This window comes from Lysinibacillus sp. NPDC097279 (assembly GCF_044761745.1).
In the GTDB taxonomy this organism is placed as follows: Bacteria; Bacillota; Bacilli; order Bacillales_A; family Planococcaceae; genus Lysinibacillus.
On the sequence record NZ_JBIWDA010000001.1, the window covers coordinates 1027057 to 1081465 of the forward strand.

74 protein-coding genes (2 of these 74 running past the window's edge) are annotated in these 54409 nt (G+C 35.4%); 63 read left to right on the forward strand and 11 right to left on the reverse strand.

From position 1 onward, the window contains the following. From ACIQ1H_RS05150 to ACIQ1H_RS05175, 6 genes are all read left to right on the forward strand, one after another. A protein-coding gene (locus tag ACIQ1H_RS05150; protein WP_402887025.1) for a phage head morphogenesis protein crosses the window boundary here: on the forward strand, positions 1–134 show its 3' end. The gene continues 877 nt to the left of window position 1, outside the view; 134 of the gene's 1011 nt are visible here — the last part of the coding sequence; its start codon lies off the left edge, out of view; its stop codon occupies positions 132–134. 65 nt (positions 135–199) lie between these two features. Beyond that, a complete protein-coding gene (locus ACIQ1H_RS05155; RefSeq protein ID WP_402887027.1) occupies positions 200–349 on the forward strand; it encodes a hypothetical protein in 150 nt (49 codons plus the stop codon). A gap of 280 nt (positions 350–629) precedes the next feature. Continuing rightward, complete coding sequence (locus ACIQ1H_RS05160) at positions 630–1193, forward strand: hypothetical protein (protein WP_402887029.1); 564 nt, start codon at positions 630–632, stop codon at positions 1191–1193. A 177-nt stretch (positions 1194–1370) separates the two neighbouring features. Continuing rightward, complete coding sequence (locus ACIQ1H_RS05165; protein WP_402887031.1) at positions 1371–1640, forward strand: hypothetical protein; 270 nt, start codon at positions 1371–1373, stop codon at positions 1638–1640. A 271-nt stretch (positions 1641–1911) separates the two neighbouring features. Continuing rightward, the gene (locus ACIQ1H_RS05170; protein WP_402887032.1) at positions 1912–2271 is read left to right on the forward strand and encodes a hypothetical protein; all 360 of its coding nucleotides are present in this window, start codon (positions 1912–1914) and stop codon (positions 2269–2271) included. A gap of 174 nt (positions 2272–2445) precedes the next feature. Continuing rightward, positions 2446–2736 (forward strand): YxiJ family protein, encoded by a 291-nt coding sequence (locus tag ACIQ1H_RS05175; protein WP_483869765.1) that lies wholly within the window; start codon positions 2446–2448, stop codon positions 2734–2736. 308 nt (positions 2737–3044) lie between these two features. Here ACIQ1H_RS05175 and ACIQ1H_RS05180 read toward each other — a convergent pair whose 3' ends face one another. After that, the gene (locus tag ACIQ1H_RS05180) at positions 3045–3389 is read right to left on the reverse strand and encodes a helix-turn-helix domain-containing protein (RefSeq protein WP_402887034.1); all 345 of its coding nucleotides are present in this window, start codon (positions 3387–3389) and stop codon (positions 3045–3047) included. Between the two features lie 166 nt (positions 3390–3555). On the opposite strand from ACIQ1H_RS05180, the gene ACIQ1H_RS05185 reads away from it, so the two are divergent. The 31 genes from ACIQ1H_RS05185 to ACIQ1H_RS05335 all read left to right on the forward strand — a co-directional run bounded on the left by ACIQ1H_RS05185 (position 3556) and on the right by ACIQ1H_RS05335 (position 26126). Beyond that, a complete protein-coding gene (locus ACIQ1H_RS05185) occupies positions 3556–3759 on the forward strand; it encodes a helix-turn-helix transcriptional regulator (RefSeq protein ID WP_402887036.1) in 204 nt (67 codons plus the stop codon). A 33-nt stretch (positions 3760–3792) separates the two neighbouring features. Beyond that, complete coding sequence (locus ACIQ1H_RS05190; RefSeq protein WP_402887037.1) at positions 3793–4608, forward strand: phage antirepressor N-terminal domain-containing protein; 816 nt, start codon at positions 3793–3795, stop codon at positions 4606–4608. After that, the gene (locus ACIQ1H_RS05195; RefSeq protein WP_402887039.1) at positions 4608–4853 is read left to right on the forward strand and encodes a hypothetical protein; all 246 of its coding nucleotides are present in this window, start codon (positions 4608–4610) and stop codon (positions 4851–4853) included. The genes ACIQ1H_RS05190 and ACIQ1H_RS05195 overlap by 1 nt, the downstream gene beginning before the upstream one ends. Positions 4854–4986: 133 nt before the next feature. Next, a complete protein-coding gene (locus tag ACIQ1H_RS05200; protein WP_402887040.1) occupies positions 4987–5274 on the forward strand; it encodes a hypothetical protein in 288 nt (95 codons plus the stop codon). A 380-nt stretch (positions 5275–5654) separates the two neighbouring features. Further along, positions 5655–5996, forward strand: a complete 342-nt coding sequence (locus ACIQ1H_RS05205; protein ID WP_402887041.1) for a YolC/YozM family protein — start codon at positions 5655–5657, stop codon at positions 5994–5996. A 143-nt stretch (positions 5997–6139) separates the two neighbouring features. Further along, a complete protein-coding gene (locus tag ACIQ1H_RS05210) occupies positions 6140–6610 on the forward strand; it encodes a GNAT family N-acetyltransferase (protein WP_402887043.1) in 471 nt (156 codons plus the stop codon). A 137-nt stretch (positions 6611–6747) separates the two neighbouring features. Beyond that, the gene (locus tag ACIQ1H_RS05215) at positions 6748–7338 is read left to right on the forward strand and encodes a DUF4352 domain-containing protein (RefSeq protein ID WP_402887045.1); all 591 of its coding nucleotides are present in this window, start codon (positions 6748–6750) and stop codon (positions 7336–7338) included. 135 nt (positions 7339–7473) lie between these two features. Next, positions 7474–8139, forward strand: a complete 666-nt coding sequence (locus ACIQ1H_RS05220; RefSeq protein WP_402887047.1) for a DUF4355 domain-containing protein — start codon at positions 7474–7476, stop codon at positions 8137–8139. Positions 8140–8168: 29 nt separating this feature from the next. Further along, complete coding sequence (locus ACIQ1H_RS05225; RefSeq protein ID WP_402887048.1) at positions 8169–9035, forward strand: phage major capsid protein; 867 nt, start codon at positions 8169–8171, stop codon at positions 9033–9035. Positions 9036–9049: 14 nt separating this feature from the next. Then, the gene (locus ACIQ1H_RS05230) at positions 9050–9202 is read left to right on the forward strand and encodes a DUF7302 family protein (RefSeq protein WP_402887050.1); all 153 of its coding nucleotides are present in this window, start codon (positions 9050–9052) and stop codon (positions 9200–9202) included. Positions 9203–9211: 9 nt separating this feature from the next. Continuing rightward, on the forward strand, positions 9212–9538 hold the full coding sequence (locus ACIQ1H_RS05235) for a head-tail connector protein (RefSeq protein ID WP_402887052.1): 327 nt from the start codon (positions 9212–9214) through the stop codon (positions 9536–9538). Then, a complete protein-coding gene (locus tag ACIQ1H_RS05240) occupies positions 9525–9848 on the forward strand; it encodes a phage head closure protein (RefSeq protein ID WP_402887053.1) in 324 nt (107 codons plus the stop codon). The genes ACIQ1H_RS05235 and ACIQ1H_RS05240 overlap by 14 nt, the downstream gene beginning before the upstream one ends. Beyond that, positions 9848–10273 (forward strand): HK97-gp10 family putative phage morphogenesis protein, encoded by a 426-nt coding sequence (locus ACIQ1H_RS05245; protein WP_402887055.1) that lies wholly within the window; start codon positions 9848–9850, stop codon positions 10271–10273. The genes ACIQ1H_RS05240 and ACIQ1H_RS05245 overlap by 1 nt, the downstream gene beginning before the upstream one ends. Continuing rightward, positions 10270–10713, forward strand: coding sequence for a DUF3168 domain-containing protein (locus ACIQ1H_RS05250; RefSeq protein WP_402887056.1), 444 nt, complete (start codon positions 10270–10272; stop codon positions 10711–10713). The genes ACIQ1H_RS05245 and ACIQ1H_RS05250 overlap by 4 nt, the downstream gene beginning before the upstream one ends. Positions 10714–10758: 45 nt before the next feature. Continuing rightward, positions 10759–11538 carry a phage major tail protein, TP901-1 family gene (locus tag ACIQ1H_RS05255; RefSeq protein WP_402887058.1) on the forward strand — a complete coding sequence of 260 codons (780 nt, stop codon included), beginning with the start codon at positions 10759–10761 and terminating at the stop codon, positions 11536–11538. 62 nt (positions 11539–11600) lie between these two features. Beyond that, on the forward strand, positions 11601–12077 hold the full coding sequence (locus ACIQ1H_RS05260) for a tail assembly chaperone (protein WP_402887060.1): 477 nt from the start codon (positions 11601–11603) through the stop codon (positions 12075–12077). Between the two features lie 62 nt (positions 12078–12139). Then, positions 12140–12421, forward strand: a complete 282-nt coding sequence (locus ACIQ1H_RS05265) for a hypothetical protein (RefSeq protein WP_402887062.1) — start codon at positions 12140–12142, stop codon at positions 12419–12421. 5 nt (positions 12422–12426) lie between these two features. Beyond that, positions 12427–14247 (forward strand): phage tail protein, encoded by a 1821-nt coding sequence (locus ACIQ1H_RS05270; RefSeq protein WP_402887063.1) that lies wholly within the window; start codon positions 12427–12429, stop codon positions 14245–14247. Between the two features lie 601 nt (positions 14248–14848). Beyond that, complete coding sequence (locus ACIQ1H_RS05275; RefSeq protein ID WP_402887064.1) at positions 14849–15472, forward strand: IS607 family transposase; 624 nt, start codon at positions 14849–14851, stop codon at positions 15470–15472. Continuing rightward, the gene (locus ACIQ1H_RS05280; RefSeq protein WP_402887065.1) at positions 15444–16613 is read left to right on the forward strand and encodes an RNA-guided endonuclease InsQ/TnpB family protein; all 1170 of its coding nucleotides are present in this window, start codon (positions 15444–15446) and stop codon (positions 16611–16613) included. The genes ACIQ1H_RS05275 and ACIQ1H_RS05280 overlap by 29 nt, the downstream gene beginning before the upstream one ends. Positions 16614–16832: 219 nt before the next feature. Continuing rightward, complete coding sequence (locus ACIQ1H_RS05285; RefSeq protein ID WP_402887067.1) at positions 16833–18152, forward strand: phage tail protein; 1320 nt, start codon at positions 16833–16835, stop codon at positions 18150–18152. A 3-nt stretch (positions 18153–18155) separates the two neighbouring features. Next, positions 18156–19064, forward strand: coding sequence for a phage tail domain-containing protein (locus tag ACIQ1H_RS05290; protein ID WP_402887068.1), 909 nt, complete (start codon positions 18156–18158; stop codon positions 19062–19064). Positions 19065–19079: 15 nt separating this feature from the next. Continuing rightward, entirely contained in the window at positions 19080–20822 is a 1743-nt protein-coding gene (locus ACIQ1H_RS05295; RefSeq protein WP_402887069.1) for a hypothetical protein, read from the forward strand. A gap of 11 nt (positions 20823–20833) precedes the next feature. Beyond that, complete coding sequence (locus ACIQ1H_RS05300) at positions 20834–21148, forward strand: hypothetical protein (RefSeq protein WP_402887070.1); 315 nt, start codon at positions 20834–20836, stop codon at positions 21146–21148. Beyond that, the gene (locus ACIQ1H_RS05305) at positions 21148–21321 is read left to right on the forward strand and encodes a hypothetical protein (RefSeq protein ID WP_402887071.1); all 174 of its coding nucleotides are present in this window, start codon (positions 21148–21150) and stop codon (positions 21319–21321) included. The genes ACIQ1H_RS05300 and ACIQ1H_RS05305 overlap by 1 nt, the downstream gene beginning before the upstream one ends. Before the next feature lie 191 nt (positions 21322–21512). Further along, the gene (locus ACIQ1H_RS05310; protein ID WP_402887072.1) at positions 21513–21914 is read left to right on the forward strand and encodes a hypothetical protein; all 402 of its coding nucleotides are present in this window, start codon (positions 21513–21515) and stop codon (positions 21912–21914) included. A gap of 91 nt (positions 21915–22005) precedes the next feature. Further along, the gene (locus tag ACIQ1H_RS05315) at positions 22006–23745 is read left to right on the forward strand and encodes a phage tail protein (RefSeq protein WP_402887074.1); all 1740 of its coding nucleotides are present in this window, start codon (positions 22006–22008) and stop codon (positions 23743–23745) included. Positions 23746–23758: 13 nt separating this feature from the next. Beyond that, the gene (locus ACIQ1H_RS05320; protein WP_402887076.1) at positions 23759–24115 is read left to right on the forward strand and encodes a hypothetical protein; all 357 of its coding nucleotides are present in this window, start codon (positions 23759–23761) and stop codon (positions 24113–24115) included. A gap of 94 nt (positions 24116–24209) precedes the next feature. Further along, positions 24210–24626 carry a phage holin family protein gene (locus ACIQ1H_RS05325; protein ID WP_402887077.1) on the forward strand — a complete coding sequence of 139 codons (417 nt, stop codon included), beginning with the start codon at positions 24210–24212 and terminating at the stop codon, positions 24624–24626. After that, positions 24623–25288 (forward strand): M15 family metallopeptidase, encoded by a 666-nt coding sequence (locus ACIQ1H_RS05330; RefSeq protein ID WP_402887078.1) that lies wholly within the window; start codon positions 24623–24625, stop codon positions 25286–25288. Before ACIQ1H_RS05325 ends, ACIQ1H_RS05330 begins: the two co-directional genes overlap by 4 nt. Before the next feature lie 211 nt (positions 25289–25499). Next, positions 25500–26126 (forward strand): hypothetical protein, encoded by a 627-nt coding sequence (locus ACIQ1H_RS05335; RefSeq protein ID WP_402887080.1) that lies wholly within the window; start codon positions 25500–25502, stop codon positions 26124–26126. A gap of 17 nt (positions 26127–26143) precedes the next feature. Here the strand turns inward: ACIQ1H_RS05335 and ACIQ1H_RS05340 are convergent, their stop codons facing one another. Further along, positions 26144–26464, reverse strand: a complete 321-nt coding sequence (locus tag ACIQ1H_RS05340; protein ID WP_402887081.1) for a hypothetical protein — start codon at positions 26462–26464, stop codon at positions 26144–26146. Between the two features lie 108 nt (positions 26465–26572). On the opposite strand from ACIQ1H_RS05340, the gene ACIQ1H_RS05345 reads away from it, so the two are divergent. Further along, the gene (locus ACIQ1H_RS05345) at positions 26573–26866 is read left to right on the forward strand and encodes a sigma factor-like helix-turn-helix DNA-binding protein (RefSeq protein ID WP_402887082.1); all 294 of its coding nucleotides are present in this window, start codon (positions 26573–26575) and stop codon (positions 26864–26866) included. Between the two features lie 216 nt (positions 26867–27082). On the opposite strand, the gene ACIQ1H_RS05350 is transcribed toward ACIQ1H_RS05345, so the two are convergent. Beyond that, on the reverse strand, positions 27083–27979 hold the full coding sequence (locus ACIQ1H_RS05350; RefSeq protein WP_402887083.1) for a helix-turn-helix transcriptional regulator: 897 nt from the start codon (positions 27977–27979) through the stop codon (positions 27083–27085). 384 nt (positions 27980–28363) lie between these two features. Between ACIQ1H_RS05350 and ACIQ1H_RS05355 the strand changes: the two genes are divergently transcribed. The 16 genes from ACIQ1H_RS05355 (at position 28364) to ACIQ1H_RS05430 (ending at position 41311) form a co-directional block, all read left to right on the forward strand. Then, a complete protein-coding gene (locus ACIQ1H_RS05355) occupies positions 28364–29155 on the forward strand; it encodes a Rha family transcriptional regulator (RefSeq protein WP_402887085.1) in 792 nt (263 codons plus the stop codon). A 163-nt stretch (positions 29156–29318) separates the two neighbouring features. After that, positions 29319–29594 carry a hypothetical protein gene (locus ACIQ1H_RS05360; RefSeq protein ID WP_402887087.1) on the forward strand — a complete coding sequence of 92 codons (276 nt, stop codon included), beginning with the start codon at positions 29319–29321 and terminating at the stop codon, positions 29592–29594. A gap of 383 nt (positions 29595–29977) precedes the next feature. Then, positions 29978–30409 carry a BrxA/BrxB family bacilliredoxin gene (locus ACIQ1H_RS05365; protein ID WP_172771689.1) on the forward strand — a complete coding sequence of 144 codons (432 nt, stop codon included), beginning with the start codon at positions 29978–29980 and terminating at the stop codon, positions 30407–30409. Beyond that, on the forward strand, positions 30397–31188 hold the full coding sequence (locus ACIQ1H_RS05370) for a class I SAM-dependent methyltransferase (RefSeq protein WP_402887089.1): 792 nt from the start codon (positions 30397–30399) through the stop codon (positions 31186–31188). Before ACIQ1H_RS05365 ends, ACIQ1H_RS05370 begins: the two co-directional genes overlap by 13 nt. A 249-nt stretch (positions 31189–31437) precedes the next feature. After that, positions 31438–31998: a biotin transporter BioY gene (locus ACIQ1H_RS05375; protein WP_402887091.1), complete on the forward strand. Its 561-nt coding sequence runs from the start codon at positions 31438–31440 to the stop codon at positions 31996–31998. 25 nt (positions 31999–32023) lie between these two features. After that, positions 32024–33502: an AMP-binding protein gene (locus tag ACIQ1H_RS05380; protein ID WP_402887093.1), complete on the forward strand. Its 1479-nt coding sequence runs from the start codon at positions 32024–32026 to the stop codon at positions 33500–33502. Next, entirely contained in the window at positions 33499–34650 is a 1152-nt protein-coding gene (locus tag ACIQ1H_RS05385; RefSeq protein WP_402887094.1) for a thiolase family protein, read from the forward strand. The genes ACIQ1H_RS05380 and ACIQ1H_RS05385 overlap by 4 nt, the downstream gene beginning before the upstream one ends. Continuing rightward, entirely contained in the window at positions 34647–35024 is a 378-nt protein-coding gene (locus tag ACIQ1H_RS05390) for an FAS1-like dehydratase domain-containing protein (RefSeq protein ID WP_402887095.1), read from the forward strand. Before ACIQ1H_RS05385 ends, ACIQ1H_RS05390 begins: the two co-directional genes overlap by 4 nt. Further along, complete coding sequence (locus tag ACIQ1H_RS05395; RefSeq protein WP_402887096.1) at positions 35021–35365, forward strand: MaoC family dehydratase; 345 nt, start codon at positions 35021–35023, stop codon at positions 35363–35365. Before ACIQ1H_RS05390 ends, ACIQ1H_RS05395 begins: the two co-directional genes overlap by 4 nt. Further along, positions 35362–36183: an SDR family oxidoreductase gene (locus ACIQ1H_RS05400; protein ID WP_402887097.1), complete on the forward strand. Its 822-nt coding sequence runs from the start codon at positions 35362–35364 to the stop codon at positions 36181–36183. Before ACIQ1H_RS05395 ends, ACIQ1H_RS05400 begins: the two co-directional genes overlap by 4 nt. Beyond that, positions 36184–36993: an ATP-binding cassette domain-containing protein gene (locus tag ACIQ1H_RS05405; RefSeq protein ID WP_402887098.1), complete on the forward strand. Its 810-nt coding sequence runs from the start codon at positions 36184–36186 to the stop codon at positions 36991–36993. Next, a complete protein-coding gene (locus ACIQ1H_RS05410; protein WP_402887100.1) occupies positions 36969–37823 on the forward strand; it encodes an ATP-binding cassette domain-containing protein in 855 nt (284 codons plus the stop codon). Before ACIQ1H_RS05405 ends, ACIQ1H_RS05410 begins: the two co-directional genes overlap by 25 nt. Then, a complete protein-coding gene (locus tag ACIQ1H_RS05415) occupies positions 37816–38619 on the forward strand; it encodes an energy-coupling factor transporter transmembrane component T family protein (protein WP_402887101.1) in 804 nt (267 codons plus the stop codon). Before ACIQ1H_RS05410 ends, ACIQ1H_RS05415 begins: the two co-directional genes overlap by 8 nt. A gap of 1 nt (position 38620) precedes the next feature. Further along, the gene (locus ACIQ1H_RS05420) at positions 38621–38932 is read left to right on the forward strand and encodes a CHY zinc finger protein (RefSeq protein WP_337981100.1); all 312 of its coding nucleotides are present in this window, start codon (positions 38621–38623) and stop codon (positions 38930–38932) included. A gap of 604 nt (positions 38933–39536) precedes the next feature. Next, positions 39537–40424, forward strand: a complete 888-nt coding sequence (locus ACIQ1H_RS05425) for a nucleotidyl transferase AbiEii/AbiGii toxin family protein (RefSeq protein WP_402887103.1) — start codon at positions 39537–39539, stop codon at positions 40422–40424. Between the two features lie 278 nt (positions 40425–40702). Continuing rightward, complete coding sequence (locus ACIQ1H_RS05430; RefSeq protein WP_402887104.1) at positions 40703–41311, forward strand: YpjP family protein; 609 nt, start codon at positions 40703–40705, stop codon at positions 41309–41311. A 229-nt stretch (positions 41312–41540) separates the two neighbouring features. Here the strand turns inward: ACIQ1H_RS05430 and ACIQ1H_RS05435 are convergent, their stop codons facing one another. Further along, the gene (locus ACIQ1H_RS05435; RefSeq protein WP_402887105.1) at positions 41541–42332 is read right to left on the reverse strand and encodes an SHOCT domain-containing protein; all 792 of its coding nucleotides are present in this window, start codon (positions 42330–42332) and stop codon (positions 41541–41543) included. Positions 42333–42718: 386 nt separating this feature from the next. Here ACIQ1H_RS05435 and ACIQ1H_RS05440 point away from each other — a divergent pair, with 386 nt between their 5' ends. Then, positions 42719–43996, forward strand: a complete 1278-nt coding sequence (locus ACIQ1H_RS05440) for an oligosaccharide repeat unit polymerase (protein ID WP_402887107.1) — start codon at positions 42719–42721, stop codon at positions 43994–43996. A 133-nt stretch (positions 43997–44129) separates the two neighbouring features. Here the strand turns inward: ACIQ1H_RS05440 and ACIQ1H_RS05445 are convergent, their stop codons facing one another. Further along, the gene (locus ACIQ1H_RS05445; RefSeq protein WP_402887109.1) at positions 44130–44777 is read right to left on the reverse strand and encodes a FusB/FusC family EF-G-binding protein; all 648 of its coding nucleotides are present in this window, start codon (positions 44775–44777) and stop codon (positions 44130–44132) included. 263 nt (positions 44778–45040) lie between these two features. Beyond that, on the reverse strand, positions 45041–45337 hold the full coding sequence (locus ACIQ1H_RS05450) for a hypothetical protein (RefSeq protein WP_172771667.1): 297 nt from the start codon (positions 45335–45337) through the stop codon (positions 45041–45043). 370 nt (positions 45338–45707) lie between these two features. Between ACIQ1H_RS05450 and ACIQ1H_RS05455 the strand changes: the two genes are divergently transcribed. From ACIQ1H_RS05455 to ACIQ1H_RS05465, 3 genes are read left to right on the forward strand one after another with little or no spacing between them, the layout of a single operon-like run. Then, complete coding sequence (locus ACIQ1H_RS05455; RefSeq protein WP_402887111.1) at positions 45708–46106, forward strand: MarR family winged helix-turn-helix transcriptional regulator; 399 nt, start codon at positions 45708–45710, stop codon at positions 46104–46106. Next, the gene (locus ACIQ1H_RS05460) at positions 46106–46453 is read left to right on the forward strand and encodes a DUF3147 family protein (RefSeq protein WP_402888553.1); all 348 of its coding nucleotides are present in this window, start codon (positions 46106–46108) and stop codon (positions 46451–46453) included. The genes ACIQ1H_RS05455 and ACIQ1H_RS05460 overlap by 1 nt, the downstream gene beginning before the upstream one ends. A 15-nt stretch (positions 46454–46468) precedes the next feature. Continuing rightward, on the forward strand, positions 46469–46954 hold the full coding sequence (locus ACIQ1H_RS05465) for a GNAT family N-acetyltransferase (protein ID WP_402887113.1): 486 nt from the start codon (positions 46469–46471) through the stop codon (positions 46952–46954). Positions 46955–46967: 13 nt separating this feature from the next. Here the strand turns inward: ACIQ1H_RS05465 and ACIQ1H_RS05470 are convergent, their stop codons facing one another. Beyond that, positions 46968–47147 (reverse strand): hypothetical protein, encoded by a 180-nt coding sequence (locus ACIQ1H_RS05470; protein WP_172771664.1) that lies wholly within the window; start codon positions 47145–47147, stop codon positions 46968–46970. Between the two features lie 265 nt (positions 47148–47412). Here ACIQ1H_RS05470 and ACIQ1H_RS05475 point away from each other — a divergent pair, with 265 nt between their 5' ends. From ACIQ1H_RS05475 to thrS, 3 genes are all read left to right on the forward strand, one after another. Next, complete coding sequence (locus ACIQ1H_RS05475; RefSeq protein ID WP_402887116.1) at positions 47413–47904, forward strand: hypothetical protein; 492 nt, start codon at positions 47413–47415, stop codon at positions 47902–47904. Between the two features lie 158 nt (positions 47905–48062). Then, positions 48063–48572 carry a hypothetical protein gene (locus ACIQ1H_RS05480; protein ID WP_402887118.1) on the forward strand — a complete coding sequence of 170 codons (510 nt, stop codon included), beginning with the start codon at positions 48063–48065 and terminating at the stop codon, positions 48570–48572. A gap of 454 nt (positions 48573–49026) precedes the next feature. After that, positions 49027–50949 carry a threonine--tRNA ligase gene (gene thrS, locus ACIQ1H_RS05485; protein WP_402887120.1) on the forward strand — a complete coding sequence of 641 codons (1923 nt, stop codon included), beginning with the start codon at positions 49027–49029 and terminating at the stop codon, positions 50947–50949. Between the two features lie 154 nt (positions 50950–51103). Here thrS and ACIQ1H_RS05490 read toward each other — a convergent pair whose 3' ends face one another. The 3 genes from ACIQ1H_RS05490 to ACIQ1H_RS05500 form a co-directional block, all read right to left on the reverse strand. After that, positions 51104–51580, reverse strand: coding sequence for a hypothetical protein (locus ACIQ1H_RS05490; protein WP_402887122.1), 477 nt, complete (start codon positions 51578–51580; stop codon positions 51104–51106). Between the two features lie 217 nt (positions 51581–51797). Then, entirely contained in the window at positions 51798–51962 is a 165-nt protein-coding gene (locus ACIQ1H_RS05495) for an aspartyl-phosphate phosphatase Spo0E family protein (protein ID WP_172771661.1), read from the reverse strand. Positions 51963–52494: 532 nt separating this feature from the next. After that, positions 52495–53049: a GNAT family N-acetyltransferase gene (locus tag ACIQ1H_RS05500; protein ID WP_402887124.1), complete on the reverse strand. Its 555-nt coding sequence runs from the start codon at positions 53047–53049 to the stop codon at positions 52495–52497. Between the two features lie 273 nt (positions 53050–53322). Here ACIQ1H_RS05500 and ACIQ1H_RS05505 point away from each other — a divergent pair, with 273 nt between their 5' ends. Together ACIQ1H_RS05505 and ACIQ1H_RS05510 are read left to right on the forward strand one after the other, a co-directional pair. Then, the gene (locus ACIQ1H_RS05505) at positions 53323–53805 is read left to right on the forward strand and encodes a GNAT family N-acetyltransferase (RefSeq protein WP_402887126.1); all 483 of its coding nucleotides are present in this window, start codon (positions 53323–53325) and stop codon (positions 53803–53805) included. A gap of 7 nt (positions 53806–53812) precedes the next feature. Then, on the forward strand, positions 53813–54247 hold the full coding sequence (locus ACIQ1H_RS05510) for a GNAT family N-acetyltransferase (protein ID WP_402887127.1): 435 nt from the start codon (positions 53813–53815) through the stop codon (positions 54245–54247). 156 nt (positions 54248–54403) lie between these two features. On the opposite strand, the gene ACIQ1H_RS05515 is transcribed toward ACIQ1H_RS05510, so the two are convergent. Beyond that, positions 54404–54409: the 3' end of a class I SAM-dependent methyltransferase gene (locus tag ACIQ1H_RS05515; RefSeq protein WP_402887129.1), read on the reverse strand. 744 nt of this gene lie beyond the right edge of the window; the window shows 6 of its 750 coding nt (coding positions 745–750); its start codon lies off the right edge, out of view; it ends in the stop codon at positions 54404–54406.

Sequence of the window (54409 nt, forward strand, 5' to 3'; positions counted from 1 at the left end):
CTTACATGGAGGATTTAGGGCTAACGTATAGACAGGCGTTTAACAAAGCATACAAGGAAGTTAAGCCACCAAGTGTGACTTTGCCTTATGTCAGTTATAACGAGTGGAGAAAGAGATTTAGCGGAGAAGGGTAGTCTTATTCAAACTGAGTGCTTGAAGTAGATGTAAAAAAAAAACACATAATTAAAGGAGCAGAAAAATGGAGCATAAATCAATAAATGAATTGTCAGTAGAAGAAATACTCCGCCAACAACTAGTATTGTTAGCGGAGCGATCTCAATCAGCGCTTGATGAGGAACTAGCCCGATTGACAAATTCAATGATAGAAATAGCAAATTACTTAGAATGAGAATTTTTTCCCTTTCTTATTTTCTTTCATTCTCTGTGTAATTTCATTATAGACTTCATCGTATTTATCAACTAAATGAGAGGGTGTTAAATTAGAAAAATCTTGTTTCTCTAAATAAAGCATTGGCAAAGCTGCAGTTTTATTATTGTTGAATAACAATTCTTAATTAAATTGGATATTAATGCTAAAATAAAGATGTATAACGTGAATCAATACAAATAATATGAATGAGGATTTAGTCAAAAAAATAAATAAGAAAAATGAAATAGGAGGTTGAGCTTTGAAGAAAGTCGGAATAGTTTTTGCATTGTTATTATTTGCTGTAGTTATTTTTATTTTTAACGGATATCGTTTAACACCTTTATCTGCTGCGAAGGCTAATCCTTTTATAACAAATGACTACGAATTGGTTGATAAATATCAAATTGATTCGAGTAGTTTCTATTTATTTAAAAGTGATGCTAAAAAAGACTATATTACTGTGGATATTGATCAAAAAAATTTTATTTATCGTAGTAGTGCATCTACATCCATTCCTTATAGTAATGATCTATTACAAACGATTGGCGGATTTAGTATTAGATATGAAGATAAAGGAGCAACCCTACTTGTTGTCTTATCTAATGATGAAGAAGTAACCTCTATTGGAATCCAAACAGGAAATAAAGATGAAATAAAAAACATCACAAAGGGAGAAACAATTCATTTTCTCCTGCCCTTTAGTAAACAAATTGATCAACTCAACGCAATTGCTTATGATAAAGAAGGAAATGCTCTTTATTATTATGGTTGGAATGAGGGTAATATTAAAAGCGATCTAAAATGGCATAAACTAAAAGGTTAACAGTAGTTTTGCGAGGCATATGTTTGGTGATTGGTAGGTTAAAATTAACAATATAATGTAAATCTTGTTCAACAATAGGGCGCGATTCTTTAATAAGCAATGCGTTTGTTTTCATATAAAATTGAGCGTTTTGTTAAAAAATAAAATGAATGTATTATTTTAATTGGGGGCAAGTAGATGAACAAACATTTAATGTCTTTTTCTATTATTTTCTTAGGAATATGTATTTTATTAGGTTCATGGTTAATATCACAATCTTTAAAATCTGAACAAGTTAATAAAACAGAGCATGAATTATTCAGGTATGAGTTAATCTCTCCAAATGATAGTAATATAATAATATTTGATAAGCAAAGTGGAGAATATTGGCGAAAATTTATTGAACCTAATGAGGGACCAATTGATTGGGAAAATCAACCTTCACCATTCTCTAATTCATTAAAGTAAATCAAAAAGTTTATTGTGATTACGGGTGCTTTAGTTCAATAACAATCTTCAACAATAGGGCGCGATTCTGTAACAAGAATCAGCGGTCGTTTTCATTAAAGGGCAAGATTGTAGTATAACTCTCAATAAGAAATATTTGGATATTTATGTTAAGGTTTAATTAAGTTTGTGAAGCAAAGTACTTAAACTAACGGCGCTGTTTAGTTTAATAAGCTGGTACTTTTTGTAGGGCGTCGAATTAACTTCTAGAAAAGTAAAGGAGGAGGGCAGCATGAAAAATAAGAATAAAAAATTATTGATTTACTTATTTTCAATCGTGGTCATAATGATTATTTCTTTTGGTATTTATCAAGATTCGACTCATTTTTCAACTCGTGATGAAGCAATTGAAAAATATATAACAACTGTGTTTGAAAATGATTCTACACAGTTAATAGATGTTGTTGAAACAGAAATTTCTAATACTTATTATTTGCTATTAAGAACAAATGGTTCAGATGTTATTAATACGACATCAAACGTGAAAATCCAAAATAACATATTTGGTTGGCAAGTCACTGCTGGGTACGAAAGTGCGAAGGTAGATTTTAGTAAACATCTAATAGATAGAGAAACTAAAACATTAAAATAATTGTGTGAAGGATGTCAATTACTGAATTTAAGGCTACGTAAAGAGAGAGAAGCTCTTAGATTTATCCAAATACCAAAATCTGTTTTATTATGATTCTTATTAAGGTTCCAAATGTAAAAACACCCAAACATCGCTTTGGAAAGGTTTGTGCTAGACTACTAAAAGGGAGAAAATATGAACACTATTTTAAAACAATTAACAGAAATTAAAGATGAATTAAGAAAGCCATTTCCTACTGAAGATATTAATAAAATAAGTGAAGATTTTCGAACAGAATTTTTGAATTTGTCCGATGAGGAAGAGGTGGATTTCTATGAAGATTTTCGTTTCTACTGTTCGAACATAGCAGGAACATTAAGTTATGTCTTAAATGATGATACAAATCAAATTCCAGAAGGACAAATTGACATGCTATATAAGCCTTTTTTAAATATTATAATCAATATGAATTTCTTGAAGACCTGATAGCAAACTATAATCATTTCTTTAAGGAATGTAAAATCCATGAGCATGCAAGAGTATTGTTATTACAACTGTTGTCAAATAACCATTATCCTTTAAAACAACAGAGTCTTTATACAAAATGAATCTGAATTTTGAGAAATGAACTTGTATTTAATACAACAAAATTTAATATAACGTTCCAAAACAAAGTTTGGACGTACATCAAAAAGTCACGAATGTTGTTAAATCAACGTTTGTGACTTTTCTTATGCGTATTATTTATTCAGCTTCTTATGCAGAGAGTAGTTTGACTGGTTAAGTATTCATTATTAATTTTCATGTTTTAAAATTTCCCAAATGTCACGTAATCTCTGAACTGCCTCTTCTTTCGAATATGGAAGTTCTTTGTAAAACTTCTGTAGTTCTGGATTGTAAGCAAAGGCTTGTAAGTCTGCATCTTCTTCTTGAGGAGCAAGCTTTTGTTTTTCTGTACGACCAAGAAGGTAATCAATTGAAACATCAAAAAAATCTGCAAATCTTTCTAATGTTTCTAAATCAGGTTCACGTATATCATTTTCATAATGGGCATAACGAGCTCGTGATAGTCCTACCGCTTTTGCGATTTCTTCTTGAGTTCGTTTACCTCTTAATTTTTTTAAATTTTTACCTAACAAATGAAATCACTCCAATAAAAGTGGATGTATTTATTATAGATACATTATGTAACAAAAAAAACTTTTGATACAAAATGTATCGAAAAATATTGACGATACATTCTGTATCAATTATTCTGTTAATAGAACCAATGATACATTTTGTATCTGTTAGGAGTTGTTAATTTTGCGAAACGTTCTAATGACAAAAAGAATTGATGCTGGATATACAAGAAAGGAAGTAGCATCAAACATAGGTTTGTCAGAAATATTTGTCCGTAAATTGGAAGAAGGAGGTAGAAACCCGTCTATTAAAACTATGCTAAAGTTTCAAGATTTATATGGAGAACCTATTGAGAAATTATTTCCTGATGTATTTCGAAAAATATAGATTGTTAATTATTTTTAGAAAGGAGAATTACTTATGGATGATTTACAAGTAGTAGAAGAAAAGATGGTTCCTTTCAACGGAATTGAATTATTGGCTATTAAAACAAACGATGGAAAAATTCATGCCGGTGTTAAATGGGTTTGCCAGGGGTTGGGACTATCTGAAGGTCAAACAAAAGCAGAACGAAAAAAATTTCAGCAGGATTTAGTGTTATCTAAAGGAGGACGAAATTTCATACTACCTACAAAAGGTGGTAAACAAGAGGTTTTATGTGTTGAATTAGGGTTCTTACCATTATGGTTAGCAAAAATAACTCTTACACCTTCTATGCAAAGAGAAAGACCTTGGACAGTTCAAAGATTAGTAGATTTTCAATTAAGAGCAAAAGATGTATTAGAAGAAGCCTTTTTGAATAAACCAAAATCTATTGAAGATCTAATTATTATGCAAGCTCAGTCTATGAAAGATGTTAAACAACGGCTAGAAAATGTAGAGAAGCAACAAGAAAATATAAAGGAAATTATATCATTGAATCCAAATGAATGGCGTAAAAAAACAACTATCCTATTAAATAAAATCGCAGTTGTACGTGGTGGTTTTGAAGAGTACCGAATAGTTCGAAATGAAAGTTATGAGAAATTAGAAGATCGAGCACATTGCAGATTAGAAAGACGATTGACAAATCGAAGGAGAGAAATGGCTTTGAATGGTGTGCCTAAATCAAAGATAGACAGTGTCTCAAAGCTAGATATTATTGCAGAAGATGTAAAATTAATAGAAATTTATTTAGCTGTTGTAAAGGACATGGCAATTGTTCATAAAATAAATGCAGAAGGGTTGGGTGTGTAATGATTTACTTAAAAACTGAACAATTTGAAGGAAAAGAAATTAGGGTAGAAATTTATGAGGATGAATTTTATACTATGTGTCCCAAATGTAGCAAAGAATGTAAAGTTGAATTTGAAGAACTAATTAAAATGTTAAATGAGGGAATAGATTTTAGTTCTACTTCACATTATTGTTCAGAATGTAGCAAGAAAATACTGAATGAACAAAGGAGAAAAGAAAAATCTCAATTAAAATTAATAAAATAAAAAACCACATTCCAAGCGGCAACTTGAAATGCGGTACTAAATCTGAGTGACATTCACTCTAAACCTTATCATTAATATAATAACCGAAAATGTTATTAATTAAAAGTGGATGTTACTCCCAGGAGGGAGAACTGTGGAAATTCCAAGTGAATGCTGTTTACAAGCTATGATCCATTATTCAGAGTTTTATAATCTGACACCACCACTAACGAATGATTTTCGCGATTGGAGCAAAAGTGTGGTGAATGAAATGGGTGACAGAGAAATACACCTACTTTATTTGGCGGTGAATGCAGCATTAAATAAAGGTCATGGTTGTCAAAAGTTAATGTCTATAATGTTTCATGAACTTCAAAGACGTAAATCAGAAATAGAGTTTTATGTAACTTATGCAAACGCATTATCACAAATCAAGACCTGAAATATAAAAGTAAAAAATATAAAGGGTGATACATAATAGTCATAAATACTATGTATCACTCTTTTACATCTTGCTTAGTAATCGCAATTCATTTGGATATTTATGTTAAAACTCAAGCGGAGTTGTGATAAAATGCACTTAAACTAACTGTTCAGGTTAGTTAAACAGTGTTGTTTAGCGTTTAATCCACCATTGAGACATATAACTCAATAACAGTTTTATAAGATATGTTACCAAAGAACGCTTAGCTGGCTTTGTTATATCCAACTGACGGAAAGTTTATATTAGGGTTATATTTCCTTAAAAGTATATAAAATGTAATGTAAAGTGAGTATAATTCAATTAAAGTATATAATTTCTATTAGAATCGAGGTGATTTTTTGAAGAATTCAATAATAGGATTATGTTTAGTAATAACCACTGGATTTTTCCTCTTTATCGTACAAGGAGATGAATTTAGAGAGAAAGAGGCTGTAAATAATATTAATGAATTGTTTTCTGGTCAAATTTTTGATGATGCACAGGAGAAATTCACTGTACATGCTATGGGGTTAAGTCCAGAAGAAAAAGTACTTACAGTTAGAATTGAAAAAACACAATACAAAGAACTAACAGAGGAATATTTTAGAGACATCTTAGATTCTCGTGATATGGAAAATTATGAACTTGAAGTTTTTGTTGATGATATAACTTTACAACCTTTACAATCAAGGGATGTGTAAAAGTATCTAGCGTAATAGGGTCTTTAGTTCAACAAGGATTTTTAAAGTATACAAATTAAATCTAACATTATGTTTTTGGTAATTTATATTAATATTAATTAGTATATGAAAACAAATTTTTAACTAAAGGCGGTATATATTTTATGGGAGTTTCATTATGTAAAGCAAACTTAGATGATTCAGTGACGATACATGAAATGCAAGTTAAAGCATTTCTGCCATTATTAGAAAAATACCAAGATTATGATACAAACCCTGCCAACGAATCCTTAGAAAGAATTATCGCACGGATTAATCAAAAAACAACAGATTACTATTTAATCAAATACTTTGAAGATACAATTGGAGGCATTAGAATTGTAAAGTTGGGCAATAATTCTTTTCGTGTCAGTCCTATATTCATATTGCCAGAATATCAAGGAAAAGGAATAGCTCAAAAAGTCTTTGAGAAAATAGAACTGATATACCATGATGCAAAATTATGGGAGTTGGATACCATAATGCAAGAAGAAGGACTTTGTTACCTGTATGAAAAGTTAGGTTATAAAAAAACAGGTGAAATAAAGAAAATAAACGATAATATAACAATAGTGTTTTATGAAAAATCCTATTAATTTAGTCAAACACTCTCATTTGAGGGTGTTTTTCTATTAAAAAAATTCAATTTTTTCAGCTGAGAATATTGTCGAATCTTCCCTGATTATTTATATTTATATTGAGATGAATTTTTTATAAAGGGAGGAATTTTTTTATGAAAAAGGCATTTAAGTTTGGTTGTGGTGGTATTGTAGCTTTAATTCTTTTAATAGTCATTGTCACTTCTTTGGGTGGCGAAGATACCAATGAATCGGCGGATAAAGAAAAAGCTCCTGTTACGTCTTCAACTAGTAATGAAGATAGTGAGGAAAAATCTGAATCGAGTGCTAAAGAAAATGGACATGTTGGAATTGGTGAAGAGCTTATTGTAGGTAAAGTTGCTTTTAAAGTAAATTCAATTGAAGAAGTGAATGAAATTAGTGCATCTGATGGGTTTATGAAGTATGAGCCCGATGCAGCAGGGGCAGTGTTTTTAACTGTGAATGTGACTGTTCGTAATGATGGAACAGAAATGATTAACACTGATTCAAGTTTCTTTAAATTAATTTCTAGTAATGGAGCTGAATATTCACCTTCAACAATAATCATAGCAGATGATAAATACTTTACATATGAAGGAATCAATCCCGGGCTTGCTTTAACTGGTAATGTAGTGTTTGAAGTTCCACCAGGATTAACGGGCCTTGATTTACAAGTCCAGACCGGATTCTGGGGTACTGAAACAGGCATAATAAAACTAAATTAAGAGTATAAAAAAGTCACTCATTGAGTGGCTTTTTGTTTTGTCTTTCTTCTCGCAGACGCTATAAAGAACGAGAAAAAATACTATCGAACAGTTTAGGGATTCAACAGAATAACTAAATTGGGCAAGGAGGACATCATGAAGAACAATCCATTTTATTTAAAAACCTATCTACCTTTAACTATTCAAATGTTTGCTGATGGTGGTGGGGAAGGAAATCCTTCAGGGGATCATCCACCACAAGGAAATGGTGGAAACGGACAAGGGGCTACATTGACACTTGAAACGGTTCAAGCATTTCTAAAAGACAATGATGAGGGGAAGAAATGGTTGCAGTCATTTGCTGATACACGTGTAACGGAAGCGATTAAAACGTATGAAACGAAAACTCTTCCAAAGAAACTAGAAGAGGAAATTGTAAAGCGTTATCCACCGGAAACGGAGGAAGCAAAACAATTGCGTGAGTTAAAGGCGCAATTTGAGCAATCACAAAAAGAAGCTGCACGTGAAAAGTTAATTAATCAGGCGTTATCTATTGCAACTGAAAAGCGTTTACCAAGTAAGTTAGTAGAGTACTTTGTCGGTGAAGATGCTGAAAAGACAAAGGCTAATTTAGGAGTACTTGAAGTGGAATTTAACGCAGCTGTTCAGGCAGAAGTGGATAAACGCTTCAAAGACGGTGGAACACCACCACCACAAAAAGGAGGGAATCCAACAACACTAACCAAAGAGGCTGTAATGAACATGACAACGGATGAAATCAATGCGAATTGGGATGAAATCGTGAAAAATAATTTACTATAACTGTTTATTTGTAAGGAGGAAATTTCGAAATGACGATTAAAAACTTTATTCCAACAATTTGGTCAGCTCGACTTTTGCACAATTTACAAAAGTCATTAGTATTCGGACAAGCTAGTGTCATCAACCGTGATTATGAAGGTGAAATCAAGGCTTACGGTGACACAGTAAAAATCAATGGTATTGGTGCTGTATCCGTAGGGGATTATACTCGAAACAAAGATATGAAGGATCCAGAGGAACTGACAGACCACACGCGTAATTTAGTGATTGACCAATCAAAGTTCTTCAACTTCCAAATTGATGATTTAGATAAAATTCAACAAAATCCTAAATTAATGGATCATGCAATGCGTGAAGCGGCTTATGCCTTATCGAATGTCGCAGATCAATTTATAGCATCACACTACGTTCATGCTGCAAACACAATCGGTAAAGACACGGATCCGATTAAAGTAACGAAAGAAAATGCTTATGAGTACCTTGTGGACCTTTCAACGAAATTGGATGAATCCAACATTCCGACACAGGGTCGATTTGCTGTTTTGCCACCTTGGTATGAAGGGCTTTTATTAAAAGATGATCGCTTTGTCGGTTCAGGTGCATTACCAGCTGATGAACGTTTGATTAACGGTGTTGTAGGTCGTGCAGCCGGTTTCTTACTTATGAAATCCAATAATGCGCCATTTATCGATACAGGTTTTCAAGGAGTCGTCGCAAACTCAAAAATTATTGCCGGACATAATATGGCATGGACGTATGCTGAACAAGCGTCACAAGTCGAAGGTTATCGTATGGAGAAACGGTTTGCGGATGCGGTAAAGGGCCTTCATTTATCAGGATGTAAAGTGGTGCGCCCAGAAGCTTTAGCGGTACTTTCAGCTAGACGACCAGCGTAAGGAGGGGTTTAAAAATGTTCGTAAAAAACGTAAATACGGGTATCACATGGGCGGTCACTGAAGAACACGGTGCTCGCCTTTTGCGTTCAGGTGAATTTGAGGAAATACAAGCAGAGAAGCCTAAACGTACCATTACTAAAAAAGCAGAAGCAGAAACTGAAAAGTAGGTGGTCAATATGTGGCAACCAACTCAAGAAGAAATCGAGCAGCTTAAACAGTTAAATGGCGATACGGGTGCTAAGCATGATGCGTTTTATTGTGCAATGGCACCTATTTTATTTGAATTAGCGATAGACCATTGTAATGGTACGTGGTGTCCTAAAACGATGCCTCAAGGTGTGCAACTGTTCATTGCCAAGGCTATACAATTCAATATGCAAACAACAGGGTTAAAAGGACGTGTTATGGGGACAGTCTCCTATTCTTATGACACAGAGTTTCCAAAAGCCATTTGGACCTATTTACGGCCATATAAGAAGGTGAAGTTTCATGCATTACGATGAATTTCCTCATACAGTCGAAGTCGTTGAGAAGCAACGCATTTCTGATGGTGCGGGAGGATATAAAACGGAGTGGATGCCGGTTGATACTATTGAAGCGTTTGTTGATACACCAACAAGCAAAGAGCAGTATTACGCGCAACAACTAAGTAATAGTTTAGATAGGTACATGTACTACCCATATCGCACAGATTTATCATCAGCCATGCGATTACGCTTTGAAGGTGAAATATACGAGTTTGCAGGACGTCCTGAAGATCAAGGTGGCCAACACGAAATCATGCGTGTGGCTTTAAAGTTGGTGTTGTCATAATGGCTAGAATTACTTTCAGTGGACGGAATTTATTAAGAGCCGCGCAACGTTTTGAAGAAGGTATTTTAGAGAAAGTATCAGACATTGTTTTTGAAACAGCGAGGCTTATTCAGACAGAGGCTAAGGCACTTGCGCCAGTCGATGATGGTAGCTTGCGTGACTCCATCGAAATGAAGAAGCTAGGGAAGTATAATGCCGTTGTTACTGTTGGGGCTGACCACAAAATATGGGTGGAATACGGTACTGGCGTACATGCAGAGGGGCCAGGAGGCAGTCGTGCAAAGAAAATCCCATGGACTTATTACAGTCTAAAACTAGGTCGTTATGTGACATCTGAGGGAATGAAAGCTCAACCATTCTGGGGGCCAGCAGTTGATGCTGGACAAGCGTATTTTAAAACAGAAATGAGGCGTTTAGGCTTATGACCAATTATTATGCGCTGCCTTATTTCGAGTTGCAGCAAGCTATCTACCAAAAGTTGATTGCTTGTGAAGCTCTGACAACTATCACTCGAAAAAGTGAAGAGGATTTAGGTGTGTACGATGCTGTCGATGAAAATACGCCTTATCCCTATGTGACGATTGCAGAGCCTTATTCATCGCCTTTTGACACGAAAACGAGCAATATCGAAACGATAACTTTTACGATTCATGCTTGGTGGATGGATAACGATGCGTACAGTGGAAAACGGAAGGTGTATGAGATGCTATCAGCTTCTCAACAAGCGCTACTGGCTCAAAATTACAAGCTTCCGAGAGCTAGGGTGCTAAGTGTCAAAAGACGTGACTCCCGTGTTTTTGATGACAATAGCCCCGGCGTAAAGCATGGCGTCTTAGTGGTGCAATATAAAGTGCAGAATATTTAACAGTCCTTTATGGGGCTGTTTTTCTTTTAGGAGGGGAAATTACACATGCAAAACGGTAAGGATACAGTTTTAATTGTCCAGCTTGCTACAAATGCGTTAGGTGAGGATGGGTACCTCATCGGGCATCTAACTGAAAATAGTCACTCAATCGAAAATGAATTAGTTGATGAACAGACGAAGTTTGGACGGATTCTCGCTTACGGACAATCGAGTGAATCCTTCGAAGTTATGATGTTTGGTGACAAAACAGATCCAGGACAAAAGGCAATTGTAGATGCCATTCGTCAAAAGGTACAGCTAAAAGTTTGGCAAGTTGATTTAAATACAGTCAAAAATGATGCGAATGAAGATGTTCATGATGCTATTTTTGCATACACATTAGTTGAATCAGTAGAGATATCGAATCCAGGCGACAGTTTCCAAGAAATCTCCTGCACGTTACAGGTCATCGGTGAATCCAAACCAGGACAATTACCGAAGTTTCCTGATTCCGTTATAGCATTTGCAAGGAGTGCATTTGAAAAACCTGGTGAGAAAACAGGTGAATTTGGGAAAGCGACAGAAAAAGCAGTACCTGTTACGAGTGTAAAAGTTACACCTGCAACAGCATCGATCGCTGTGAATGCTACTAAACAATTAAGCGTGGTTATCGCTCCTAACAATGCCACAAACAAAAAGGTGACATATAAGTCGAGTGATACTTCGGTGGCGAAAGTATCGCCTACAGGCCTTGTAACAGGACTTTCAGCAGGGACTTCTACGATTACAGTCACTACAGAAAGTGGAGCTAAAACAGCAACCGTTGCAGTAACAGTTACAGCTTAATGAAAAGGGCGCAATATGCGCTCTTTTCTTTTTGACTTGTTTAAATAGGAGGATTAAATCATATGGCAACATTAACAATTGGCAAGCATCAATATGAAGCAAAATTCGGATTCGCATTTAAAAACTTAGCAGATAAAAACTACAATCAAACGGATAAAGAAGGTAATGAGGTAGGCGGATTTAGTGCCATTTATACAGGTTTATTGCAATTTGATTTGGATGCTTTAAAAGCGTTTTGGGATTGTGGATTAGCGCATTTAGGAACAAAAGGGCGTCCATCAATTGCTGATATTGAGGCGGCGTTAGAAGCAAGAATTGAAGAAGATGGAGATACAACAAAGTTATTTAAAGAAGCATTTCGAGAGATTAATGACTCGGGTTTTTTCAAAAAAGATGCGAAGACGTTTTGGAAGAACTTAGAGCTATTCAAAACGATGGGCAAAAACGAGAAAGAGCAAGTGGAGAATGCCAAGGGCGTGCAAATCATGCTCGACGCGAAAACGGAGTTATTGGAAGAGGAAACAGAGTTGACGGACTAGAATGGCTCGAAGTCCTATCAAATGCTGCTGAATACTTAGGTGTTTATGATGTCGATTTAATTATGTCATGGACACCAAACGAGTACAAAGCGCTTTTAATAGGCGCACAAATGAAAATGGTGAGTGACTATGAAAATTTAGCGATTCAAGCCATGTATATTCGCAAGGCTGAAAATGAAAAACGTTTAAGGTTAACGGACTTATTTGATGCCGAAAAAGCTAGAAAGAGAATTCTTGAAGGCGATAAAGACTGGAAGCAATCGAAGAAAATAGACACGTCACTTTACAAGAAAGCACAGGCAGATATGAAGGCATGGGTTGAAAAACTAAACAGGAAAGGGTAATGCACATGAACGAGAATTTTACAGCTCGAATCGGTGCACGTATTACGCAGTTTATGGCACGTATGCGTCAAGTTCAAAACACAATACGCACAACGGCAAATGATGTGCGTGTAGATATTGGAGCGGATATTAGTCAGTTCCGTCGTCGCATGGCTGAAATTCGAGCGCGCATTGCAGCTTTAATTCGTGAACGAGTCGTTATTAAAATTGAAGCACGAATAGAAGCGTTTCAAAATAAAATCAATCGAATAGCCACGAATATTCGGGCTTTTGGTGAGTTAATACAGCATACGGTAAAGGGTTCACTAATGGCCGTCTTTCCTGCGATATCTCCTATACTAGCGAATATAGCGGGGGGTATTGCAAATTTAGGACCGATGATTGGTACGGTCGCGGGCTCTACATTTGCATTAGCCGGTGCCTTTGCAGCAGCCGGTGCCGCAGCGGTTGGATTTGGCGCAGTAGCAATTCCAACAATCAAAGAGTTATTTAATGAAACGGGTCCACCATTCACTGCTTTACAAAAGAAAGCGTGGAACTCATTTGAAAGTGTAAAGAAAACATATCGGTCACTTGTGAAAGAGACAGAAACGCCAGTCTTGCAAGCTTTTACAAACGCCATGCAAGCAACAGATGCCATATTGAATAAGTTACGCCCTCTATTTATCTCAAGTGCACAAGCAGTGGCAAACCTAATGGCCCAACTCAATACGGCTATCGATACGCCACCTATCCAAAAGTTTTTAGAATATCTGAATACTAGTGGTGCTTCAATGTTGGAGACGTTTGGTCGCTCGTTTGGAAATGTATTTAAAGGGTTGTTATCGATGCTGACAGCTTTTGCGCCATTAAGTATTAGTACAGCAAACGGTTTCGAAGCAATGACAGCTCGTTTTGCCGAGTGGGCGAATGGATTAAGTGGCAGTGCAAAATTTCAAGCGTTTATAGACTACGTAAATACTAATATGCCAAAGATTCGCGCTATCTTCCGTGATGCAATCGCTGGCGTTGTGTATTTCTTTAGTGCATTTTCCGACTCTTCATCTAGTATGATGGACGGGCTTGTATCGATGATGGCTCGTTTTAAAGAATGGTCTGCCACACTTAGTCAAAATCAAGGCTTCCAACAATTTATTGATTACGTACATCAATCAGCACCTAGTGTTATGAACCTAATCGGGAACTTAACGACTTTCCTTGTGAACTTAGGTATTGGCATGGCGCCTCTGGGTGCAACCATTATCGAGCTAGCCAATAAGTTTTTAACTTTTGCGAATAGCTTGATGGAAAATAACCGATCCATAGGAGTCATCGTAGCCGGGCTTATTTCGTTTGGTGGTGTTTTACTTGCCATCGTACCAAATATTATTGCATTCAAAGAGTTATTCGCAGGATTAGGCCCAGCAATATTTGGCGGTATTGGGAAAGCGCTGAAATCCGTAACAGGGTTATTGACAAACTTTAGCGGAACAATGGCATCGTTGGGTGCTAAAGTGATGTCCTTCGCTACAAACTTTGGGAAAGCATTCGGTCTGATTTCAAGTCCAGTCGGTTTAGTTGTCATCGCAATCGTCGGTTTCATCGCCATTTTAGTACGTCTATATCAAACGAATGAAACGTTTCGTACACAGGTTCAAACGGTTTGGGAAGCAATTAAAACCGGGATTTCGGTTGCCGTAACAGCTGTTAAAGATTTAGTGTTGTCAGTCTGGTCACAGATCACAACATTCTGGGCAGAAAACCAAGAAAGTATTAAGGCGACTGCTTCGGCTGTATGGAATGTCATCGAAAATGTTGTGACGTCTGTGATGTCAGTCATTGGGTAACAAAACAGTTACAAAGAATCTATTAAAATGTACAAAAATTTAGTTTGAATATAGATTTTTAACTGGCTACCCTGCGTATCGTGAGAACGGTGCGTACTCGGTGTTAATTGCTTTGAACCCCTAAAGCCTTATGACCAAAGCGGAACTGGAAACGGTAAACGTCATGGTGCGAAAGCAGAAAAAATAATAAGGATGGCATATGCTGAAATAAAATCTCTTAGTGTCTATCTATGGGTTAGCGTGACGGATAGAAAACGGAGTGCTACGTGCTAATACAATGGGTGTTTAGCAGGGAAAGCCCTACGTTTATTCATCGTTAAGTTGAATAAATAAGGGAAACCTTCAACGACTATCTCCTTGAGGGAGAGTAAAGCCGCAAGCGAATGGCGGAAGAAAAATACCGCATCTCTTTTATAGAGATGAAGAAATAGTCTGCGCTCATGTGAAAGTATGAGAGGTCTACTTGTGAAAGAAAGACTGCATAAAGTGTTGCGCCTTTATGTGAACAAGAAAAACCTATCTAAATCTAATAAATTTGTATTAAACAAATAACACCTCGTGCGATATATAATAGTGGATTATATTTTTTGAGGTGATGTACATGGAATTAATGTCCATTGGTAAATTTGCAAAACGAGTAGGTGTTAGTACCTCTACCCTTCGTAAAATGGATCGTGAGAATGTTTTGAAACCTTGTCATGTATCAGAAGGTGGTACAAGATACTACTCAACCGAACTATTAAGAGAGTTTCAAAAAGCTGAGAATGATAAAAAACTTGTCATTGGCTACTGTCGTGTGAGTACACCAAGTCAAAAAGACGATTTAACTACACAAGTTGAAAACCTGAAAACATATATGTTAGCAAAAGGCTATCAGTTCGAGATTATTCAAGATATTGGCAGCGGAATCAACTATAAGAAAAAAGGTTTGAAACAATTAATTGACAAGATTAATAATCGTGATATTTCAAAAGTCGTTGTACTGTACAAAGACCGTTTAGTGCGGTTTGGCTTTGAAATGATTGAATATTTATGTGAAATAAATGGTGTAGAAATCGAAGTGATTGACCATACAGAAAAAACGAAGGAAGAAGAACTAACCGAGGATTTCATTCAAATCATTACGGTATTCGCAAATCGTCTGTATGGCGCACGTTCTAAAAAGACAAAGCGTTTGATTGACGAGGTGAAAAACAATGTATATAGCGACAAGGATCAAACTTAATCCTACTAAAGAACAAGAATGTTTATTTTGGAAATCTGCTGGAACTGCTAGGTGGGCTTACAACTTCTATCTTGCTGAAAGCGAACGTCATTATGCTGAATATCTTAACGGTAAACACGAAAAGAAAACCATTAAAGAAAGTGACGTTAGAAAATATATAAGCAATGTATTGAAAAAGACTACCCATCAATGGTTAAAAGAAGTTGGAAGCAATGTAATGAAACAAGCAGTAAAGGACGCTGATAAAGCTAGAAAACGTTGGTTTGACGGTGTATCAGGCAAGCCGAAATTCAAAAGTAAGCGAAAAAGTAAAGTTAGTTTTTATGTAAATTATGAAAGTCTGAAGCGCACAAAAGAAGGTTTTCGAGGTGAAAAAATAGGGGTTGTCAAAACATACCAACCTCTACCTAAACTACCTAAAGGTGAGATCTATTCAAACCCTAGGATCTCATATGATGGGCGAAATTGGTTTTTATCTGTTGGGTATGAAATTGAATATGAAAAAATAGAATTAACAGATGAGAGCTTAGGAATTGATGTTGGCATCAAGGAATTGGCTGTTTGTTCTGATGGTTCATTCAAAAAGAACATTAACAAAACGAAAGAAGTTAGACGATTAGAACGAAAATTGAAACGAGAACAAAAGAAGTTGTCTCGTAAAATTCAAGCTAATATTGTTGCACATACGAAAAATAGAAAACCTATCTATAAAACACCTTTAAAAAACATGAAAAACATTCAAAAACAAAACGATAAGATTCGAATGATTTATAAAAGACTAACTAATATCAGAAGGAATCACCTTCATCAAACTTCAAATGAGATTGTGAAAACCAAGCCATCTCGTATTGTTATGGAAACTTTGAATATCAAAGGAATGATGAAGAATAAGCATGTATCGAAAGCAATTACGAAACAGTGCCTATATGAGTTTAAAAGACAGATTCAATATAAATGTGAGAAGTATGGAATTGAATTTGTTGAAGCTGATAAATGGTATCCTTCTTCAAAATTATGTTCTTGTTGTGGAAGTATTAAAAAAGACTTGAAACTATCTGACAGAGTGTTCAAATGTCCATGTGGTCATGAAATGGACAGGGATTTGAACGCTGCTCACAATTTAGCAAATTACCAAATCTAGTGTATTTCTCATAAAAGAAAACCTAGATATGTACGCAACGATACTGCGGAATTGAAGCCTGTGGAGAGTCATATCAAATCGGAGTAGCTTCGGCAAAACGAGGCTCGTTGAAACAGGAAGGTACAAGACGAAATTCGTAAGATATAAGTCGTACCATAGTAAAAATTGTTTAAATACAAATTTTAATTGGTTTAGATATATTTTTCGTATCGGACAATCATGCAAACGATATGGCCCGTCGTAAAAGCGCTCATTGTCTCTACATGGGAAGCGATTAAAAATGTCATCCAAGGCGCAATCAATGTCATTTTGGGAATCGTAAAAACGTTTAGTTCACTATTTAGAGGTGACTGGAAGGGTGTCTGGGATGGTATTAAACAAATCCTCAGCGGTGTATTACAAGCCGTTTGGGGTGCAATTAATCTTTACTTTGTAGGAAAATTACTCGGTCCATTAAAAGCATTTGGTTCCACTGCCAAAACGCTTATAAAGGGCATTTGGACAACGATTAAAGGCATTTTCACCAATACTTTAAATGCGATAAAAAGTACGGTTTCAACAATCTTTAACGGACTGAAAAATACAATTAAAACGATTTGGAATGGTATTAAATCGTTTTTCAATACGGTATTAAAAGGCATACAATCTATTTTTACGAGTATTTGGCGCAGTATCGCTTCGTTCCTAGATAATTTTTTCACAAGTTTAGTCGGCACAATCCGTTCTATTTGGAATGGTATAAAGAGCTTTATTTCAAGTGTCTTAAAAGCTATTGCAAACATTATTAAAAGTATTTGGAACGGTATTAAAACAACCATTAATACCATTCTCAAGGGCATAAAAAGGACTATTGAAACGATTTGGAATGGCTTTAAAACAATCGTATCAACGGCGATGAAAAACGTTAAAACGGCTGTTGTGAATGGATGGAATGCGGCGAAGTCTTTCTTACAAAATATTAGTCTAGTGAAAATTGGGGAATTTATCGTATCAGGATTAGTGAAAGGGATAAGTAATTGGTTTGGTAAAGTGAAAGATAAAGTGATGGAACTTGCACAACTGTTACCTTCGTGGTTACGAAATAAATTAGGTATTCACTCTCCATCCCGTGTCATGATGGCAGTCGGTAAATGGATTCCATCGGGACTTGCCAAAGGCATTAGAGGCAATACCAAAGTTGTCACGAAAGCTGTTGCAGTGTTGGCTGCAAATGCAGTTCCTGATATTAGTTCAAGTCTATCTGCTACAAAAGCGGAAATAAAGCTTGCTGCATCACAATTAGCCGAAGCAGCTAGAGCAGATTTACGTATTATAACGGATGGGCTATCTGTGAAAAGTGCCATTAGCAGTGCGCAAAACACAAATATTACAAGCGAATCTGTACTTGATTTATCGATGCTTGAAAAAGTCGTTCAGCTTCTTGGAATTATCGCTGACAAAGACCTGTCTCTTGAATTAGATGGTCATATTTTAACGAATTATGTAGATGAGCGAACTGCTAGAAAAGTAGATTTAAAACGTTCTATGAGAGGGGTGTAAAGGATGGATGCGAAGTTAGTAAAAGTGAATGGAGAAGAGATAATGTTGTCTCAAGAACGGTTTGTGACACAGGACATAATCGTTTCTCCTATCGAGATTAAGCGTGATGTAGCCGATGTTGAAAGACGAGCAGGAGCTATTAACGAATTAGTTAAACACGGTACACGTAGAATACATCTATATCTGATGTTTAGCGCAAAAGACCATTCGGATTTTGAAACACTTGAAAATAGAGCGTTCGATTTATTCACTAATTTAGAGCCGTATTATTTATATAAAGCTATAGCAACAAAGCAATCCACTATGTACGAGTTCGAGCTACCAGGGAAGAAGTGGGGGAGAGAGCTTGATTTTACCCCTAGTGAGGTTGCTTTTTTACATGGAAAAAGATACTTCGTTATCAATAGCGATATGTCTGAGGTTGCACAAAAAGGGCTCACCGGTCAATTTACGGTAGAGTTAGAGACTTATAAGCTTCCATACGCAGAAAGCGCTGCAACTTTAAAAGAATTAAAGCTGTGGGACATAAATAAGTGGCAATGGAATCAGGGCTTAATGTGGGACGAGGATTTACAGTACAAGTTTATGGCCAATCATTTCACAGTAAAGAACCTTGGTAATGTCAAAATTGACCCGCGTGAGAGTGAATTGAAAATAACAATTAAGGCAACAGCATCGAGCTATTTAGAATTTAAGAATAATACCACTAGCGAAGTCTTTAGGTTTAATGGCGCTTTAACAGATACTGATACAGTAGTTTTGAATGGCATTCACACTTATAAAAACGGTGCGAATGCCATTTTGAATACGAATAAAAAGTTATTGACGCTTGCACCCGGAGATAATGTTTTTTCGGTGTCCGGTGGGACTGTTCAATCAATCGAATTTGATTTTAGATTCTTGTACAAATAGAAAGGGTGTGAGGATTTGAAATTAGAACTTCATGATACAGAAAATCCCATTAGTAATGCAGAACGCTTGAAGATTAATGAGAACTGGCAACGAATTATATCGGGTTTTAGCTATCTACAACGTCAAATCAAAGTATTGGCTGGCGGAGCAGATGTAGATGAGCTGTTACAACGATTAAATGATGCTGTAGAAAATGCAAATAAAGCTGTACAACAAGCGATTAATGCGAACAAAAAAGTGACTCAAGAAGCAGTGGAAGCAAATAACGCAGCATTGCAAAAGGCTTTGAATACAGTCTCGCAAACGCTTGAAGGGGTGAAAAAGACGATTGCGGATGCAAAAACAGCTACTACAGAAGCCAATGCAGCGAAACAAGGAGCTTTAGATGCAACAGCCCAAACGCAAACAGCGCTTAGTTCCATGCAGACACTTCTTACTAACATGAGTCCACGTGGGATTTGGAATGAGACAACACAGTATTATAAAAATAATATGGCATTGTTTAAAGGCTCTACATTTATCGCACTACAGGATAACTTAGGACAAGCACCTCCTACACTTCCTACGCAATCAAATGCATATTGGTCACTGTTTGCTGAAAAAGGCGCAAAGGGTGATAAAGGAGAAAAAGGTGATAAAGGTGCTGACGGTAAAGATGGTACAGGGATAACGATAATCAGTAGTCTAACAAGTGAAAAAGAATTACCATCAACAGGCTCACCTGGAGATGCCTATATGATTAATGGTGACCTATATGTTTGGCAAGTAAATACGAAAATATGGAGAAATGTTGGTCCAATTCAAGGTCCGCATGGGAAATCAGCATACGATTTAGCTGTAGAAAATGGCTTTAATGGAACAATGAAAGAATGGATTGACTCTTTAAAAGGAATACAAGGCCCTCAAGGACCAGTAGGACCACCGGGACCACCAGGAGAAACACCGGATATATCAAATTTCAATCAGCAGATGAATACCCTGCAAACAAACGTTAATGAGCATATAGAAAATTCTGTTTTGCATGCACATTTTGTACGTGCAAAACAAGACGATAACTCAACATATAATTTAACTATTCCAGGTATTTCAGCATATGTACCTGGGATACGTATTCTTCTTGAACCAACAGAAACTAATAAGGACGGGAAAGTAACATTCAATATAAATGGTCTTGGTCCTAAAGCCGTAAGCTTTCAAAATCGATACGATGAAGGGCAGGATCCTGTTATTTATATTCAGAATGCTGAGACATTACAATCGTACAAAGTTTATGAATTTGTCTATAATGGCAGGGATTTTAATGTTATAGGTATACCGTTTATAACGGATAATCCAGAATTTGCATTGTTTGATAAAATGCCTGTATCAGCAAGGGCTGTACGTGGATTAAATGAATTAAAGGCGAACAAGAAGCTACCTAACAGCATCCAATGTACTCTCGAAGCTGGTTGGAGTCATCAAGGGAATGCTCCATTAACCTATTTCAAAGACGATTTTGGCATTGTGCATGTTCAAGGGCAAATCCTTAAAACAGGAAGCCCAACACATAATGTATGTACCGTATTACCAGTTGGATTTAGACCACGTAGTGATGTGGATAGACCGCAGCAAGTAGTTGCCGTAGGGTACAAGCATAATCATAGAGCGGTGACTGTTCCACCAATAGTAACGACAATTACAATAGAACGCTCTGGTTTTATCTATTGTGATAGCCAATTGGACAAGATTGTAATGGCATTTTCATTTAGGACAGATTAGGGGGAGTCCTTGTGCATAAGCAAATTTATAAAGTGAATAATGGTGGGTTTATTGAGGAAGTATTTTTAGGAGAGTTTGATGAGAATGGTCAGTTGATTGATCCAATTGGTGAGTACGTCACGACAGATTTACCACAGCCTTTACTGTTCTATCAGCCAAAATGGGATGACACTCAATGGGTTGAAGGTGCAACAGAAGAAGAGCTAGTGAAGCATAAAGAACAACAATTACTGGACAATTTAAAGCCTTCAGTTGAAGAAATAACAGATGCTGATTTAGAAATAAAGATTCTTACCATTTTATTAGAAATGGAGGTAATTATGTAATGGAGAAACATTTAGAAGGATTGACTCTCCTGCAAAAACGTTTGGTGAAAGCCTATGCTACGAGCATTATGGGAGAGGTACGTACGGTTAAAGATGTGAAACCGGAAGCGTTACAACGGTATGTAGAGTTAGAAATTGCGGAACGGGAAATTACAGCTCTTACAAATGAATAAATTCTTCTCGCTAGTAATATATAACTAAAGGGGATATAAGTTTAACGAACTACTGTTGATGGATCGCCGTATGCGATGAAAGTCGCCTGTACGGTGAAGGCTCGTTATAAAACTGTGATATATAGAATGTATAAGACGAGAATAGTATAAGTCATATTTCGGAAATTTTCTTCACTGAGTTTCAGATTGGTATGGAACAAAAGGATGTTGCCAGAAAGGTAGCACAATTAGGTTTTAAGGTATTCGATGAATCGGTTGAGGGACAATTTGAACACTATGTATATTTCAAAGATAATATTGAATTTTTGAGTTTTTCATTTCCTATTGGAAGTACTTTAAGCGCAAAATTTGTCCAATTTCAAGAATTTGTAGATAGTGAAACGAGTATAGAACAAGTCTTAGAGAATCACAGAAAGAAATATTTAAAAATGGTAGGTATAGTTTTTGAAGAGGAGAAAGGAGGAATGTTTAATGAGCATCAAGGATCCTATATTTATGATAACGAAAGTTACTTTGGGAGGGTTGATGTATATGATTATATAGAAAAAGAGGGAGTTTACAGTATATCTTATATGCTTACAAAAATTAAATAATAATATTATAAAGTGTCCTCTTTTGAGGATGCTTTTCTTTTGCTTGAAATGATATAAGCTTATGAAAATTCATGTTTGTTGGTGATAAATTATGCTAATCGTTACAAACTTTGCAGGTAATCAGACAGAGCCATTTTTCACAACATCTGCACCAGTATTTGAGCAAGATACGCAAGGTAATCTAACGCTTGAATTTACAGTCAATAAATCAAATAACGAGGCTGGATTTAATCTACTTCAAGAAGAGTCGATTGTTACGGTAGCTAATTATGATTTTAGAGTAAAGCAAATTATTGATGATAAACCAGGACGAAAAACCATCCTTGCCATTTCAACATTTTTTGATTTAGCCTATCAGTTTAAAGATAAAACCTTTGGTGGCACTCATTCTAGTCAGGAGTTTGTAACTTACTTGCTTTCTGGTACAGGTTGGAGAGCGACCTTAGACTTCATGGAAACTGCAACCATCTATAAATTTGGTTCAAAAAACATCATCCAGTGTGTGAATCAAATCTGTGATGCATTCAATTGTGAATTTGAAATATTACCGAATAATCGAGTGCTTTTTAGTAAATCACTTGGTCCAGATAATGGTGCACAGTATCGCTACGGTCATAACATTAAAGCTTTGAGCCGAAAGATTGATACAACCCATCTACGAACAAAAATTACGGCCACAGGGAAAGAAGATTTAACCGTGACTTACACTTCTCCAAATCACACAATTTGGGGTATTCGTATTGCTGATCCAATTAGTGACGAGCGCTTTACCAATGCAGATAACCTGTTGAAAAAGGCTCAGGATTCACTTATTGATTATCCAGAAGTATCGTTTGAGCTCGATACAATTGAATTATTAGATAAACAGTTAGGTGAGAAGGTATGGCTGATTTACGAGCCGATTGAGGGATTAGAGTTACAGACACGAGTACTTAAACGCATTTGTATAGTAGACGAAGTTACTGATGAGTTAAAAACGATTGCTGTCACACTAGGCAACGCATTACCTCGCACTATGTCAGATAACGAGGTGGATACGGAAGAGGTTATTGCAGAGACAAAAGAAGAGCTAAGTGAAGTAATTGAGGAAAATAAAAAGGAATATAAGTCGGCCATCACACAAACTGATAGCCGAATTACCTTTGAAGTAGAAAAACTCAATAAATCGATTGCATCTATTGATGTGAAAGCCGACCAGATTAGTCTATCAGTGAGTAATCGCATTACAAATGAAGTGGCTGCTATTAATGTTCGTGCTAATCAAATACAGTCAACGGTAAGTGCTCAAAACGTTTCCATTGGCAATTTAAATAACCGTATAGGGAGCGCTGAGAGTAGTATTACACAGCAATCTTGGCAAATCAGTCAAAAGGTAAGTACTACAGATTACAATGGCAATACCATTGCATCTTTAATTAATCAAACATCCACCACAATTAATATTCAAGCTTCAAAAATTAATCTTGTCGGGGCAGTCAGGGTTCTTTCAGACATAAGTGGTAATTTGGGGACAATTCATGCAGGTAACATTCGTATTAAAGAAGATATTCACATGGGAAATAGACTCTACTTTAGTGATATGACTTCTGTGGGGGGCGCTAATGGGACGATTCAATTAAGTGCTTGGAATGACATAGTATATAGCGGTTCGCGTCACTCATTTAATGGAACAGTTGATTTTAGTGGAGCGAGAGTAGTTGGCCTTGGCGGTGGAGGAAATTATGTAAATACTAACACGCTTGGACTTGAAATCACACAAAGTACAAATAATTCTAGGACGATTGTTTTCAAACGATATGGCCGCGATATTGGTACGATTACATTAAGATAAGGAGATATGTAGTATGGAACAAAACTATTTTCTAATTTCAAATGAAGGAACGGCGTTTGCATTAGAGGGGAAAATAGACTTAGTACAGATTCAAAAGATTTTAAATACACCACAAAATGTAGCTGTACGATTAGGAAGTAAAGTCGTGAATAAGTTTATGATCCATGTCGTTGCGAAAAAAGAATGTTCCGATATGGAGGAATATAATTTAGGCATCACAGTCGGACAAAATAAGCTTCGTACGAATGCGGCTGATGTAGAAAAGGTATTAGATGCATTAGAAGCTGATATTAATAAAATGGAGTATGTCATGATAAATGACGCAATGTTAATTTTTAAACATGCGTTTCAGGTGGCTGAAGCGGAATAAATAAACAAGGATGCAAGCATAAGCTTAGCGTTATTTTTTTGCCTTCCACATCATGTTTGTGGAGAGCTTTTAATATGAAAAAGGAAGGTGTCCAATGAAAACAGACACATTATATACATCACTTGTAGGCGGCTCCATGGCTGGAGTCGCTTATTTTGTTGGTGGCATTGACCATTTAATCAAAGCACTCACTATCTTTATGGCGATTGACTATATTTTAGGCATCATGGTTGCCTATGTTGTGAAAAACGTTGATAGCAGAAAAGCCTTGAAAGGGCTATTTAAAAAAGTGGCCATGATTTTGATGGTCATTGCTGCAGTGCAACTGGACTTAGCAACAGAGAGCGGAAACTTTATGCGCAATGCCATGATTCTTTTTCTGATTGGTATGGAAGGAATCAGTATGATTGAGAATCTTGGTAAGTTAGGGTTGAAAGTGCCCAAGTTTTTAACAAATGCTTTTAAGCAACTTCAAATCGACAATGATGATAAAAAGGATGATAAACAATGAGCGTCACAACCACATGCCGAGATTTAGGTGAACTATTACCAGTGGCACAAACGGCCTGCAGATTGCTCTTTCAACAGTGCTATAAAGCTGGTATTGATAATATCTTTGTTACGGAAACATACCGATCACAAGCACGCCAAAATTATCTATATGCACAAGGCAGAACAAGACCAGGGAAAGTTGTGACGTGGACGCTGAAGAGTAATCATACTTCACGTTTAGCGTGGGATATTGCCGTGGCACCCCCGAAACCCTTATATGATGTAGATACATTAACAAAAGTCGGGGCAATAGCTCGTAAGTTAGGTATTACATGGGGTGGTGATTGGACACGCAGCATTGACCGACCTCATTTTGAAGTGAAGCGCAATTGGAAGATGCCTAGAGGGTACAAATTAGAAGGACAAGTAATTGTGCCAAGCAACAGCAAAATGAAAGTCCAATTAATTGTTGAAGATAAGAAGGAGGAGATTACTGTGGCTAATACAACATGGAATCCGGGTTCACCAGCTATGAAAACAGAGACGGAAAACTTTATTGCACAAGCGGTTAAGGAGGGTATTATCAAAGCTTCACATTTGAAAGACTTACAAAATGGTGTGATGACTACGGATCGCTTGATTGGGTTATATATTACGATTCAGCAACGACGTAGCAAATAGAGAAAGAAATAATAAAATAAAGGGTGTAATATTTAAACAAATTTATGGACAAGCCAATAGGAAGTAGCTTGTCTCTTTATATATGAAAGAAAAAATAGAGATTTCTAAGAGAAATGATTTAATAAATTATATATTTATAAAAGAGTTTCGGATTCCAAGAACATCTTATGATTAGTTGTAACTCAACGACTAATCATAGGGGGAATAAATAATGGCAATAAATAACGGTAATACAGATTTTGGTTTAAGAGTATCAAAAACAGGAATCAAAAGTTTAAGAATATCTTGGAGTAAAAGAGGAGGGATAGGTTACAACGGATCAATTCAAGTACAGCGGCCTGGAGATGGAAAAATCATTTTCACAAAAAATTATAATCAATCAACCTCAAGAGACTCATTTACAGTTGAAACTCCTTATTTCGGAGAGTACAAAGTTCATATAAAGGCAAATAATGGTTATACGTATGATATAGCTTATATTAAAGTGCATTTATCAAGAACAGCATCTACAACATATACCTATACAGCACGTGATGTATTAAATTGGAAGATAGGTGCTTCAATTAACATTGCAGTTTTTTTGGCATTAGGTTACGTAAGTTTTGTAGCTGTAAGTGCTACAGCTACGATACTTTCAGTAGGTTCTTCGCTTGGGGGTATATGGGTACATGATACTAAGTATGAGCCGTTTCCAATTCCGAAGGCAGGAGATAAGATTACTACTAAACTTGAACCAGTAGCTGATGGAGTGAAGACAACATGGTCTTACAGAGCAAAAAACGGAGCAGTATATCCTGACAAAGTACTAATAGCAAAATATTTGTCATATCCTCGATAAAGACCAAAAGCACATGTTTATTCATGTGCTTTTGGTCTTTTTAAATATTTATAAAGCTGATAAAAAAACATTATATAGCCTAAAAGCAAAAATAATATCATAACTAAACTTAAAACACTTTCTTCAGTAAATAAAATATCCTTAATGTTGATCACAAGACTATTTATAAACAAAAGTAGAAGGAAATTTACAATTACTTCAATAAGTTGTTTTTTTTCTTTGAAAATGAGAGGTAGTATCCATTTTAGTGAAAGAATAATTCCTAGAACTAAAAAATAGATAGACATATATGTGTCGAATTCTACAAATATTTTAGTAATACCTGTATTAATTTCCATTTCATCACCTCCTGTTTTAAGTGTTTTATGACTCAATTCATGAAGGGCTACCTTTAATTATTATAAAAGGGTGTGTGAATTTAGTACAGTCAAAAAAGGGGAATAGCAATGAAGAAAAAACGGGAACTTGATAAACTAGTTGAACGATATTTGAAACTGTTTCCTTATATAAATAAAGAGAAGCGAGGACCTTTAACTAATGATCGACTGATTGCGATATGTATTAATGAGATACTAAGCATCATGCCTGAAAAAGAAGTGAATTTTATTAAATATAGATATTTTAAAGAATGGACTATCGAAAAGATTGCTAGAGAGATGAGTTATAGTACACAAATGATATACGTTATTCGTAAAAAAGCATTGAATAAAATTTATCATGGTATTAGTCACTTATTATAAAGATTGGAAAGATTCTTGTATTATTGAAAAGACAATTATCATTTTAGCTATGTCTTACATGACATTCAAAGAGGATATAGTACTTAGGTATGTTAAACAAACATTTAAAACACAAGTTGTAAAGTTTATTGTTAGTTAAAATAAAAAAACCAGGCACGGTTATAGTACCTGGTTATTCTATTAGTTAGAGATATTTAGAAAGTGATATGGAAATTTTTATATCTTTGACGTATTTTGTTTTTCATTTTCTTGAATAATACTATCTACTTTCTTTCTGAACTCATCCCATTGTTTAAGTGCAAGTTCTTTAAAGCTAAAACCTAAACTTTCGTATAAATCAACCTTTGGGTTAAAAATAACATATTCAAGTTTACCTATTATTTTTAGCTCACTTCTTTTTACAATTGTCATGTCATTTGACGAAGAAAGATTAGGCATTAAGAAGTGAAAATCTTTAAGGTTATTTTCTGAGATATTTTGCAGAAGATCTTTTTGCGTTGCATCTTCTTTTAATCCTTTAATTATCCCCCAAACTATTTTTTGATTTAAAAAATTTCTTAAATAATATTTCTCTTCACTCTTTAAATAAATTAAATAAATATTAGTTACATTTGGTTCTTCATTTGCATTAATACCTTGACAATATAACAAATCGTCCTCTTTTAAACGTCCAGGTGAATATTCAAGATCAGTATTTTCAAAGAAAAAGTACTCATTTTCTTGATAATCAATCTGACTATTGTATAAGTCAGCCTGGAATAAAGGATTATATCCGATACCAGAAATGTCAGGGATAATATAGGGAAACTCATCAAGGAGATTATTTTTCTCAATAGCTTCTTTATTGTCCTTTTCATTTTCAAAATAAGAATTATCTAAACTAACACAATATAGAAAATCATCAGCATTATCATACTTACCATCCAAAGTATCTAAATGTATGTTATATAAATCGCATATACGCTTTAAAATATTTAATGATGGATTTGTCTTATTTTTTTCGTAGTTATTGTACATTTGAGGTGAGACATCCATTTTTTCAGCAGTATACTTTTGCGTCCAACCTTTGTTCTCTCTTAGAACTTTCATTTTTTCCCCAAAAGTTTTCAACATATTCACTTCCTAAAATTAATAGTTTATACATCAATGATATCAAATCATAATTAATAAAACAAACTGTGAAAAATAAAATAAGTTATGATTTGTAATTGAAATCAAATTTAATTTTATTTATAATTAAATAAAATTTGATAAAATAATTAAATTGATATCTATACAAGATGTAGAATATTTCTCTTGGGCCGGTGGGCTTTAGGAATTTCAACTGATGATAAAATATTTTGACAAGATTCTTTGGGGCTTAAAGGGGGTGATAAATATAATACAGACGTTTCTTATTATAGGAACACATGTTATTAAATTGTTAAAACTGAAGTGAATATTACAAAAATCTGTATTGAAAGGATTATCAATGCCTAAAAACAGGAGGAATACTATATGAATCAATTAAAAGTAGTTTCATTTAATGGTCAGTTAGTAACGGATAGTCGAGATGTGGCGAAAATGGTAGGGATAAGACATTCTGATTTGTTAGAAAAAATCGGGGGAAGCAAAAAGGTTACAGGATACATTACACATTTAACAAACGGAAAATTCCGTTCGTCTGATTTCTTTATCCAACATAGCTATTCGGATGATAAAGGAGAAATGCGTCCTTGTTATTTGCTTACTCGAAAAGGTTGTGAAATGGTAGCCAATAAAATGACCGGAGAAAAGGGTGTTTTATTTACTGCAACGTATGTAACTAGGTTTGAAGAAATGGAACAAATAATAAGCCAAGCTTCATTATCAAGAAACTTTGTGGATTTTGAAAAACAGCTCATTGGAGTGAAGTATACTTCAGAAATATTACGAGTGGACTGGCCGTCTAAAATTCGAATGTTAGAGGAAGTTCACAAACAGCATGGTGTCCCAACAAACCATTTGCCTAAATATTCAGAAGAAGAACGAAAGGTTGCGCTGACACATTTACTTAAGGAACATGGTGTAAAAATTAGTGCTGCTAAAGCGAATACTCGGTTAATTGAATTGGGATTACTCGAAATTAAGGAGCGACCTTCGTCTAATGGTAGTGTTAAAGAGTTTAAGTCTTTAACAGACCAAGGACTCTATTATGGTTCGAATGTTATCAGTCCGCATAATCCAAAGGAAACGCAACCGTTGTATTACCCATCTAAATTTGGTGAGCTACTATCGTTGTTGCAAGGAAAAACAAAAGAGGTTTCTTGAATGTTTGTAAAAAATAAAAAAAATCACAATCTAAGCTGCAACTTAGACTGTGAAGTATTATTCGAGTGACATCCACCCTCAAAAACTAATACTATTATAACCGAAATCGGTTTTAATTAGAAGTGGATGTTACTCCCAGGAGGGAGAACTGTGCGAATACCAAGTGAAAGCTATTTTACAAGCTATGATCCATTATTCAGAGTTTTATAATCTTACACCACCACTATCAAATGAATTTAATGACTGGTGCAAAAGTGTGGTGAATGAAATGGGTGATAGAGAAATACATCTACTTTATTTGGCTGTGAATGCTGCATTAAATAAAGGTCATGGTTGTCAAAAGTTAATGTCTATAATGTTTAATGAACTTCAAAGACGTAAATCGGAAATAGAATTTTACGTAACTTATGCAAACGCATTATTACAAATCAACACCTAAATTGTAAATGTGAATAATATAAAGGGTGAACCATTTTAGTCATAAAAATAGGGGATCACCCTTTTTGCTATGCTTACTAATTGTTAATTAAGCGGAAAATTTACTCTAATACATAAAAAGAGACAGACAACCGATATTTGTTATCTATAAGTCCAATTTTCATTTATCGACTTTTATATTTAATTTTGAATAAATATAAATTAATAAGTATGAATATTACGTGGTACAGTCATTTTTTTACCACCCAAAAAAGCAACCAAAGCAACAAAAAAGCAACCAAAAATCTGAATGTAGGTGAATATCGGTGAAATCGAAACATTATACAAGTGTGAAAAACCTTGCTATAATGGGCTTTGTGATTACATATGAAAGAGGGTAAAAGCATGAACGCTTACGACGAATATATGAAACAGGTAGTGAAGCCGATGCGTGAAGAATTGGTGGAGGCTGGATTTAGTGAGTTGACAACGGCTGATGCAGTGAATGAATTTATGGCGGAGGCAAAAGGGACTTCTTTGGTTGTCATTAATTCGGTATGTGGATGTGCAGCTGGGTTAGCGCGTCCAGCAGCACGTGAAGCGGTAGGTACGGTAAAACCGGATAATCTTGTAACAGTATTTGCAGGGCAAGATCCTGAAGCTACTGCTGCTATGCGAGGTTTCTTTGAGGATGTGCCACCAAGCTCACCGTCAATGGCTATTTTAAAAGATGGGGAATTGGCTTACTTTATTCCACGTGAACAAATTGAAGGTTTCCCAGTGGAGCAAATTACAGCGCATTTAACAGGCGTTTTAGAGCAAACATGCGAGAAATAAAAACAATTGTGACTACAGCGGGCAGACCAGACGACATGTCGATGGTGCTCGCTGGTTTTGTGTGTGATACGTTACATGTTCCATTTGTGGCTCGTAATAAGCGTTCAATTCGTAAAATTTCAGAGCAAATGCAGGCAAACGTCATTGTTGCAGGAAAAAATCGCTATGAATATTATGCATTTGGAGCGGACGAGCCTTTTTTCTTTCATCCAAATTCCGCAGCATTTCGTTTAAAGCGGGTGGCACGTGGAGAAATTGAACCGTTTTTAGAGGCAGCTCAGCTAGAAAAAAATGATACTATATTAGATTGTACATTAGGTTTAGGTGCAGATGCGATGCTAGCTGCTTTTGTTGTCGGGGAATCTGGGCGAGTGGTTGGGTTAGAGGCAGATCCTAATGTGGCATTTATTGTGGCACATGGTATGAACACGTATGATACATCGGAGCTTCCTTTAACCGCATGTATGCGACAAATTGAAGTTGTGCAGGCAGAAGCGATTGCATATTTAAAATTACAGCCAGACGATGCATTTGATGTCGTTTATATGGATCCGATGTTCGAAGAAATAATAGAAGAATCGAATAATTTTCAAGCACTTCGCACGGCTGGAGCACATATAACATTGACCGATGAATGGGTAGCAGAAGCGAAACGAGTAGCAAAAAAGCGTGTCGTTTTAAAGGCTCACTTTCGATCGGCATGGTTTGAAAAATATCATTTTTCAAGATTGACACGTGTAACGTCAAAATTCCATTATGGCGTTATTTTGAAGCCATAAAATCGGCATACCGATTTACAATTAAATAAGAATGACGATTAGAACAGACTAAATTAAATGTCTGTTCTTTTTTCTTGTCGAAAACCATGTCTTGAAAAAAGAAAACAACTACTTAAATATATTAATTTATAATTTGAGTTAACTTTTAAAGTAAAATAAGTTTACACAAATGGATTTTAGCGCTATTATAATTCACATACAAAGAAACCGGTTTATTTGCGTAAATATTTTTAAAGAGAGGTTTTTTATATGACAACTAAAGAAATGGTATATGCGGCACTTTTTGCGGCATTAATAGCGGCTCTAGGATTGATTCCTCCAATTTCAGTAGGTTTTATTCCTGTACCGATAACAGCACAAACATTAGGTGTAATGTTAGCAGGGGGATTTTTAGGAAAGAAAACTGGGGCAATTAGTCTCGTACTGTTTATTGTTTTAGTTGCTTTAGGTTTACCTTTATTATCTGGAGGACGAGGTGGCTTTTCGGTATTAGTTGGTCCATCAGCAGGCTATATTTTTAGCTGGCCGATTGCCGCTTTTCTCATTGGGTTTGCAACTGAGAAATTATGGTCTTCTATTAAAATATGGAAATTACTTATTATTAATTTTGTATTTGGTGTATTACTAGTTAGTTTAATAGGTGCACCTGTTATGGCATTAATTACACAAACATCTATTTGGGCTGGTTTAGTGGGAGCATTAGTGTATTTACCTGGAGATTGTATAAAGGCAATTATTGCAGCAATTATTGTTTTGCAATTAAGGGCAGTTAGTCCAATTGAACAAAAGCTAAATAGCGAAGTAGAATAAGATATTTTTAAAGGTGTGTGAAGAAATGAACATCATCGAACCCATTATCGAACATGCAGTTCATCAGCCAAAGGGAATTGCCCTAATTCATGAGGAACGGTCTTATACATACGAACAATTAGTAAGTGCAATGAAAAAAATTGCAAAAGGCATTCAATGTAAAGGACTTGAACATGAAAAAATTGCGATATTATCAAGCAATCGGATTGAATTTGTGGAAGTTTTTTTAGGAATTATGTACGCAGGTTGTGTGCCGATTTTACTTGATCCAAAGTGGAGTTTATATGAAATCGAGTTGGTATTAAAACAAGCACAGCCGAGGATGATTTTTCTTGAGTTTAAGCTTGAGGACAATATGCATCGTTTCACGCATATCGACACGTATGTATTTTCGGGCAAGCAAGTAGCTTCTTACGAAGAATGGTTTTCTACTTTAACAGAAGAAGCTTCTGTTAATCAGGCAAAAGACCCGTTATTTATAGGCTTTACCTCTGGTACAACTGGCATGCCAAAAGGGTACGAACGAACACACAATTCTTGGCTGAAAAGCTTTATGGCAACAAAACAAGCATTTCAGTTAAATCCTTTAAAAAATTTTTTAGCACCTGGACCATTTGTGCAGTCATTGTCATTATTTGCGCTAATGCAAAGTTTATATTTTGGTGGGACGTTTCATATTATGTCCACTTTTGAGGAAGAAAAGGTAGTCAAGTATTGCCGAGAGGTGCCAAATATGATTTTATTTCTTGTGCCAACAATGATTGAAAAGTTATTGAGATTTGATGGCTTGGAAGATATGCCTGCACAGGCTATCATTTCTTCTGGAGCTAAATGGTCTGTACAATCGAAAGCACAAGCAAAAAAGGTGTTTGGCTCAGCGAAATTATTTGAATTCTACGGTTCTTCTGAAGCCAGTTATATTAGTTATTTGGCTGTCCATCAAACGATGGAAGAACATGTTGTCGGGATTCCTTTTCATGGTGTAGAGATTTCCATCCGAGATAACGACCAACGTGAAGTGCCTACTGGCGAAATTGGATTACTCTATATTCGTAGTGATATGATGTTCACTCGTTATTTTCAATTACCTGAAGAAACAAATGCAGTTTTTTATGAAGGTTGGTTAAAAACAGGAGACTATATGATGCAAGATGAAGCGGGTGCATTACATTTAATTGGTCGAGCTAAAAATATGTTGATTACAGGTGGCTTAAATGTGTATCCAGAAGAAGTGGAAACTGTGCTAAAACGGCATAGTGCCATAGATGACATGATAATAATTGGTGTGCCAGATGATTATTGGGGAGAGCGGCTAATTGCCTGTATAAAATGGCGAGTTAACCAAACGATTTCACTAGAGGAACTTCAACAATTTGGTGCGCAGTTTTTAGCTAGTTTTAAGTTGCCGAAACAATTAGTAACGGTACAAAAATTCATTTATACAAGCAGCGGAAAAATAGCTCGTAAGGCAATGAAAGATTGGGTAATGGAGGTAATGTTATGAGAGAAGCAGTGATTGTGATGGCAAAACGAACACCGATTGGCAAGTTGGGTGGTCAGCTAGCTACACTTGAACCAGAGCATTTAGTAGCCCCATTAATAAAAGAAATTATAAAAGAAACAGCATTGCCAAGCGATTGTATTGATGATGTGATTTTAGGTAATGCAGTCGGACCAGGAGGGAATTTAGCCAGGCTTGCTGCTTTAGAAGCAGATTTACCATTATCGATTCCAGGTGTTACCATTGACCGTCAATGTGGCTCAGGATTAGAAGCTATAAATATGGCTGCGAGATTCGTTCAAAGTGGAGCAGGAGACGTTTATTTAGCTGGTGGTGTAGAAAGTACGAGTCGTGCGCCTTGGAAAATGAAAAAGCCGAACACATTAATGGCAATGCCCCAATTCTATTCACGCGCTCCATTTACCCCACAGCGGTATGGCGATCCTGATATGGGGATTGCAGCTGAAAATGTAGCAAAGAAATATTCCATATCACGACAAGCTCAAGACCATTATGCATACAAAAGCCATCAAAAGGCGATTCAAGCAATGAAATCAAATCGTTTCGCCGATGAAATAGTGCCTTTACAAGTAAAGGAGGAATGGATAACTTTAGATGAATGTCCAAGAGAAAATACAAGTTTAGAGAAGCTTCAATCTTTACGCCCTGTTTTTTTAGAAAATGGTACTGTTACAGCTGGAAATGCTTGTCCGTTAAACGATGGCGCAGCGCTAGTATTAGTTATGTCATTAGAAAAATGCCTCGAATTCCAATTACAGCCGATACTACGCTTTGTCGATTCCCAGGCTGCAGGTGTCGATCCAAATTATTTAGGGATAGGTCCAATACCAGCTGTACAAAAACTTTTGACAAGGCAACAACTTAACGTACAGGATATTGATATTGTTGAATTTAATGAAGCATTTGCCTCACAGGTGTTAGCTTCAATTCAAGCATTACAAATTCCAGAGGACAAGGTTAATCGAGCTGGTGGTGCAATTGCCATCGGTCATCCATACGGCGCATCAGGAGCTATTTTAATCACACGATTATTCTATGAAATGAAATATCAACCGTTTAAAAGAGCACTTGCAACATTAGGAATTGGTGGGGGCATGGGGCTTGCAACGCTTGTGGAGGCAATAAAATGAAAGCAACTAAGAAAATAACCGTAACGGCTGACTGGATACAACGCTATGCCAAAAGTATAGATGCCCCGTTGCAATATCTACATGGTAAGCTCATCGCTCCTGCTACAATGCCAATCGTATTCTGGCAACAATTCAATCATGCGCATTTTCAGGACACAGTGCCAGTTCTCCATGGCTCGCAGCAATTTATTTATCAATTACCAATTCAAGAAGGCATGGTACTAGACTGTGAATTAGCGTTAAGTCAAACAGAACATAAACAAGGAAAACAAGGACCAATGACTTTTAATACTTATACGTTAAATTGCTTTGAACAAGGAACAGAAATAGTGCAATTAAATACAGTTTTGATTCATGTTGGTGCTGCCATATGAAAAAAACAGTTACTGCCAAACAGGTCCACTACTATGCACAAGTATCGAAGGATGATGCAGCCATTCATGTTAATGCTGAGGCGGCGAAGCAAGCGGGCTTCGAACGCCCGATTGTTCATGGAATGTATTTAATGGGACTTGCTCAATCATTGTATATTAAAGAACATCCGTTGAAATGGATCGTTCGCTATAATATGCGCTTCCAGAAACCACTACTTATAGACGAAGAAGTAACATTTCTGTTTATAGAAAACCACACTAGAATAGAAGTATCGATATCGAATCGCAACAACGACCTAATCGCTTTAGGAAATTTTGAAGTAGAGGAGTTGGGATCATGAGTAGGGTCGTACTTATTACAGGGGCGACAAGGGGAATTGGCCGCAGTACGGCTATTTATCTTGCGAATAGTCTATACAGTGTCGTTGTAAATGGCACGAACCAGCAATTAATTGATGAGGTCGTCGAACAAATTTCTGCCAATGGAAATAGGGCAATAGGGTATTGTGCGGATATTGCAGATGGTGAAGCGGTGTCTAGGATGATTGACTTTGTCATGGAACAGTTTGGGCAAATAGATGTATTGATTCATAATGCAGGAAATCTCCGAGATGAAAAATGTATGCGAATGACAACTGCGCAATGGCAAGATGTTATCGATGTGCATTTACACGGAGCCTTTTATTGTATTTCGTGTGTACTACCTCATTTACTTGATCGAGGCGGTGATATTTTATTGATGACGTCAACAGCTGGACTATTGGGCTCCAAAGGTCAACTCAATTATAGTGCGGCGAAAGCAGGCATTCTTGGGATGACATGGACATTGGCGGAAGAGTTGAAGCCATTTAATATTCGCGTAAACGCCATTTCCCCAGCTGCATTAACGGATATGACGAAACCTGTGATTGATTTTATAACCAAAAAATATGCACAGCGTAATGAACCGTTTCCTGATTATTGGAAGGTTGGAAAACCAGAGGATGTTGCACTTTTTATCGGAACATTACTAGCTCAACAAGATGCAGATCTTACAGGAGAAATATTTGGCGTAAATGGTGCAACAGTCACGAAATGGACGAGACCACAGCGAAGCTTTTCAGCTAGTAGTCCAGCGCTTTTTTTTGATATGTACGATAAGCAAAAGGGAAGTGTTTAAATGCTAGTATTTGAGCATGTTGATTTTTATCATAAAAAGAATATGCCGATATTAAAAAATATTCATTTTACAATTCAAGCAGGTGAATATGTTTCAATTGTCGGTAAAAATGGTTGTGGCAAATCAACACTTGCAAAATTAATGAATGGCTTAGTGCTTCCGAAAAAAGGGGTTGTACGATTTCATCATTTAGAGACAAGGAATGCTGCACAGTTAAAAGAAATTCGACAGCGCATAGGTTTTATTTTTCAAAATCCTGAAGATCAATTTATTACAACAAGTGTTCGAGACGAAATTATATTCGGGCTTGAAAATATTCGTTTACCAAAGGAAGAAATGGATCAGCGTGTTCAATGGGCAAGCAAAGCAGTTGATATGGAAACATATTTAGATAGCATGCCACATGAATTATCGGGTGGACAAAAGCAACGGGTTGCGATTGCGGCAATTTTAGCAATGCGTCCACAGTGCATTATTTTCGATGAGGCAACGTCGATGCTTGATCCATTAGGAAGGGAACAAGTATTAGCCCTTATGCATGCACTGCATCAAGCAGGCTTGACGATTATCCATATCACGCACCATATGGATGAAGTTATGCAATCAAATCGTGTACTTTTACTTGATAACGGTCAAATCTGCTTTGATGGGCATCCAATAGCACTATTTGAAACAATCAATGTTAGAGATTATTCCTTACAGGAACCGATAGCGGTCAAAATTCATCAATTAGCAAATGAAGCTTGGTCATTAACAGCAGACTGGGAAGGGGCGATTCGTTTACGATGGGATACGAGCTCAAAAACGTAACTGTTACATATGAACATCGAACAGCCTTGAAAAATATTTCGTGTTCCATAGCAGATGGAAAATGGATTGCGGTCATTGGGAAAACAGGCGCAGGTAAGTCCACCTTTGTTCAATTGTTAAAAGGATTAGTAGACTTTAAAGGTGAGTATAGGCTACATAATAAGCTTATTACGCTAAGCGGAAAAGGCCAACCAAAAGATTTGCAAGAAATTGGCTATGTCTTTCAATATCCAGAGCATCAGTTTTTTGAAACGTCAGTATATAAAGAGCTAGCGTTTGGATTAAAACAAAGGGGACAATCTGAAAAAGAAATACGAGCAAGTATTTCAGCGATGCTTGCTACAATAGGCTTAGATGAAACCATTTTAACACTTGCCCCTTTTCAACTTAGTGGAGGGCAAAAGCGGCGTGTAGCAATTGCATCAATATTATTAATGCAGCCAAAGTTACTGATTTTGGATGAACCTACTGCAGGACTTGATCCAATTAGCAAGTCATCAATACTAGACCTTTTGAAGAAATGGCAATTAGAAACGAATCATACCGTTCTGTTTGTTACCCATCAAATGCAAGATGTTGCGGAGTACGCTGATGAAGTCATTGTTCTTCACGAAGGAGAAATAAAAGCACATTTAACTACCAACCAATTGTTTTTACAGCAGGCTCATATAGTAACAAATGCAGGCTTAAAAATGCCAGAACAAATCCAACTATTACAAGTAGTGGAACAATTACTTGGGAAGAAAATAGCCGTAGCAAACTGTAAGGAGCATACTATCTTCAACGCAGTTAAGCCGTATTTACAGTTTAGAGGGAAGATAAATGCGTAGTTCTATTATTATTGGACAGTACGTCGACAAGCATTCCATTTTTCATCAATTAGACCCTCGAATCAAGATCATCAGTATTTTTATGTTGATGCTAAGCTTCTTACTATTAGATACAGCAACAAGCTATGTAATCACTACTTTTTTTGTATTTACACTAATAATTGTTTCTAAAGTCCCTTTTGGTGTAATTTTAAAAGGTTTGAAGCCGTTACTTTTCATCTTATCCTTTACACTTATTTATCATCTGCTTTTTACTAAAGGACAGGTAATATGGTCAATCGGATTCATCACCATTTCGTTTGAAGGTATGGTAGCAGGCATACGGTTTGTTTGGCGTATTTTGCTTCTTGTATTATTGGCTTCTTTGTTAACCCTTACAACAAAGCCACTAATTTTAGCTAAAGGTTTAGAAAAATTGTTAAAACCGTTATCGAAGCTTCGTGTACCAATTGAACAATTTTCATTAATGATTGTTATTGCCATTCGATTTATTCCAACTGTGTTAGAGGAGTTGAACCGAATTGTGCTAGCGCAAAAATCAAGAGGGTTTGATATTAAATCTTTACCTTTTATGAAACGTATTTTGGCGTATGTTCCGATTGTTATACCGTTGCTATTTACAACCATACAAAGGGCAGATCAATTAAGTGATGCCATTGATGCTAGAGGATATGGCGATGGTAAAAATCGGACGAGCTATATTGAACTACATTTTGAGAAAAAAGATTTCATAGCAATGCTCGTAACAATTTTATTTGTCCTTGTGTTATTTTTTATAAAATGGAGTGGTATGTAAAATGGAGATTTTCGGACCTGTAATGGATAATGAAACGAGATGTATACATTATCATACTGAAAAAGATATTATCGCGATAAAGTTTGCATGCTGCGAGCGCTATTATCCTTGCTATAAATGTCATGAGGAACATGCCAAACACGCCATTAAACGTTGGCAGCAATCACAATTTAATGTAAAGGCAATACTTTGTGGACATTGTAAACATGAATTAACAATCCAAGATTATATGGAGTCATCATCTTGCCCGCAATGCATGGCTGCTTTTAATCCACGTTGTGCAAATCATTATGCTATTTATTTTGAAATGTAACGATAAGAGAAGTAATATCGTATACTGGGTTTACTTTTAAAAGATAGTATGCTATACTAATAATCGTGCTATTTTGGGTAGCAAATTTCAGTAATCTGGCATTCTGCTTTTTGTTTTTTAGGATACTTATTCACACTGGCGCATGCTTTGGGGCTGCAAGGACGCAAAAGAAGGTTGGGTTTGCGTTGCTTAAGTTAGAGGGCACACAGTGGAATTTTACCGCGGTGATGAAACGAAAATGTTTCGAAATAATATTCCCCAGATGATTGGGTTGAGACTTTACAATTTACAGAAATGTTACCTATTAAATACTAAAGGGGTAGTTTCGCAAAAGCGAAGCTGCCCCTTGTCTAATTTTTTTGATAATATTAACAGTAATAATAAATATTTGCCATTTAGCACCTGCTTTTTTAGAAAAGTTAGGTGCGTTTTTTCGCTTTATTTTCCTAAATAACGACAAAAAACGACAAACTATCTCTGGATTATATTACCGTTTACTATTGTGGGAAAATAAGTAATAATGAAGTACAGAGTTTTTTCAAAAATCAAATATATGCTAGTTTGGTTGAAAAATTCTGAAAAATGATTGAAATGAGGGTGGCATATGAAACAAGTAAATGATGTATCAATCCCTGTATTGGACCAATTAACAGATGTAGCTCAGCAACAACAAAAAGGCTTAGAGGAATTTGTAACACTCTATTCACATGAAAGGTTACTAGTTCGATTAGCAGCTTCTTGCTACGAGGATCAGTATTGGCTATATGGAGATTTTTTAATCGGTACATTAACAAATGATTATGAAAAATCTACTACAGGAATTACATTGTGTACTAAAAAAATGGCCAACAAAGATAGCATTATAAAGCATGCTTTCCAAGAAATTTGCTCGATGAATGTACAAGAGGATGGAATTCAATTTGTTAGCGATGAACTAGAAATTATTAATAGTAATGAAAATCAAATTTATATTAGAATTCCTGCACATTTAGGACACATAACAACATACATAGAAATAACGATTAATCTTTTTGATCGAATTGCAATGGCTCCAAAAACGATGGCGATTCAGTCAATACTAGATAATACGCCAATCGAGTTATTAGCTTATCCGACAGAGCTCATGATTGCACATAAATTTAACTTACTATATCAATACCCAGCATGCGAACAAGCGATGAAAGAATATTATGATGTATTTTTATTAGCAAGTACACAGAATTTTGAAGGTCGAGTTTTACAAGAGGCTATATCAGATAAATTTGACCGACATAAAACAACACTAGAAAAATATCCATCAATGTTCTCTAAACAACTTTATTTAGACGCTAGTAACAACAAGAGATGGCAACAATTAGTTAATCAACAGACGTTACCATTCGATAAAGTACATAAACTTGTTCATCAATTGTTAGTGCCAATTTATGAGGAAGTAATAGTAGAAAATGAATTTTTTGAAAATTGGGATTACAAGCAAGCGATTTGGCGATAAGAAAATGAAAAATCCGCGAGCTTAAATAAAGTTCGCGGATTTAAAGAAAAAAATATGAATTAGTTCGTGTAACATAAAGAAGTTAAATAACCTAACATTAATAAAAGACCAATACCCATAACGATTGACATATTTTGTACCTCCTTTTAAAAAACGACACATTTATACATAAATTATTGTACAATGAAATATAGAAATATGAAACCTTTTATTGGTTGGGACGTATTATATTATAAGAAGAATTACCAATTTGTACATAAAAGAGAAGGTGTTAATTAATGAAAAAGTGGGTTCAAAAAAGTATCGTCATCATGGTTGCGTTTTTAACATTTGGATTAATTACGCCAACACATGAAATTTGGGATGCATTCGATCATAATCCATCAAATCGTGCTTCCATTGGTCCATCACCTGGGACAAGCACTGCCCTAGCAGCTGAACCAGAAACAATAGCAGATGAAGCGACCGAAATACAGCACGAGGCGATTGACTATGGGTCGCTACTTGTTGAGGCAGCGAAAGAGCAGTCCTATATGAAGTTTGGGACAAAAATTGGTCCTAAAATTAGCAATGAATTTGACTCCATTATCTTTCCGAAAATGGAAGAGGCAATTGCGATGACCGTTGCAAATATAGAGGACGAATCACTGGCAAATCTCACAATTACAGAAAAACCAAGTGGTAACTACGGAGAAAAAATCTTCAATATCGTTAATAATGAAACAGGAGATGATTTAATCCGCTTCCACGTACGAACTGAAAAGCGTCCACAAGAAGGCTATTACTATAACTTCCATTACCATAGTGCCGAGGACAATTTTATGGCTCATAACAATCTTGGTGATATTTACTGGGAAAAAAACACACCACCGAAATGGTTGTCATAGTATGCTTGAAACACTCGTATTTTATGCGAGTGTTTTTTTGTGCTTAGACGTTGATATATCAATGTTTGAGATAAATCTTTTAGGGACAACTTATAAATGAATTGCAGAGGGGTCTCAATTAATAGATCACGTCAATCTGTGTCGGTCCTCCTAGGATATTTTCCCTTCCTTCTTCAAATAGGGGCAGGTGTTTTTAATGATAAGAAAAAGCGTCCATGTGAACGCTACTTTAAGCTTTTAAAAGTTCGTTTTTCTTTTCTTCAAATTCTGCTTGTGTTATTGCACCCATATCCAATAGTTGTTTATACTTCAATATCTCATCTGCTGCAGAAGTTGATTGCCCTTGATGCCTAATTGCTTCAACGGTAGGTTGTTGTTGACTACAAATTAATTCTAAAATAGATAGACATTCATGAGCTGCATTATATGCATTTTGATATAGCACTCCACTTTTTTTCATATCTGTCTCAATGAAGTGAACATAAACGACTGGGTTGTAAATATTGTTTAAAGTAATTTTTAATTTTAAACTGCTACAAATACCTTTAATTTTCTTTTTGCCAGTTACTGCACCTACGATTGCACCAGTATCTCCAAATAAAGCTCCACCCACAAGAGCACTACCTAAGCCGCCAGAAATTATAGTCTCGCCATCTTCCAGTAATTCAAAATTGAGGATATCACTATAGTCATAAACAGTAGATTTATTACGTTTCCCTAAAATTGTGGATAAAACAAGCCATTTTTTATTGTTATCATCAAACTCTACAAAATTTGCAACTCTTTTTGTAGGATTAAATACTTTTAATTCTCGTTTATTTTCTTTTTGTGTATGGATTGCATTTCTTATATCTTCGACGGTCATATGAAAAATATACTTTTTATTAAAACTTAATTTTTTTAGATTAGCTTCTTTATAACAAGAAGCACACACCCATTCTTTATTAGCTATTCGAAACCGATTTAAACCCGCTTCTTGTTCACATACACCACATACTTGTTTTAAACTAAAAAAGCCCATGTTTAACCATCCTTTTTTAAAAAAATTATTTGTATGTATTAAAATAGCCACTTACCTATTAGGTGTCTAAATATGCCTATTAACCTGCTATATTAATACAATAATACCATTTAATAAACACTTAAGTATAATGTATTTATAAGGGGATGGATATAAAGTGAAAAATTAATAGTTTCTTGAATTATGATGGGTTCTCAAAAGAAAGTATATAAATGTTAATTTCTATAAACTAAAAAGAGTGATAGGAGAGAAATACACTGCTTACTGTCAATTTCGTTTTTATAAATTGGAAACTATCTATAAAATTTACAAAAAATATGATATACTAATTTTGTTTTACAAAAAACAAAAAGGAGGGGAAGTAACATCTAAAAGGTGTGATATGTATGAGCAAATTGAAACAAAGTTTTGGAAAATTAAATAAAATTGATATGTTTTCTCCGTATTTCTTTTTGCCATTTATTTTACTGTTATATTTCTTTATCAGCTTATTTGATTGGCATAAATTTGAACAATTCGGTATACATGTATCCATATGGCCAGCTGTAATTTTAGCTGTTATTTGTTATTACATAGGTGTATTAATAATCGATAAACTGGATTGGACAATTCCATCTTTTGGACTGTCATTCTTAGGGAAATATGTCATTCATTTTATAGTTGTCTTGACAGTGCTTGGGCTCGGCTCCTATTTAATGATGATTATTAGTGGTAACTTAGGAATTACGGATGAAGCAAACCGCCGAAATTTAGATCCAAAGTTAAACTTCTTTAGCCAATTATTATGGTATGGTGTGTTATTGCTTTTGTCCTATAAAATGATTTTGGAGAAGACGATGACATGGAAAAAGGCAATCGTCTATGGTTCGATTTTTGCGGTTGTCATGTTTTTATTTCTATTAATGGGTTATCGTACGCCGCTTATCATTATGTTATTTACAGGCATCATTATTTTCCACTATGTTGTAAAAAGAGTGAAATTAACATGGTTTTTAACAGCATTGGTCGTAATTGGTGTAGCATTCTCATTGTTTGGCTTTATACGCGTCCTTACAGAAGATACATCAATTGAATTCAATAAGCGTGAGCAACCAGATGTAGAATTAACAGCTGAGGAAAGAGATAAACTATTAACTGCTGAACAAAAAGTAAACTTAGTACCGAAATGGGTTCGTGCATTAAATGCGGAAGCTGTCACAAGTCATATCGTTTTAAGTACGATAATCGAATACACAAAAGAAGAAGATTACTTAAAAGGTGAAATTCATAAAGGTATATTTAGTACAATTTTACCAGGTGAACAAATTTCACCACGCATGAAGGTTACCGAGGTCGTTAACTCGATTACGAGCGAGCGCGGTGTCAATGTTACACGTGAACAGCGAACAACAACTCCAACATTTATTGGTCAATTGTTTTTAGATGGGGGTTATTTGTTAGTAGCGATCGGCTTCTTGTTATATGGTGTCTTAATATCGTTAGTTTATAATAAAGTAAAGCAAAATGGGATTCGCAGTTTCCACACTGTCGCTTACGCATTTACAATTACCGTGTTTACCGTTTCAATGCATACAGGTTTACTCGATTTAATTTTTGTTCTTATGCTAGGCTTCGTTATTATCGCATCTTCCATTATGACAACAGATAAACGCAGGCTTTCTTAAAATATAGGCAAACTATCCTTTAAAGTGAATGGAACTGCTTTTAAGGATGGTTTTTTTGTGCGGAGAGTTTGTCTGATTGTATTAACGACATACAAAATATAGCCTTCCCTAAAGTAGGGAAGGCTGTTTATGATCAAGTAACGCGCTCAAAAAATGCAATTGTTTTATCCATATCTGTCACATGTTGATTACACGTTTCGCTGTCAGCACAAATATAATTACTATGGTTCGTATAAGTGCCAACGACATTCCCTTTGATGGAAGTCGTAAATAGTCCTACATCAGAGTGACGATTACATATAGCACATATACCACGAACGGTATTATTTGCAAATATGCCTTTGATTGCTTTTAGCTTAGCGTCTTGCTCTAAAATGACATACTTACGATGTGTACCAGGATCATCCCAAGCGAAATAACAAATTTGCTGAAAATCTAATCGTTCTAGATTTGGCAACTTAAGCTTCTTTTCTTTTTTAAACAAGCTTTTTATAGTGCTTGCGGTAATTGGCTTAAATGGGATGACATATGATTTTAGGTCGTGTAAATATGCTTCACCTGCTGCGCGCTCAGTTACTGTATAAATGGGCTCAATCAGTTGGGCTTCTGAAGTTGTCATGACAATGTTATCAGAAATCTCTGTTTGAACAAGGCCACGCACAGTTTGAATGACATTTGTATCTTTTGAAGTAGCGATTGTTTGTAAAATTTTATTCATTTGTTGACCAAGTAAATTATAGTTTGCAACCGTTAAAAACGGCTGAATTAATTGTTTATCCATTGAAATCACTCCTGTAAATTAGGCTTTTGTCTTTGTGGCCTAAAGAGATCATCCATTTTTAAGTTAATCTAGACCTCTTCGACCTGTATAAAGTCGGGTCTAGAGCAGGCATTACAAAAGAATGCGACCATTTCGATTCCTCCTTATAAAGAGAACTATTATTATTTTAACATTTTAAGGCAGTGAAATAAAGAAAGAGGTGGGGTTTTTTCTAAAATAAAAAAGGCTGTGCTCAGCAGCCTTAAAACCGTTCACTATTGAATTTACGATACCATAGACATAATAAATTTCCCTGAAAGCATGAAAATGGCATAGATAAGTAATGCACCAATAACAGCAATGCTAGGCTTATACCAGTTTGTTAAGAGGAAGGCGAGTACAGTGAAGAGCAACATACCAACTGCACCGAAAACTGTATTTTGTAACACACTATGAAAGGTATCAGCTTTCATATTTTTCATCTGCATACCCATATTAATGAGCGTTAGTATAGGCAATGCGGTAATAATGCCCGATAAAAATAAATATTTAGACTGACTTAAGAGTAAGGCTAAAACCATAATGATTCCACCAACAAAAAAATACACCAAATATAACACGTATAACCCTCAATTTCATAAACTCTTTAAGATTTAGTAGTGTAATGATACTGCACATAGTACAGGCTTACAATAGCCTATCAATGTAAGTAGAAAAAAGTTATCTAATAAATGAATCAATTTGCAATAACTAGCGATTTTAAGCAGAGAGCAGTGAGGAAATAGATTATTGTATCAGGATGGTACAAATTGAATGAAAGGGATAGAAGGATAGTTTTCCGAACATCTTGTTGCATAATAAATATCGTATATATTAATAGTGTTCGCTTTATTTATATCGTCATTTACGATATAATCGCTAAAGACGATATATTAAAGGGGTTTAGAAATTATGATACAAGAAATTAATCATTATTTTACAAATATTTTTTATCATCTCCATACAACACATGAAGATGTAATTTCCCATCAGAGCGTGCGTATTTTACAGATGATTCAAAAGGAAGATGAAGTGACAGTTCGCGATATAGCAGCATTACTGAATATTTCACAAAATACAGCTTCGGAGCATATAAAAAAGCTTGAACGGCATGGCTGGGTTGAAAAGATTCGAGCAACCGATGATCAACGCAAAGTAAAGCTCTTTCTAACCGATAAAGGGCAGCTTGTTTTAAAGAAAAACACAGAATTAGACGATAATAAGCTTAAGCAAGCACTGAACCTATTATCGGAAGAAGAACAAAAAACTATTTTGGAAGCATTTCGGCTATTAAGTGAGGTGTCGAAATGATGTATACACTTGTAAAAATTATTAGCTCCGCTGCAATTATTGCTATTGTGACTGAAGTTGCGAGAAGGTTTCCTACATATGGTGGTGTAATTGCTGCATTGCCCCTAGTCAGTATTTTAAGTATTATTTGGCTAACCGTTCAAAGTGAACCAAATGAGCATATTCAGCGTTTCACGGTAGGAGTTATTGTTGGACTTCCAGCTACAATGGTCATGCTTTTTGTGATGTATATGGCGATGAAATCATCGATTCATATAGTATTTGCCATCGCGTTAGGAGTCGCATCATGGATAGTTTGTTTAGGTATTCAGAAAGCCATTGCTGGAGTATTTCATATATCTATTTAAAGTAGGTGAAGCAAAATGTCAGTCATAAATATTTCTCAAGTTCAGAAAAAGGAAGTCATCAAGTTTTTTCAAGCACATTGGGGAACTACCGAAATGGTCATATCTAGTGGGATCTATGATTGTAGTAAGTTAGAAGGATTTGCATTTCTTGATGAAAGTCAAAAAATTGTAGGTCTTGTAACTTACATTATTCGAGACAAGGAATGTGAAATTATTTCTCTCGATAGTATAGAAGAGGGAAAGGGAATTGGTACATTACTTGTTCAAGCAGTAGAGGAGCAAGCCCGCCAACATCATTGTATAGTTGTTTCACTTATTACTACGAATGATAATTTACATGCATTAAAATTTTATCAAAAGCGTGGCTATTATCTCGTGGAAATTTTACAAAATGCGGTTGAACGTGCCAGAGTATTAAAACCAGAGATTCCCCTAATCGGCAACGATGGAATTCCTATACGTGATGAAATTCGGTTGCAAAAACCATCTGCCTCGATATGAGACAGATGGTTTTTTATGATTTTTTTCTTCTTGGAATTTTTATTTTAGGAGTGAAGAGGACGGTAACAAGCAAGCCTAAATATAATGGATACTTTAAGAATTCATTCGTTGAATAACCTAATAAAAACGGTAATCCGATTAAAATCATCATTATGCCAATACTAAATAGTACAATCCCCATTGTTTTAAACAAATATAACCTCCTCTATTTTCCATTAAGACGCCAACGTAATGGACTTTTTCTATTCTAGATTGATAGTAACAAATATTAACAAAATCTGCACATAGGGTCGTTACATAAAATTAGAAAGTCAAAAACGTATCTATCCCAACAGACCTATTGTTTTCTTAGAATACTAAATTGCAAGATGAATCATCATTGCCAATTGAAAGAATTATGTTCCGCTGCTTGCCATTTCTCGTTATACTAATGTGGGAGATTGAAAGTGAGGAATCAAATGAAAAAAATATTCTTTGTGTTCATTTTTAGCGTACTAGTAGTGGGTGCAACTTTTGTAATTTATTTAAAAAGTAATCCTCCGCTTGTAGTGAATGGTTATACAAGTGTTAATGGTAATCCAGATATTCGTTTAATTGAAATTGAAAATAAAGGTATAAGAGAGCTACAGTTACAAACGATTCTCGTCGATGAAAAGTATCCTGAAAGTGCTAAGCTAGTCGTCAGCAAATCAGAACCATTTGAAGTCGGGACAGAAATTGAAAACAATGTAAATATGACATTTCATAAGTTAACGCAAGTAAGGATTTTCCCAAGTCAATACATAGACAGACAGGCAATTGGTAAGCAATCACAACATTATGCGATACAAGTAAATGCTACATCGATTCAAAAAGTAACGATTCAATACAACTATTTAAAAATACCATTTACATTAACAGCAGAGCTCCAAGCAAATAGCGCGGAAAAAAATGATACTAAATCAAAATAAATGATAAACGAAGCGCTTATCATTTACGTAATATTAAATTATTTGTCATATCGTTTAGGCCAATGTCATTTCATAAGATTGTTTGATGAAAAAATCCCTTTTTTCCTAAATCATGGTAATCTATTGGTAATAGTTATTGCGATGATAGGAGGGGGCTAATGGGATTAGTAATCGTTGGTGTCGTACTTGTACTTAGTATTTTAGGTACCATTTTCGTTCTTGTTAAGAAGCAGTCTAAAGGTGATATAAGGCTCCAGGTTGAAGCAATATGTGAAGGAAAGAATGAATTGGATCAGGCCATTATGAAGATTTACTTTACGTTTTCAATTGGAAAACTTGCCAGTCGTCGTAAAGAAATTATCGGTAGTATTGATTGGTCTGAAGGATGGATGCCCGTCAGCTATAATTTGAAAGAACACGGCAGCTATAGGGAAGATCGAATCCCTACATTGATGGAAGACAAATACACTACTTTTGATATAGATGCTACGAATGCAATTGATAGCGATGGGAGTGGAGAGGGTTACATTGTGCTCGTGTTAGAAAAACCGACGCATACAATGCTGTCTAGAGCAGGTGTGATGCTAGTCGTAACGGCTAACTTAGTGTCCTATCAATTGTCAGAGTCTATAAGCTGGCATAATGAAGTAGTGGTCAACCATTATTAACTCATAAGGATTGAACTTCACAATAAATGCGCGATTCCAGAAAAAAATTTTTTTAGAAAAAATGTATGCGTTTTACACACAGTGTTATTAATAAAAAGGTCATAATTACTAATGTGAAAATTAATTTTCAAATATTGACAAGTATTTAGATGTCCGATATAGTAAATACCAATTTCATGAAACAATGAAAATAGCTATGACAGGGATACGAGAACTGATGAACGATTCACAGAGAGGGAAGCCTAGCTGAAAACTTCCTAATGCCGCATCATTTTTTACTACCTTCGAGCAGTGCTTGGAAACATGCACCGTAATTGCGACGTTACAGCAAATCAATGAGCCGCTAGTGCATCTAGTGGGAATTTGGGTGGAACCACGGGTAAATTACACATACTCGTCCCTGTTTTGGGACGGATATGTGTTTTTTTTATTTTCTAGTAAAGGAGAAAAGAACATGTCAAATCAAGTATTAAACATTCAGTTTCCAGATGGAAAACAACAAGTATTTACAAAAGGTGTTACACTAACCGACATTGCACAGGCGATTAGTCCCGCACTGCGCAAAAAAGCAATTGTAGGAAGTGTGAACGGAACCATCACTGATTTGACGCGCCCTATATTGGCAGATGCCCAAATCAATCTATTTGATGCTAGCTCAAATGAGGGAATTGAGGTTATTCGTCATTCAACTGCTCATTTATTAGCACAGGCTATTAAACGAATATATCCAGATGCGCAGTTTGGGGTAGGACCTGTCATCGAAAATGGGTTTTATTATGATATTGATTTAGCACAATCCCTTGTACCAACAGACTTACAAAAGATAGAAAAAATGATGAATCGAATTGTTCAAGAAAATATTGAAATTCACCGAAAAGAAGTATCTCGTGAAGAGGCAAAACGATTGTTTCAACATGATAAATTGAAGTTGGCATTACTCGCTGATATTCCTGAAGAAGAAATCATAACAGTTTATGAGCAAGGTGATTTTTATGATTTATGTCGAGGACCACACGTATCCTCTACAGGTAAATTGCGACACTTTCAATTAATGCAAGTTTCAGGGGCCTATTGGCGAGGGGATAGCCAAAATAAAATGTTGCAGCGGATATATGGTGTTGCATTTGCTACAAAAGAAGAATTACAAGAATACTTTATATTTTTAGAAGAAGCAGATAAACGCAATCATCGTAAACTAGGAAAAGAGCTGGACCTATTTATGTTCTCCGAAGAAGCGCCAGGCATGCCATTTTATTTAGCAAACGGTCAGATTCTTCGCAATGAATTAGAATCCTTTTTACGAAATCTACAAACGAAATATGACTATCAAGAGGTGCGTACACCGTTTATGATGAACCAGCGTCTATGGGAACAATCGGGACATTGGGACCACTATAAAGACAATATGTATTTTACACAAGTAGATGCTCAAAGCTTCGCATTAAAACCGATGAATTGTCCTGGACATATGTTGATTTTTAAAAATGCAAGACATTCATACCGCGATTTGCCAATTCGGATGGCGGAATTTGGGCAAGTGCATCGACATGAATTTAGCGGTGCATTAAATGGTCTATTACGCGTACGAACATTTTGCCAAGATGATGCCCATATTTTTGTCACACCAGAGCAGATTGAGGATGAAATTAATTTAGCGCTGAAGATCATTGATCACACGTATCAAGTATTTGGCTTCGAGTATGAAATTGAATTATCGACACGTCCTGCTGATTTTATGGGTGATATTCAACTTTGGGATGAAGCGGAAAGGGCATTGGAAAATGTCCTCACTAATGCAGGGTATCCTTATAGAATAAACGAAGGAGATGGTGCTTTTTACGGACCTAAAATTGACATTCATATAAAAGACGCCATTAAACGAAGTCATCAATGTGCAACGATTCAACTTGATTTCCAACTGCCTGAGAAATTCGATTTAACATATTTAAATGAACTGAATGAAAAAGTAAGACCTGTCGTTATCCATCGTGCTGTTTTTGGTTCAATTGACCGCTTTTTAGGCATCTTGATAGAACATTTTGGTGGAGCTTTTCCAACTTGGTTAGCACCACAACAAGTTATCGTAATTGGTGTTGCAAATATCCATCAAGAGTATGTTCAGCAAGTTGTACAAGCACTTGAAAAAGAACAAGTACGAGTTCGTATAGATAATCGTCAGGAGAAGCTCGGGAAAAAAATTAGAGAAGCCCAGATGAAGAAAACACCCTATATTCTAGTATTGGGCGATAAAGAACGCGACAATCAAAGTGTTACTGTACGCAAATATGGTAATCAAGCATTAAATGAAAAACTATTACAGCAGTTTGTTGAAGAAGTTAGACAAGAAATTTTGCAAAAAGCCTTACCTATTAGCTGATCGTAGAGAAAAGCCTGGTTGGATATTTCAATCAGGCTTTTTCTCATTCAAATGTAAAATCAGCAAAATATTGATTAATGTAAGAAAGATGCTTCTAGTAACGGTTATTCGAGCATACTATATAGTAGATGTACTTATTAAGAAACATTATGACTCATCGACTTTTAGTAATGAATGGCGAATACTTACTACTACCTAATAGAATATTATTCGTTCCAGCATCGATCACTATATATTTATGCAATTCCTCTTGTTCGTTTTGGCGATATGAAGCTAATAAATATACTTGTCTGTTTGGATGAATCCGAATGTGATTTGATAAATCTAATTTTTCACTAGTCACGTTTGTTTGCATATTAAAAATTTGAAGCGTGTCAGGCACATCTTTAAAAAGAATTTTTTGACGAAGGTTGAATGTTGCATCTTTATACTCTTCATAGATGGATTTATCTAATTGCTTATAAAATTCATCTTCAACAAGAAAAGATTGAAAGTGATTACTAGGGTATTGAAGCGTAGTGTCAGATGTTGTGATAGGTTCACAAATAGTAGTTGTTGATTCTTCAGGTGTGTGTGTTTGTGAAAATAAATTCGAAATAACGACCAAGGTTAAAAAAAGCACTTGCATCATTTGGCCTCCTATAATTAGCGTTATAGGTAGAATTCCCAATTTTTTGTTATGTATACGTTTCATTACAGTAACATTGAAAAACGAGGGAAGTCGACAGGGCATTTTAACAAGTAATTAGACTGAATGAAAAACCAGCCAAGTTAACATTCAATCTGACTGGTTTTATCGAAAATGGGATTACATTATAAAATTTATTTATAAATACTCCTCCTTTATGTTAGGATGCTTGTTTTAAATATTTATTTAGTAAAACATCAAGCTCTTGGCTATAATCTACTACGGCGGGGTGAGTAAATCCTAAATCTTTTGCCTTTTTATACATAATTCTTCTTTTAATCTCAATTTCAAACTTCAAGAATTGTTTAAGCAATAAATGTACCAACTTATTCTCCTCCTAATTTTTTTCTGCATATTCTTGATTTAAAATTCCAATGACTTTGATTCAGCTTTTTCATTGTATATCAGTTAAAACAAAAAAATTGTCACATTGTGTATCGAAATTGAAATTCGTAATTTAGTCACAAATTAGTCTATGTAACTATAAAAATACTGTGAATTGTAGTGAAAATTTTATCTTCTTTTGTTAGATACATAACTATGTAAATAGCGAATAGACGGCATTTTTTCGATGAAAAAGGTTTAGAATTAAACTTTTTTTATTTATGTCTTTTTTACTATATGGAATTCTCCTTCTAACTAGAAAAGTTTAAGAGAACTAAGTCATATTTACATTTCTTGTCGCAATTTATCAAATTCTATTATTTGCTGTTTAATTATTAGGAATAATTCTTTTTTCTATAATTACTTGACATATATAGACTCTTTGATGCTCAGAGCGTTTAGGCAAAATTCACAACGTTTCATTATAAACGCGTAACGCACACATTCTATAATTGAATGTGTGCGTTTGTTTTTTAACTACGGAAGGGCCACTCTTCACGTAACAGGCCGAATAAAATAATATCGTGAAATTTACCGAAGCGAAAAATTTCATTACGAAGAGTACCTTCTTTTGTAAATCCACATTTTTCATAGGAACGTATCGCGCCTGCATTAAAGCTAAACACTTGTAATTTAATTTTGTTTATCGCAATGTAGTCGAAGATAAACGTGATGAGCGTCTGCATTGCATCAGTTCCCAATCCTTTACCCTGCCATTTTTCACTTATAGAAATTCCTACTTGACAGGTGCTATTAGTCCAATTTATAGAATATACACCACAAGAACCAATAAGCTGTTGTGTCGTCTTTTCAAATATACCAAAGAAAAATTCCTCTTTTTTTCCACTAATACTTTGAAAGAATGAGGTATGGTCTTCTACAGTATGTGGGAAAGGAATGTCATCATTAGCAAGCAATAGTGTCTGTTTTTCACTCTCCACTTTTATAAATTCTTCTAAATCAGAAGATGCCATTTGCTTTAATATAATTGATTGTCCATTAAGAAAGTTTTTAAAATATTGTTCCATATTAATTCTCCCTTGTTTAAGGGCTGTAGAATAAGTTTTACATCCCTTTGAAATTAGTTAGTTCCATACGTATCTACTGCTTTAAGCGCAATCATATTCGTTTCTCCTTTAATTTGAATAGTATAATAATATCATATATTGGAATTTAAAGTAATTTAATGCAAAAATAACGTAAGCGTGTGTGATATTTTAGTAAATTGAAGTTTTTCTATTTTGCCATTAATTGTTAAAATATGTTAGAATTGTTTGAAAGAAAATGAAAGAAGGGATAAAATGCGCCTAAAATTTTATGAAGCATCAGATAGTCCACTGATTGAGCAATATACATTATCTGAAGAGCAGCTTTGTTATACGATGTCCCCTCAGGCAAGTATTGAACTAGTTAAAACCGATAAAAGTCGACATGCGGTTTTAGCGTTGAAAGAAGGGAAGCTTGTTACTTTTTTTGTTCTTCACGAGAAAGAAGGAGTAAAACCTTATACTCGAAATGAACGAGCTTTATTAATCCGTGCATTTTCAACAGACATTTATGAACAGGGTAAGGGGTATGCAACTGAAGCATTACAATTATTGCCTTCATTTGTACAACAATATTTTCCTACCATAAACGAACTAGTTTTAGGTGTGAACTTTCCGAATACTGCTGCACAGGCATTGTATAAAAAGTGTGGTTTTATAGATGAAGGTGTAAATGCAGTAGGGATTAACGACGATGAGTTAAAAGTAATGCGTTATGATTTACAATCTGTCAGATGAATGAAGGGTGAAAGAAAAGATGCAAATAATGCAGGCGAATATAGAGCAAGTGGATGCGCTATGTACAATGGATAAGGAAATAGTAGGGGATTTTTCAAGAAAAGAAATGATAATAACTGCTATTAAAGAAAAACGATGCCTTGTTCAAGGAACACACAGAGGGATCGCAGGATTTTTAATTTATACGACAAATTTTTTTGAATGTAGTTTTATTTCATTAATTATTGTAAAGCCTTCAGAACGAAGAAAAGGGGTGGCTACATCTTTACTAGCTCATTTTGTCCACATGGCTCCCACACTTAAAATTTTCTCCTCTACAAATCAATCAAATTTGCACATGCAAAAAGTTTTTGAGTTAGCTGGATTTAAGAGGAGTGGCTATATTGAAAACTTAGATGATGGTGATCCTGAAATTATTTACTATAAATCACAAGTGGATTGAAATAGAAAAAAATTGTTTGAGTGCCTGTCACTTATTTATTTCGTTTTCCACGGGCACAGTGTAAGACGCAACCCGCGCTATGCGTGGATTGTTGCGACTTACAACTTATACTATTCTGTTACGGATTTATAAAATTCGGAATTGTTTGAGTGCCTGTCACAC

What these genes read in the sequence shown, in the direction of transcription:
- ACIQ1H_RS05155 (WP_402887027.1), top strand. Translation starts at nt 200, where the DNA reads ATGGAGCATAAATCAATAAATGAATTGTCAGTAGAAGAAATACTCCGC.
- ACIQ1H_RS05165 (WP_402887031.1), top strand. Translation starts at nt 1,371, where the DNA reads ATGAACAAACATTTAATGTCTTTTTCTATTATTTTCTTAGGAATATGT.
- ACIQ1H_RS05170 (WP_402887032.1), top strand. Translation starts at nt 1,912, where the DNA reads ATGAAAAATAAGAATAAAAAATTATTGATTTACTTATTTTCAATCGTG.
- ACIQ1H_RS05175 (WP_483869765.1), top strand. Translation starts at nt 2,446, where the DNA reads ATGAACACTATTTTAAAACAATTAACAGAAATTAAAGATGAATTAAGA.
- ACIQ1H_RS05190 (WP_402887037.1), top strand. Translation starts at nt 3,793, where the DNA reads ATGGATGATTTACAAGTAGTAGAAGAAAAGATGGTTCCTTTCAACGGA.
- ACIQ1H_RS05195 (WP_402887039.1), top strand. Translation starts at nt 4,608, where the DNA reads ATGATTTACTTAAAAACTGAACAATTTGAAGGAAAAGAAATTAGGGTA.
- ACIQ1H_RS05210 (WP_402887043.1), top strand. Translation starts at nt 6,140, where the DNA reads ATGGGAGTTTCATTATGTAAAGCAAACTTAGATGATTCAGTGACGATA.
- ACIQ1H_RS05215 (WP_402887045.1), top strand. Translation starts at nt 6,748, where the DNA reads ATGAAAAAGGCATTTAAGTTTGGTTGTGGTGGTATTGTAGCTTTAATT.
- ACIQ1H_RS05220 (WP_402887047.1), top strand. Translation starts at nt 7,474, where the DNA reads ATGAAGAACAATCCATTTTATTTAAAAACCTATCTACCTTTAACTATT.
- ACIQ1H_RS05225 (WP_402887048.1), top strand. Translation starts at nt 8,169, where the DNA reads ATGACGATTAAAAACTTTATTCCAACAATTTGGTCAGCTCGACTTTTG.
- ACIQ1H_RS05230 (WP_402887050.1), top strand. Translation starts at nt 9,050, where the DNA reads ATGTTCGTAAAAAACGTAAATACGGGTATCACATGGGCGGTCACTGAA.
- ACIQ1H_RS05235 (WP_402887052.1), top strand. Translation starts at nt 9,212, where the DNA reads ATGTGGCAACCAACTCAAGAAGAAATCGAGCAGCTTAAACAGTTAAAT.
- ACIQ1H_RS05240 (WP_402887053.1), top strand. Translation starts at nt 9,525, where the DNA reads ATGCATTACGATGAATTTCCTCATACAGTCGAAGTCGTTGAGAAGCAA.
- ACIQ1H_RS05245 (WP_402887055.1), top strand. Translation starts at nt 9,848, where the DNA reads ATGGCTAGAATTACTTTCAGTGGACGGAATTTATTAAGAGCCGCGCAA.
- ACIQ1H_RS05250 (WP_402887056.1), top strand. Translation starts at nt 10,270, where the DNA reads ATGACCAATTATTATGCGCTGCCTTATTTCGAGTTGCAGCAAGCTATC.
- ACIQ1H_RS05255 (WP_402887058.1), top strand. Translation starts at nt 10,759, where the DNA reads ATGCAAAACGGTAAGGATACAGTTTTAATTGTCCAGCTTGCTACAAAT.
- ACIQ1H_RS05260 (WP_402887060.1), top strand. Translation starts at nt 11,601, where the DNA reads ATGGCAACATTAACAATTGGCAAGCATCAATATGAAGCAAAATTCGGA.
- ACIQ1H_RS05265 (WP_402887062.1), top strand. Translation starts at nt 12,140, where the DNA reads ATGTCATGGACACCAAACGAGTACAAAGCGCTTTTAATAGGCGCACAA.
- ACIQ1H_RS05270 (WP_402887063.1), top strand. Translation starts at nt 12,427, where the DNA reads ATGAACGAGAATTTTACAGCTCGAATCGGTGCACGTATTACGCAGTTT.
- ACIQ1H_RS05275 (WP_402887064.1), top strand. Translation starts at nt 14,849, where the DNA reads ATGGAATTAATGTCCATTGGTAAATTTGCAAAACGAGTAGGTGTTAGT.
- ACIQ1H_RS05280 (WP_402887065.1), top strand. Translation starts at nt 15,444, where the DNA reads ATGTATATAGCGACAAGGATCAAACTTAATCCTACTAAAGAACAAGAA.
- ACIQ1H_RS05285 (WP_402887067.1), top strand. Translation starts at nt 16,833, where the DNA reads ATGCAAACGATATGGCCCGTCGTAAAAGCGCTCATTGTCTCTACATGG.
- ACIQ1H_RS05290 (WP_402887068.1), top strand. Translation starts at nt 18,156, where the DNA reads ATGGATGCGAAGTTAGTAAAAGTGAATGGAGAAGAGATAATGTTGTCT.
- ACIQ1H_RS05305 (WP_402887071.1), top strand. Translation starts at nt 21,148, where the DNA reads ATGGAGAAACATTTAGAAGGATTGACTCTCCTGCAAAAACGTTTGGTG.
- ACIQ1H_RS05310 (WP_402887072.1), top strand. Translation starts at nt 21,513, where the DNA reads ATGGAACAAAAGGATGTTGCCAGAAAGGTAGCACAATTAGGTTTTAAG.
- ACIQ1H_RS05315 (WP_402887074.1), top strand. Translation starts at nt 22,006, where the DNA reads ATGCTAATCGTTACAAACTTTGCAGGTAATCAGACAGAGCCATTTTTC.
- ACIQ1H_RS05320 (WP_402887076.1), top strand. Translation starts at nt 23,759, where the DNA reads ATGGAACAAAACTATTTTCTAATTTCAAATGAAGGAACGGCGTTTGCA.
- ACIQ1H_RS05325 (WP_402887077.1), top strand. Translation starts at nt 24,210, where the DNA reads ATGAAAACAGACACATTATATACATCACTTGTAGGCGGCTCCATGGCT.
- ACIQ1H_RS05330 (WP_402887078.1), top strand. Translation starts at nt 24,623, where the DNA reads ATGAGCGTCACAACCACATGCCGAGATTTAGGTGAACTATTACCAGTG.
- ACIQ1H_RS05335 (WP_402887080.1), top strand. Translation starts at nt 25,500, where the DNA reads ATGGCAATAAATAACGGTAATACAGATTTTGGTTTAAGAGTATCAAAA.
- ACIQ1H_RS05340 (WP_402887081.1), bottom strand. Translation starts at nt 26,464, where the DNA reads ATGGAAATTAATACAGGTATTACTAAAATATTTGTAGAATTCGACACA.
- ACIQ1H_RS05345 (WP_402887082.1), top strand. Translation starts at nt 26,573, where the DNA reads ATGAAGAAAAAACGGGAACTTGATAAACTAGTTGAACGATATTTGAAA.
- ACIQ1H_RS05350 (WP_402887083.1), bottom strand. Translation starts at nt 27,979, where the DNA reads ATGTTGAAAACTTTTGGGGAAAAAATGAAAGTTCTAAGAGAGAACAAA.
- ACIQ1H_RS05355 (WP_402887085.1), top strand. Translation starts at nt 28,364, where the DNA reads ATGAATCAATTAAAAGTAGTTTCATTTAATGGTCAGTTAGTAACGGAT.
- ACIQ1H_RS05365 (WP_172771689.1), top strand. Translation starts at nt 29,978, where the DNA reads ATGAACGCTTACGACGAATATATGAAACAGGTAGTGAAGCCGATGCGT.
- ACIQ1H_RS05370 (WP_402887089.1), top strand. Translation starts at nt 30,397, where the DNA reads ATGCGAGAAATAAAAACAATTGTGACTACAGCGGGCAGACCAGACGAC.
- ACIQ1H_RS05375 (WP_402887091.1), top strand. Translation starts at nt 31,438, where the DNA reads ATGACAACTAAAGAAATGGTATATGCGGCACTTTTTGCGGCATTAATA.
- ACIQ1H_RS05380 (WP_402887093.1), top strand. Translation starts at nt 32,024, where the DNA reads ATGAACATCATCGAACCCATTATCGAACATGCAGTTCATCAGCCAAAG.
- ACIQ1H_RS05385 (WP_402887094.1), top strand. Translation starts at nt 33,499, where the DNA reads ATGAGAGAAGCAGTGATTGTGATGGCAAAACGAACACCGATTGGCAAG.
- ACIQ1H_RS05390 (WP_402887095.1), top strand. Translation starts at nt 34,647, where the DNA reads ATGAAAGCAACTAAGAAAATAACCGTAACGGCTGACTGGATACAACGC.
- ACIQ1H_RS05395 (WP_402887096.1), top strand. Translation starts at nt 35,021, where the DNA reads ATGAAAAAAACAGTTACTGCCAAACAGGTCCACTACTATGCACAAGTA.
- ACIQ1H_RS05400 (WP_402887097.1), top strand. Translation starts at nt 35,362, where the DNA reads ATGAGTAGGGTCGTACTTATTACAGGGGCGACAAGGGGAATTGGCCGC.
- ACIQ1H_RS05405 (WP_402887098.1), top strand. Translation starts at nt 36,184, where the DNA reads ATGCTAGTATTTGAGCATGTTGATTTTTATCATAAAAAGAATATGCCG.
- ACIQ1H_RS05410 (WP_402887100.1), top strand. Translation starts at nt 36,969, where the DNA reads ATGGGATACGAGCTCAAAAACGTAACTGTTACATATGAACATCGAACA.
- ACIQ1H_RS05415 (WP_402887101.1), top strand. Translation starts at nt 37,816, where the DNA reads ATGCGTAGTTCTATTATTATTGGACAGTACGTCGACAAGCATTCCATT.
- ACIQ1H_RS05420 (WP_337981100.1), top strand. Translation starts at nt 38,621, where the DNA reads ATGGAGATTTTCGGACCTGTAATGGATAATGAAACGAGATGTATACAT.
- ACIQ1H_RS05425 (WP_402887103.1), top strand. Translation starts at nt 39,537, where the DNA reads ATGAAACAAGTAAATGATGTATCAATCCCTGTATTGGACCAATTAACA.
- ACIQ1H_RS05430 (WP_402887104.1), top strand. Translation starts at nt 40,703, where the DNA reads ATGAAAAAGTGGGTTCAAAAAAGTATCGTCATCATGGTTGCGTTTTTA.
- ACIQ1H_RS05435 (WP_402887105.1), bottom strand. Translation starts at nt 42,332, where the DNA reads ATGGGCTTTTTTAGTTTAAAACAAGTATGTGGTGTATGTGAACAAGAA.
- ACIQ1H_RS05440 (WP_402887107.1), top strand. Translation starts at nt 42,719, where the DNA reads ATGAGCAAATTGAAACAAAGTTTTGGAAAATTAAATAAAATTGATATG.
- ACIQ1H_RS05445 (WP_402887109.1), bottom strand. Translation starts at nt 44,777, where the DNA reads ATGGATAAACAATTAATTCAGCCGTTTTTAACGGTTGCAAACTATAAT.
- ACIQ1H_RS05450 (WP_172771667.1), bottom strand. Translation starts at nt 45,337, where the DNA reads ATGGTTTTAGCCTTACTCTTAAGTCAGTCTAAATATTTATTTTTATCG.
- ACIQ1H_RS05455 (WP_402887111.1), top strand. Translation starts at nt 45,708, where the DNA reads ATGATACAAGAAATTAATCATTATTTTACAAATATTTTTTATCATCTC.
- ACIQ1H_RS05460 (WP_402888553.1), top strand. Translation starts at nt 46,106, where the DNA reads ATGTATACACTTGTAAAAATTATTAGCTCCGCTGCAATTATTGCTATT.
- ACIQ1H_RS05465 (WP_402887113.1), top strand. Translation starts at nt 46,469, where the DNA reads ATGTCAGTCATAAATATTTCTCAAGTTCAGAAAAAGGAAGTCATCAAG.
- ACIQ1H_RS05475 (WP_402887116.1), top strand. Translation starts at nt 47,413, where the DNA reads ATGAAAAAAATATTCTTTGTGTTCATTTTTAGCGTACTAGTAGTGGGT.
- ACIQ1H_RS05480 (WP_402887118.1), top strand. Translation starts at nt 48,063, where the DNA reads ATGGGATTAGTAATCGTTGGTGTCGTACTTGTACTTAGTATTTTAGGT.
- thrS (WP_402887120.1), top strand. Translation starts at nt 49,027, where the DNA reads ATGTCAAATCAAGTATTAAACATTCAGTTTCCAGATGGAAAACAACAA.
- ACIQ1H_RS05490 (WP_402887122.1), bottom strand. Translation starts at nt 51,580, where the DNA reads ATGATGCAAGTGCTTTTTTTAACCTTGGTCGTTATTTCGAATTTATTT.
- ACIQ1H_RS05500 (WP_402887124.1), bottom strand. Translation starts at nt 53,049, where the DNA reads ATGGAACAATATTTTAAAAACTTTCTTAATGGACAATCAATTATATTA.
- ACIQ1H_RS05505 (WP_402887126.1), top strand. Translation starts at nt 53,323, where the DNA reads ATGCGCCTAAAATTTTATGAAGCATCAGATAGTCCACTGATTGAGCAA.